Here is a 57,671-nt window from a genome sequence, read left to right as displayed (position 1 = left end):
GACGGGCTTCGGCCCGTTCGATTTCCTGCCGTTGACGCGCCAAGCACCGCATTGCGAACTTACAATCCGAGTGAAGCCAAGACCGGATTACGGGTGGCATTTTAAACCGCCTATCGAAGGCATCATTCATCTCGCCGATCTCGACATGGTGGGGCTCAGCGACAAGAACCTGAGGCGGCTCTGGCAGGTCTCTTTCCAAACGACGCAGAAAATCCTCGGACATGCCCCTGATGACGAGAGCGCGGCAAAGACCACCTTCGTCATCCCGATCTAGCGCAGCGCCTAGGGATATTTCTGGCTAAGGAAGGTCAGGATGCTCTCGGTCGAGATCGACAGCTCCTCGGCCAGTTTGAGGGCGTTCACGAGCGAATTCGCGACGATCTTCGTCGCCTCTCCCAAGTCCGGGTGCGCGCCGTGATCCATCTTCTCGGCGAGCGCAGCGAGCTGACCCGAGGTCTTCGAAAAGTGAAGCGCCGAATGCTTAACACAGAACGCGATGACGCGATCGGCCTCGGGGAGCGCGGGATATTGCGTCTTCGTGACCGGCAGAGCTTCGACGACGAACGAGCGGAGTTCGTCGATCCGGTGTGTAGCGGCAACGCTCGTCAAGTCTCTCTCGCTCCATAGGTCATGCATGATTCTGCTGCCTACTCAGTTATCGACGACTTAGCGAGCGTACATTGGGAATACGCCCCTAACAAGATAGCCGCCGCCATTTGCGGCATTCCGAGGTCCGCCTGCCGCATCGATATACCAGAGATCCACGCTTCGGAATGGTTGGCGGTGCAATTTTGCAGTGCGGATGCGTGTTACGTAATGAGATGCAGGCAGACGCCAATGGCCTGTTGAAAGCCGACAGTCGCAATGCCCCAACGTTAGCTCTTGAGTGCGCCCGTCAAATGCGTCCCGAGCGGCAGCTTGTCCGGAAGAGTCGCCCCGAAGCCGACTGTCGCCAAAGTTGTCTCTCCATCAGTGCCCCGATCCTCAGTGGATTTTGTGGCGGTTAGCCTCGGCGAGAGGCTGAAGGCGATCAACACATTCAGGGCGGGCCTCTAAGCGACGAGAGGTAGATCGCCGCATAAAACATTCGGCGTAACCTGCGCGACCCGTCTGCATATTCCACTTGCCTGCGCGCGCCAGTCGAGCAATGTGGCCCTGCTTCCCGTGAAAGCCGGGGAGTGGGGCGTGGAAACCTCACACACAGTGCTCGGTCACGGATTTTCCGGGGCCGGGTGGCATGCGCGCATGTCCAGCCGGCAACGGTAAAGGCGTATGCGCCTGACTGTGTGCAGGTTTCCAACATCCGGCTTCCGAGCCGTCGCCCCGAGAGGACATAGGAGCGACGCACGAGGCCAGCGCCAGAGGCAGCGTTCCTGAACAGAGGAGCGTGACCGCTGAGTGCATCTGCCATCCGAAATGCCGCATCAAAAGGCGAGCTGTCGCGCCAGTCGACCCTGATAGAGAACCACTGACCCGGTAACGGGCGTGTCGCGCTGCGTGGTGTCGGCGCTCGATTATGTCGGGAAGACCCGCTACACGCGTACCGGCTTTCTCTATCCTGTCATCGAAAACCACCCCCAGCATGGCCTTCTGGTCGGAGTGAGCAGCGGCGGACGCTTCCGGCTGCCGACCGGCACGATTCTCTGGCGGGTGGACGAACAGCCCTTTCGCGAAGTGCGGCCGGAAGATGGGCCGATGACCGCAGACATGGCCGCGATGCCGACGGGCCTCACGCCGCAGGATCCGGTCGCAGCGAAGGCAATGGCCGATGCCGTGGCGGTTTCCAACCGCATGATCCTGAGCGCAACCGCCACAAGCAGCTTTGCGATGGGTGATTCGGCCCGCGCCATGCTTGCGGAACTGCGAAGCGGCCATGGCCTCCTGTTCAGGGCGAAGGCAGCCGCCGCTGACACCGGTCTCCCGGGCTCAGGCATGTACAGGGTGGGTCAGATCACGAAGGACGGCCTCAGGCCGGTGCCTCTCGATGCATCCCTCGCGGCGGCTCTGGCAGAATGTCATATTGAGTGATACACGCTTTTGCTCGAGGGTGAGAGTGGAGTGTAGAATTTTAGGTATACATATTGTGTAGTACCCGATCATGATGTAGGAACCTTCCCATCGAGATGGAGGTTCCCTTGACACGTGATGAAATGGATCGGCTGACGGCCGGCATGACCAGCAAGGCGGCAAAGGTGCGGGCGCTCAATGAAGCGGGCGTGAGCACCGGCGATATCAGCCGCTATCTCGATATCCGCTACCAGCATGTCTACAATGTGCTGCTACGGGCTGGGGTGATCGAGAAAACCACGCCTCCCAGAGAAGCGAAAGCAGCCATCCTCAGCGGCGGCGGCGATATCATCGTCGGCCGCGTCAATGAAGCCGGGGCGATCGAACTGCCTGCCGATGTCATGGAACGCTATGGGCTCGCCGCAGGCGAGCCCCTGTACTGTCGTGCGCTGGATGATGGGCTGGCGGTGCTGAGCAGACAGGCGGCGCTTGAAGCCATCACCCAGGCGGCCCGCGAGAAGATGCCGGAGCAGGCCGCTCTCCTCGAAGCTCTGATTGGCGGACTGGCGCCTCCACCACCAACAGCCGGCTGAGTGCCCGGCCTGAACTGATCAGGAGTAAGACATGGATAACGAGAATGTCCGGGGGAGCGGGCTCATCCGTTCCCTCAAGGTAGAACTGCGCCCGCTCGAGGCGCTGAAGGAAGCGCCGCGCAACGCGCGCCGTCACAGTGAAAAGCAGATCGGCCAGATCGCCTCCTCGATCCGGCAGTTCGGCTTCACCAATCCCATTCTGCTGGATGGAGATGGCGTCATCGTGGCGGGGCATGGCCGATATGCAGCGGCAAAGATGCTGGGCATGGAAGATGTGCCGGTCATCCCGATTCATGATCTCACCGAATCGGAACTGCGGGCCTATGCGCTGGCCGATAACAAGATCGCGCAGAACAGTGGATGGGACACCGATATCCTGCGAATCGAGCTGCAGGAGCTTCACGACATCGAGCTGGCGTTCGATCTGGAGATCACCGGCTTTTCGACCACGGAGATCGACATGCTGACGCTGGCGACGCCGGAAGAGGCAGCGCTGGAGAAGGTGCCGGAGGTGGATCGGCGCGAGACGTGCGGGGTGGAACGTGGTGACCTGTGGGTGCTGGGTAAGCACCGGCTGCTGTGCGGCGACACCCGTGATCCTGCTTCCTTCGCCCGGCTGATGGGGGAGGAGCGTGCCCGGCTGGTCTTCTCCGATCCACCGTTCAACGTGAAGATCCAGGGACATGTGGGCGGCCTTGGCAAAACGCGGCATGCGGAATTCGCGATGGCAACGGGCGAGATGAGCAAGGCCGAGTTCACCGGCTTTCTGGAAACCGCATTCCGTAACGCAGCGGACGTCAGCATGGACGGCGCAATTCACTACCAGTGCATGGACTGGCGGCACATCGACGAGATGAAGAAGGCAGGGGAAGCCGTCTATTCCGAGCTCAAGAATCTCTGCATCTGGTCAAAGGACAATGCAGGAATGGGCAGCTTCTACCGCTCGCAGCATGAGCTGGTGTTCGTCTGGAAGGTTGGCACTGCGCCGCATCTCAATACGGTCGAGCTCGGGAAGAACGGCCGATACCGCACGAACGTGTGGAACTATCGTGGCGCAACGAAAACCGGCGCCAGCGCAGAGCTGGCGCTGCATCCGACCGTGAAGCCGGTCCCGATGATCATGGATGCGATCAAGGACACCTCCCGCATGGGTGAGATTGTGCTCGATCCTTTCGGAGGCTCGGGATCCACGCTGATCGCTGCCGAGAAGACGAAGCGTCGTGGACGGCTGATCGAATATGAGCCGGGCTATTGCGAGGTCACGATTCGGCGCTGGCAGATGGTCACCCGCAAGGCAGCGATCCTCGAGGCTACCGGTGAAACATACGCCGAAGTTCAGAAGCGGCGCGCCGAGGCGATGGACAGGGTTGCCGATGCCGCGCTTGAAGGGAACGTGGGCCAGTGAGTGCTTCGGGGAACAGGGGGCAGTTCGCGAAGGGAACGTCAGGCAACCGCAGGGGTCGGCCGAAGAAGAAGCCGATCGGTTTCCGTACGCTGGCCGAGCTCGATCAGGTGATCCTTGGTGTCATGAACAGGCAGGTCAGTTCGGGCGGTGGAGGTGAACGCATGACGCTGCTGGAGTTCAACTGCACGAGCCTCGCGACCGGTAAATCGGCCAATCCTCTGGCATGCCGCTCGGTCATCAGGATTGCGATTGATTGCGCGAAACGGGAGGAGGAACGGGTCTGCGAGGCGGAGCGGAGGGCGGAGCAGCTGCGCGAGCGGGAGGAGGCAAGGCTGCGTGCGGAGCAGTCGAGGTTTGATTACCATGGCGGGGATTGACCCCTCGTCGGACCTTTCAAGCGATGCATTCCGGAGCTGGGTCCTGGAGCGGGCAAACGCGCCTGTGCGAATCAGAAACGAAAATGGCAAATCTGAAACGGTTACGACGTTTGAGGCGCGACTGCTGGAACTCGCGTCGGGTAACTGCCAGCGGCGGATATGGTGTATGGACTTCATTCGGATGGTGCAGCTGGCGTTGGAGTATGAGCGCCCCTTTTCCGTGACGGCCAAACGACGCGCGAGCCTCGCGTTAACTGGCGAAAACGGCTGAATTCCGCCATTCTCGCCCAGGGATACTCGACGAAATTATTAACGCGCCAAACAGGGAAAAATCTGTCTGTTTCTGCGTAATTTATTTTGGAGAAGCCCGCATCCTGCAGCCTGTTTTCGCCTGTTATGAAAGCCGGCTCTGATTTCCGCAAAGATGTAAAAAATCGAGGAATTGCCGAAGTTTATGCTGATCTGTGCCGCAGTTTTGCGTGATCCCGGCGCTTCAAAAAAATGATGATGAAATGACCGCCGACGGCTTGGCCAGGTGCCTGACCATAGGGATCATCGGCTGGGGCGGCTCGTGGGAGCGCGCGTGCCGCCAGACCCGCACCAAGCCCCCGGTGACGCCTGCTGTAAGGGAGTGCCGGCATTCCGTACTGCTGCCTGGGGCAGCAGAGAATGTCGCGCAGAGTCTGCCATTGTTCGTCCTGACCGGACTCTCCCCGCTACCGAAGCAAAGTGAATGCACGCGGGTTCGCGCCGTATTTCGGCGAAATCTCGTAACGTAGCGGTATCTTGAGACTAGCTGGCGGAGACGGAGGGATTCGAACCCTCGGTACCGGATTTACCAGTACGACGGTTTAGCAAACCGTTGGTTTCAGCCACTCACCCACGTCTCCAAACATGGCCTGAACGCCCGCTTGAGGCGGGACAGCGGCTAGGCGAATTGGGCTATAGCGGCGGCTTTCGTGCATGGCAACGGTCCTCTGGCACGAAAATTGGCGTGTCGGCCTTTAGACGATTCGTTCCGGCGCGGAATCGACTCCGGTCACCGTTCGTTCATTGTCGTTTCAGCTTGAACCCGGATAATCTGCCGGATGATTGACGAGCGGGCAGATGGGGGCATGGCGGGGATGATCGGGACGATGAAGCGGGCGGCGGCGCGCATCACGCGCATGGGCGCGGTGGCTCTGGCGATTGGCGGGGTCGCGCTGGCGCCTGTCGCGGCGCAGGCGCAGGTGCGCACCGTCGATCCCAATACGGCGATCGATGCCGATCTCGCCCCGGTGCCGCCGCAGAACAGCACGCCCACCGATCCCGGCGTCGATACCAGCGTTCCGCCCGCGCAGACGACGACCGATCCCGCCGCGCCGCCGCCGGTCACGTCGGGCAGCACGGCGACCGGCGCGCCCGTCACCGCCAATTCCCCGCCCGCTGCTCCGGCGGCGAGCGAATCCTATCAGGAAGACGATCTGATCGGCGCGGCCGAAGGCGTGTTCGGCAAGGGAGCGGAGCGTCTGGCAGGCATTATCGAGAAGATCCTGAAGGATCAGGGCCGCCCCAATGCCTATATCGCCGGGCGGGAGGCGTCCGGCGCGTTCGTCGTCGGCCTGCGCTACGGATCGGGCACGCTCAACCACAAGGTGGAAGGCGCGCGTCAGGTATATTGGACCGGCCCGTCGATCGGTTTCGACGTGGGCGGCAACGCGGCCAATACCTTCGTGCTCGTCTATAATCTCTACGACACGCAGGACCTTTACCATCGCTTCCCGGCGGCGGAGGGCACGGCCTATCTGGTGGGAGGCTTCACCGCCAGCTATCTGCGCTGGGGCAGCGTCGTGCTCATCCCGATCCGGCTTGGCGTCGGCTACCGGCTTGGCGTCAATGCGGGTTATATGAAGTTCACCGAAAAGCGGAACTGGCTGCCCTTCTGAGCCGCTAGAGGAGAAGGCTGAGTTGCGGGCCTTCTTCACTGCCTTCCTGATGATCGAGATTGTGGACGCCCAGACCCAGCAGCCGCGCACCCATGCGCAGCGGCAGTTGCGCCTGGAGCAGGGCGCGGCCCGTTTGCGCCAGCAGGCCGGGTGAACGCACCGGCGCGGCGAAGCTTTTCGAGCGGGTGATGATGCGGAAGTCGGCGAACTTGATTTTCAGGACCACGGTGCGGCCATAGGCGCTGCTTTTTTCAATCCTGCCCCACAGATTGGCGGCGATGCGGTCAACCTCGGCGACCAGCGCATCCTCCGTGACCAGATCGTCGAAAAACGTGTCCTCCACACTGACGGACTTGCGCTCCTGCCGTTCATGGACCAGCCGGTGATCCTCGCCCCGCGCGGCGCGATAGTAGAAATCGGCGGCGCTGCCGAAATGCTGTTGCAGGAAGGGCAGGTCACGGGCGCGCAGGTCCGCCCCGGTTTCTATGCCCAGCGCCTGCATCCGCCGCGCGGTCACCGGGCCTACGCCGTGGATGCGGCGGACCGGCATCTTGGCCATGAACGCCATCCCGTCCCCCGGCCGGACGACGCACAGCCCGTCTGGCTTGTTCTGATCCGACGCCAGCTTGGCGATCAGCTTGTTGTAGGACACGCCCGCCGACGCGGTGAGGCCGGTTTCCTCCCGGATCATGCGGCGGATTTCCTGCGCGATCACCGTGGCGGACGCGATGCCGGGCTTGTTGCTGGTCACGTCCAGATAGGCTTCGTCCAGGGAGAGGGGCTGGATGATGTCGGTGAAGCGGGCGAAAATGCCCCGCACCTGCGTTGAAACGGCGCGGTACACGTCGAACCGGGGCTTCACGAACAGCAGGTCCGGGCACAGCCGCCGCGCCCGCGCGCCGGGCATGGCGGATTTCACCCCGAACACACGCGCTTCATAGCTGGCCGTGGCCACCACCCCGCGCGGCCCGCCGCCGCCCACTGCGATGGGCTTGCCGCGCAGGGAAGGGTCGTCGCGCTGCTCGACCGATGCGTAGAAGGCATCCATGTCGATATGGATGATCTTGCGCGTGCCAGCCGCCGGAGGTTCCATGGCGCGCGACTATGGCACAACCGCGTCGCAGGGAAAATGTGGAAGGGGGTAAGCGGACGCGCCGATCATTTCTTCTTGTTCTGGAGCGACAGCAGCGCGGCGAAGGGGCTTGCCTGCTCCTCCGTCAGCACCCCCGCGTCTCGCAGATAGGCGTCGGCGTCCGGCGATCGGGGATAGGGCGTCATCGCCAGCGCCATGGTTTCGGCGACCGCCTCGCCCATGTCGATGACCTGCCCGTCAAAGCCGATGACGTCGCAATCGTCCGAATCGATCTCCAGCTCCTCGCCTTCTTCTCCGGTCCCGCTTTCGGCGACGAAGCGCAGCAGGAAGTCGGTGTCGATGCTTTCGGGCACGGGCAGGCCGGTCGCGACGCAGGGCTGCGTCAGTTCCGCGCGCACATGGCCGCGCGCCAAAATGCCGCCCGCTTCCTCGGTCAGCCCATATTCCGCCTCCAGCCGGTCCAGGCTCAGAAGGTTGAAGCGCCGCGCCAGCGCCTCGCGTTCGGCGGGTTCGGCGCTGATGGTCACGCCCTGCGCATGGCGGGCAAGCTGATCGGCGCGGACGGGGCGGGAAAATTCCGGTGCGGGCGCGGTCATCCCAGCTCTCCCGCCATGAGCGCGTCGCGCGTCATCGCGCCAAGCCGGACCCAGCGCGCGCGCAGCCGCGATTCGACATGCGCAAGCGCATCGGCCGATGGAGGCGCGCCACGATAAAGGTTGCGCGCCAGCGCCTCGCTCAATTCCGCTTCCCCTGACAGGGCTTCGCGATAGGCGGAAAGCCGCCCGCCCAGCGCGCTCACCATCCGCCCGATATGCTTGCCCACCACGACGTCGCCAATGCCTTCCTGCCGCAACTGCCCGTCCATGTCGTCGACGAACAATTCGGTCAGCCACACGCTTTCCTGCGCCGCGTTCAGGCTTTCGAGCCGCATCAGCACCTGGGCGAGGATGGCGACGATCATGTCGAACCGGCCGTCGATCGTGTCGGGAACCTCGCCTTGCAGATACCAGTGCGGCTCGCGGCCTTCCTGAACGATGGCGTTGTATAGCGGCTGCATCGCATCCTTGGGATCGCGGCTTGCGAACAGGCGCCGGAAGAGGTTGGGCATGACGTGGACGTTTCCTGGCTGAACCGAACGAGGCCCCTCTTGCCGGGGTCCGCTCAATTCCATATTGATCGGCGGGCCGCCCGATGCAATGGCGGCGTCAGCTTTAAGGATTTCCGGGGCCCGTCCCGGCAGGAGAAGTGCATGCGCCAGTTCAGCCGACAGTCCCGCAGCGGGCGGCTCTTGCTCGCGGGGGGCCTTGTGGCGCTTGCGCTGGGGATGTCGGGCTGCACCCGCATCCGCACCCATCAGGGGTATCAGGTCGACAAGCTGCTGGTCGATTCCATCCAGCCGGGCATCGACAACCGCGCGTCGGTGGAAGGCACGCTGGGCCGCCCGACCTTCGCCGCCCAGTTCGGCGATCAGGACTGGTATTATGTGTCGCGTGACATGCGTGCGCTCGCCTTTTCCAATCCCAAGCCCGTGGCGCAGACCGTCCTTCGCGTCCGCTTCGACGCGGCGGGCAATGTGACGGCGGTCGACCGCATGGGCCTGGAACAGGTCGCCAGAATCTCGCCCTCTGGCGACAAGACGCCGACGCTGGGCCGCCATCGCAGCCTGCTGGACGAGATTTTCGGCAATATCGGCGCGGTGGGCGCTGGCGGCATGGGCGGCATGGGTGGCGGCGGCAGCAACACTGGCGGCGGCCCGAACGGCAGCTAGGCTTTGCCCTGATCAATGGGGAGCATGGTTAAGCTTCGCCAAAGTCAGCTCTCGCCTTAAAACTCCTCCAGGGTTTCGATGATCCTGTCAGCATCGACGCGGTCGGGATGGATGCGATCATGGATGCGGTTGGGCCGGGCGATCTGCACCGTGTCCCAGCCCATGGCGCGCGGCGCGGTGAAATCCTTGGACGGATTGTCCGCGACATAGGTCAGCGCCCCGCCTGAACGGCCGAAAATATGTTCGATATGCTGGAAGGCGCGTGGGTTGGGCTTCCAGCATTCCCTGCCCCAGCGGTCGGTGCAGACGCCCAGATGAACGCCGCGCTGGTACAGGGCCAGGGCCCTTATCTTCCGCCTTTGCGCGTCCAGGAAACCATCGGTGATCACGGCGAACCCGGTCGCGGGATCGCGGCGGGCAAGGAATTGTTCCGCATCGGGCGCAAGCCGGATGCTGGGCCGATGCTGCCGGTAGGCGGTGAGCATGCGCGCGATGAGGTGCGGATGCGGCTCCAGCCCCATGTCCCGCAGGCTGTCGTCGAAGATGCGGGTGCGATGCCCCGCCTCGAACCGCTCGCGCATCACCCTGCCGAGGCCGTCGAGCCCCAATATGGCGCGCGCCCACAGGCCCACGGCTTGCAGGCCGCTCAGGACATAGTCGCGCTCCAGATAGAGCGTGTCGTCCAGATCGAATATGATGACGCGGTCGAACCGCCCCCGATATGCGCCGGGCCTGTCAGATGAAGACAGCATCGTCGAAACGCAGCATCAGCACGTCCTCGCGCCAATCGTCCCCGGCGGTGCAGGGCAGCCCCAGCCGCTCCTCCAGCAGCCACTGGCTGAAGCGCGCGCCTGCCCTGTGGGCCAGTGGATAGCCGCCGCCGAACCGGGCGTTGATTTCGAATATCGAAGCGCCGCCGTCCTCGTCCATGCGCGCCTGGAAGCACATCGCCCCGCGCGCGCCTTGCAGCGCCTGTCCCAGCCGCCACGCCATGTCCTGCAACAGCGGATTGCGCAGGGTGACGCCCTTTTCCACCTCGCCCGACCGCACGCGCAGCCGCTCGTGCGGGACGGCGCATCGCATCCTCCCCGCACCGTCGAAATAGAGGCTGACGGTGAATTCCCGCCCATACAGGAATTGCTGCAATATATAGGGCTCGGCCCGGCTCAGCGCCTCCAGTTGGCCGCGTTCCTCCACCATCATGATGCCGCGGCTGGAACTGCCGTGACGCGGCTTGGCGAGCAGCGGCAGGGAAAGGTCACTCCGGCCGTCCAGAACATCCTCCAGCGCGACGGTCGCGGGGGAGGGGATGCCAGCGTCCGACAGGAATCGCGCCGTCGCCAGCTTGTCGCGCGCCATGTGGACCAGCGCAGGATCGCTCACCGCGACCTGGCAGCCGATCGCGCTGAACCGGTCCCGCGCCTCGCTATAGGCGATCAGTTCGGTGTCGATCGTGGGGACGATCAGGCCGATCCGCTCGCGCTTGCAGATGTCCAGCATGGCGGGGATGAAATCCTCGCTGTCCGCAGGCGGAGCGGCGAGGCCCATGTCCGCTTCGACGCAGGCCGCGCTACATTCCGGCATGAGGTCCGACGCGTAGAGCCTGAGGCCTATGCCCAGCACCGCCGCGGCTTCGCGGAAGCTGCGCAGCAATCCGACGCGGCGGCCCGCCGAACTCAACAGCATGCGCAGCGACCGGCCCGGCTGCGGCGTGGCGTGGTCCGTGCTCACATGCGCGGCGCCTTCTCTCTGGCTGGTGACGGGCAGGTCCATGTCAGGCGACCTCTCTGATCAGGATGAAGGCTTCGGCGGCTTCCCGGCTGACGCAGCTTCCCCGCACCTGGGCCAGCGCGCGCAGGGTTTCGACCGATCGCTCGTTCGGGAAAGGCCGCACCTGCGACGCGAAACAGCCGAACGCTTCGATCTTGCGGGCGATATGGCTGCTGATGTCCACGAATATGTTGGGTTGGAAGGACGGCGCGAGATAGGGCGCGGCCCAGTTGGTTTCCGACACCGTTTCATAGGCCAGAATGCGCGCTGGATAATGCGCGCCCAGCGGCCGCGCGGCGACCATGGCGGCGTCGAACACCAGATGATGGTCGAAATGTAGGTCGCCCATAAAGGGCAGGAACAGCGTGTCCGGGCGGCATTGCGCCACCAGCGCGGCTATCCCGGCGTTCAGCTCCGCGCGGGGCACCCGGTCCAGTTCGGCGGCGGGAAAATCCAGGAAATGCGTGCGCGCGACGCCCAGCAGCGCATGGGCGCGGCGCGCTTCCGCCTGCACCTGCTCCACCTGCGCCGTGTCGAAGCGGGGCGCATGGCCGCGCGTCGCGATCACCACGTCGACATGCCGCCCCAGCGCCGCCAGCCGCGCGATGGTGCCGCCGCAGCCCAGCACTTCATCGTCGGGATGCGGCGCGATCACCATGGCCCGCTGGATCGTGTCGATCATGCTCATGCCGCTGCCGCGTCCCGGCCAAGAATGGCGTGATTGGGCAAAGGAGCCTCCCGCGCCGTGCGCCATTGCGTGACGCGCAGGCCCTGTCCGTCGCCGCATTTGACGGTGAAGCTCTCGCCCGTGCGCTCGACCACCTGCCCGGACATGGCGGCGGCATGATGCCCAAGCGGTACGGGCACCGCCGCTTCTATGGTGATGCGATCGCCGCCCAGGCTCGTCCAGGCTCCGGGATAGGGATCGCCGCAGGCCCTGACGCAGCGCCAGATGAGCGACGCCGGTTGCGCCCAGTCGATCAGCGCATCTTCGGGCCGCCTGCGCGCGGCATAGGTCGCGCAACGCTCATCCTGAACGGACAGGGCGGGCGCGCCGCTGGCGATATCGTCCAGCACGCCGGGCAGCATCTCCTCCAGCTTCGCCATATGCTTGGCATAGAGGGTCGCCGCCGTCTCGTCCGGCGCAAGGTGGAAATAGCGCTGGGCGAGCAGCGGTCCGCTGTCCACGCCCGCATCGATCAGGAACAGGGAGGACGCCGAAATCGGCTCGTCCAGCAGGATCGTCCACGGGATCACGGCCCGCCCCCGCAGGCGCGGCAGCGGGGCGGGGTGATAGCCCACCACGCCGCGCTTCGCGCTCGCCATGAACTGCTCGCCGCAAATCTGCGACCAGCCGATGACGAAGATATAATCGGGCGCGATGTCGTGGATCACCGCCAGCGCGGCCTCCGAATTGATATTCTTCACCCGCACGATGCGGGAACCCGCTTTTTCCGTCTCCGCCGCCAGGTCGATGAAGTCGGAATGGCGGCTGGCAAGGTCGAGGGGCAGGGTGAAGACGGCGGCAAGATCCCATCGCGGCGCGGCGGCAAGGCAGCGCAAGGCGATTCGCGTACTTTCGACCGCGCCAATCAGTATGGCCCTCATGCGCACTCCCTATCGATGCTCAATCTTCCATATGCGCGGTGGCCGGAGCGGTTTCCGCGCAAGCGGCCATAGAGCGCCAGATGCGCGGTGGCGCAGCGCTCGATGGAAAAGCGCCCCGCGCTTTCCAGCGCTCCGGCGGACAGGCGGGCGTGGCTGGCGTCATCGGACAGGATGGCCGCCATGGCCGATGCCAGCGCTTGCGCATCGCCCGGCGGCACCAGTTCGCCGTTCATTCCCGGCACCACCATTTCCCGGTTCCCGGCGACGCGCGTCGCCACCATCGGCAAGCCGCTGCTGGCCGCTTCGATGAGGGAGATGGGAAATCCCTCCCACAGCGAACTGTTCACGAACAGGTCCGCCCGCCGCATCAGCATGTCGACATCGCCGCGCGCGCCCAGCAATTCCACATGGCTGCCCGCGCCGCTCGCCTCGACCAGCGCCTGAAGCTCGCCCAGCATCGGCCCGCCACCGGCGATGCAGATGCGGGGGCGGCGGCCCTGTGGCGCAAGCGCAGCGGCCAGCAGCCGCGCGGCGCGTATCAGCGTTGGATAATCCTTCTGCTCCGACACGGTGCCGACAGCCAGTATCATGGGATCATGCGCCACCGGCTGACGGGGCTCCGATGCCCGGAAACGCGGATTGGCTGCGTTCCAGATCAGTTGCACGGGCTTGCGGCTATGGGCGCGCAGCATCGTCTCGCATTGCTCGCTGATCGCCACATAGCCATCGGCGATCCGGTTGAAGAGGTGGAAGGCGGCGGGCGGGAAGGACAGGCGGCTGTTATGGTGGGTCAGCACCACCGGCACGCGCGGCCGGGCCAGCGCGACGATGGGAAGCGCGCGGGCGGTGTGGCAGTGGATCACATCGGGATTCATCGCGCGCGCCATGCCGCGCAGCGCCCGCGCGCCCCCGATCCAGGCGTTGCGGTTCGCAAGGCCCAGCGACAGCGCCTGTCCGCCCGCTTCACGGATATGCGCCATCATCGCCGCTTCCGTCTCGCGATCGTTGCCGATCTGCGCGGCGTCGCTCAGCGCGATCACGGTGGCGTCATGGCCGGTCGCCGCGAAGCGTTCGGCAAGGTCCCTGACCAGCATTTCCGCGCCGCCCGACGTGAAGCTGGTGATGATGGAGCAGATGCGCATCGATCACCTCCCCGGAAGAAAAGGTTGCAGGCGCTGGCGGATGGCCCCAGTCATCGCTCCACCCCCACGGGATGGTCCTTCAGCACCTCGAAGATGACGTCCTTCCAGCGGGCGAGGATATGGTCGAGGTCGAACAGGGCCATGCGCGCCTTCGCCTCGGTGCCTAGTGCCCCGCGCCGCGCGGGATCGCGGCAGAGCGCGGCGATCGCGTCGCCCAGGGCCGCGATGTCGCCATTGGGGACCAGCATGCCGCTGCGGCCCTGCTCGATCATTTCGGCAGGACCCCATGGACAGTCGAAGGAGACGACCGGCAGGCCCGCCGCCATCGCTTCGCCCACCACGATGCCCCAGCCTTCGAAGCGGGAAGACAGGACGAACATATCCGATTGGGCGATCCACTCGCCGGGCTGGCGGGTGATGCCGGGCAGAGCGATGCGGCCGGTCAGCCCCAGCCTGTCCCTTTGCGCTTCCAGCGCCGCGCGGTCGGGCCCTTCGCCCCAGATCACCAGCCGCCAATCGGGGATATCCGCCGCCACGCGCGCAAAGGCGTCGATCAGCCGGTCGAACCCCTTTTGCGGCACCAGCCGTCCGACCGCGCCGATCGTCCGGCCATCGGAGCAGCGCGGCAGGACGGCGGACGGCGGCGGCGCGGGATTGGGGATGACCCATCCCTTCACGGCCATCGTCCGGGCGAAATAGTCCATCGCGCCCTGCGTCATGGTGACCAGCCCCGCCGCGCGCGGATAGGCCCAGCCGCGCAGCATGTTCCACAATCGCCCGACGGTTTGCAGCTCCGGGTTGTTGCGTTCCGAAACGATCACGGGAATGCCGCTGCGCCGCGCGCTCAGCACCGACAATATGTTGGTCCGGGTCAGGAAGCTCACCACCAGGTCGGGCGCGGCCTGCTCCAGCGCCGCTTGCAGCCGCCGTTCGCGCTTCAGCATCGCCAGCGCTCCGGCGGCTGCGCTGCGGCGCTTCACCGTCATGCCCAGCCGCACGATCCGCACCGCCGGGTGATGGCTGTAATAGGCCGGGGCGGCTTCATCCTCGAACGCAATCAGCCTGACGGTCCAGCCCAGCGCCGCGAAGTGATTGCACAAAAGGCTTACGATATGCTCCGATCCGCCCGCTCCCAGCCCTGGAAGGACGAAGGCGATGTTCGGCGGTCGGCTGGCGCGGACGAGCATCAAGAATCCCTGTTTACAACATGATGTCGCTGCCAAGTTTCCGTGCCGGGCGCGGTCAAGTCCATTGCGCGAAGGGGTTAGGCGGCGACCCTTCGGATGAAAGGGCCGCCACCCCATGGTCAATAATGGAGACGCAGCGTCAGGCCCGCGCGGACCCGTTCGAACTCGTCGAACGGGTCGCTGCTGGTGCGTTTGGAATAGCGCACGTCCGCGCCGATCGCGACGCGGCGGTTGAGCGAATATTCCAGATCGCCGGTGACGCCGTAGATTTTCTGGACGTCGCCCGCGCCGAAGAATTTGCTGCGGCGGTAGACCAGCCCGGCTTCGCCGCGCAGGTTGTGGCGGATTTCCTGCTGCACGCCCAGGCGGAACCGCATGTCCTCGCGCGATTGCGCTCCGGTGCGGTAGGTCGCGACATTGCCGATGAATCCGTCGAGCGTGATCGCCGTGCGCGGTTGCGGGGAATAAGTGAGGCTCGCCTGCGCCGACAGGCGGGTGCGCGCTTCGATCAGCGGGTCCTTGGGATTGAAGTGATACAGGCCGACCGCCGCTTCCCCGCGCACCGTGCCCCCCGGATCGATGGAGACGCCGACGCGGCCCCCATAGGTGGTCGAATCGCGATTGGGGAAGCCCGGCGGCGTGATCCGGTAGTCGCGCTTCGACACGAACCCTTCGACAAAACCGTTCAGCAGCGGCGCGGCGCGCACCAGCACCCGGCCCAGAAGGGCGTAATTGTCGATGTCGCGATCCTCGTCGAAATCGCTGGTATAGCGGAAACGGCTGGCGCTCCCCCGCACCATGAAGCCCAGCCGGGCACCCTGGCGGCTGTAGGACAGGTCGCCGTCCAGCACGTTGAGCTTGCGCGGGCCGATGGATGTCACCGTCCGTCCTTCGGGTTCGCCGCGATCCTCGATGACGTGGCTCCAGCTTGCATTCGCCGTCAGCTTGTCGGCGGCGGACGGTGTCCAGACCGCGCCCAGCGCGACTTCTCCCGCCTCGGCATTTTCGCGCTCATATTTGAAGTAGCGGCGGACGCTGCCCGCCGCCCGCGCGGAAAGCTGCAACCTGCTGCCGGGCTTCACCACTTCGACATAGGGACTCACCAGCAGCTTGAAATCGTCCTTCTCGCCGGACGGTTGCGCATAGATGTTGCTGTCATATTCCAGCTTGCCGTCGATGCCGATCGTGGCGGTGGCGCTGCCCAGCCGCAGCGGCGTGGGCACGAACACCGCTTCGGGAACGTCCAGGAAGGTCTTGCCGGATCGCAGATCCTGCGCATGTGCGGCAACGGCGGGAAGGCCCCCCGCGACTGCGATGGCGATGGCGGCCCGCGCCGTGGAGCGGGCTTTCATCAGAACCACTTCTCATAGATGCGGATCGTGTCGCCCGGCTGGATCATGTCGCGTTCGCTGGCGCGGCCTTCGATCTGCCTGCCTTCCACCATGCGGGTGATGCCCACATCCCCCTGCTGCGCGCGGAAGGTGTAGCCGCCCGCCGCCGATACCGCCGCCAGCACCGACATGCCCGCGCGATACTGATATTCGCCGGGGCTCTTGACCTCGCCCAGCACGTAGAAGGGGCGCAGCTTGACCGGCTGGACGCTGACCGTGGGCGTGTTCAGCAACTGGCGCTGGGTCAGTTGCTGCGCGATGCTGGCCTGGAGTTCGGGCACCGTCTTGCCGCTGGCGGGAACGTCGCCCAGCACCGGAAGGGCGATCTGGCCGCGATCGTTGATCACATAGCTCGCCTCGCTCGTCCCTGCGGGCGTCAGGCCGGGGATGGAAACCCGGATCTCGTCACCCGCGCCCAGGCGATAGGCGACGGTCGGCGCTGGGGGCAGGCTCGACAGGTTGGAAAGACCGCTGGAACAGGCCGCCGTCAGAACGAACATGCCCAGGCACAGACTATGGGTGAACCGCTTGTTCATCTGCTTCCCCTCTCAACTGACCGGGCTTCAGTTTAAGCGGTTCGGGCATCGCGTGGTTGAACGATTCCGTATCGGACGCAGGCGAAAAGGGGACAGCGCGCCAGCGCTTTTGGGATGCTTCCTTTTATGCCGCCAGGCGGGAGCTTTGTCTCCAATGGCTAAGGTCGCGGCCGATCAGCTTCTCCAGATCCTCGATATCGCGCGCATAATAATCCATCATGCGCGCGCGCAGGGCCTCTGGCAGCGGCGGATATTGGATCTGCCGGGCAAACAGGCCGCGCACCTTCTCGAACATGGCGTTGCCGCGCAGTGGCCTCGCCGCATCCTTCAGCGGAGCCAGCGCGGTGCGGACGGGCAGGGGCAGGAACCGTTCGCTGCTGTCGTTGCGGGGGCTGGCGCCTACCTCACTGGAATAATGGCAGGGCGCGCCGATATGGGCGCTGACGGTCGCGACCGTCGCCTCAGGCGACCTCTTCACATCCTCGAACAGGATGACCTTGATCTGGGCCGCGCTGAAATGGTCGAGCCAGCGCCGCAGGTGCCGGGCATACAGACCGTCCTCCAGGAAGCGCGGCTGATCGTTGGCCCGCCCGTCCAGATAGGCCTCCGGCCCCTGCGTCACGGTCCCGCGCCGGAACAGCATCTTATAGTCGGAATAGGCCCGCTCCACCGGATTGCGCAATTGCACCACCAGCCTCGCCTGCGGCAGCAAGGGGGCCATGCGCGCGGCCGCCAGCGGATGGGCGAGATAGTCGGCGGACTTTTCCCCCAGCATCTGCCCGGCCGCCGCGCCGTCGAAGAAGCGGCGGTAATGATCGATCCCGCGATCATATTCCTGGCTGAAGAAATGCGGTTCGGGCGCGGGCAGGTACACCGCCGGATTGTCCCGCAACTGGTTGTGAATCCAGGTCGTGGCGCCCTTGACCGCGCCGATGATGATGAATTGGGGCAGGCGATGATTGATCATGGGTCTCTTGCGCCCTCCTTTCAGGATTCCAGTCCGGCCAGCGCGGCGCTCAGGCATTGCGCCATGCGCCGCATATCCTCTTCGTCGAGCAGATGATCGACGGGAAAGGCTATGCTGCGCCGTCCCGCTTCCTGCGCGGCGGCCAGATCGCCGTCGCGGCGAGGCGGCGCATCGGCGAATGCCGCCTCCTTCGACATATCGGCGCATGAACCGCTGCCCACCGGCATGCCCATGCGGCACATGCTGTCGATGACGGCCACAGTCGATCCGGCCTTGCCCAGCCGTTCGGGATCGATCGCCGCATAAAGCCGGTAGAAGGCATGGCCCACATGATCGGGAATGGGCGGAACATGGACGCCCGGCTCGCCCGCCAGATATCCGCTCAGCGCCGCCGCATTGCGCCGCCGCCGCGCGACCCAGCCGGACAGCTTGGCCAGTTGCGCCCGGCCGATCGCCGCCTGCATCTCGGTCATCCGCCAATTGGTGCCGAAACTGTCGTGCAGATAGCGGAAGCCGCTTTCGGCGGGCGGGCTGAAGAATTTGTCCGGGTTCTTGCCATGGTCCTTATAGGCCCAGGCGCGCTTCCAATGCGCCTCCTCGCGCAGCAGCAGCATGCCGCCTTCGCCGCCGGTCGACATGATCTTGTCGGTGCAGAAGGAAAAGGCGGCGGCGTCGCCCCAGGACCCCGCCATGCGGCCGTGCAGGCTGGCCCCATGCGCCTGCGCGCAATCCTCGACCAGCCACAATCCTTCCTCATCGGCCAGCGCGCGCAAGGCCAGCATGTCGCACGGCCAGCCGCCCAGATGGACGCAGATCATGGCCGCCGTCCGCGGGCTGATCATCCTGCGGGCGGACTGCGGGTCGATGCCGTTGCTCACCGGGTCGATGTCCGCGAATACCGGCGCTGCCCCCACCGCGACGACGCAGGCGGCGGTGGCGAAGAAGCTGCGGCAGGGAACGATCACCTCGTCGCCCGGCCCTATCCCCAGCGCGCGGAGCGCCAGTTCCAGCGCGACCGTGCCGTTCGACACCGCAATGCCGTGCGGCATCCCGCAAAAGGCGGCGAACTCCGCTTCGAACTGGCGGGTCTGCTCGCCATGCATCATCGAATTGACGCGCCCGGCCTCCAGCAGGCGGACGACGGCGGCGATCTCGTCAGGTTCATGCTGCGGCCAGCGCAGTTGGGGATTGTCGAGCGGGCTTCGCCTGTCCCCCGCGGATGACGCCTGGACGCTGGCAAGCGAAGCGGCGGCGGCTTGGATCATATCTGGCTCCCCGGTGAGGTCAGGCGACGTCGCGCGGCATGGACGGCGGCGATACCGGCAGCGCCGGGGCGGGTTCCGGCCCGCGCGGCGGCATCATGAACACCGTGTCCTGGCTTTCGGCGGCCAGGCGGCGCAATATCTCCGCCCAGCGCGAGCTTGCGGACGCCGCCACCATCTCATGGGTCAGGCGCATCAGTTCCCGCGAATCCCCCGCCGCGATCAGCCGGGCGAGCTGGCCGAAGCCCTCCACCAGCATCTCCAGCGGGATCGGGGACGGCATCGCTTCGAAAATGCCGGGAATGGCGCTTTCGATCTTGTCCTCCGACGTGTCGAACAGTTCCTCGAACAGCTTTTCGCCGGGACGCAGGCCGATGAACTTGATCGGCACGTCGATGTCGGGGCGAAGGCCCGCCATGCGGATCACCCGGCGGGCGATCTCCACGATCTTCACCGGCTTGCCCATGTCGAGCACGAAGATGGTGCCGCGCTCCGAATCGGTTTCCAGCGCGCGGGCGCTGCTTTGCAGGATCAGCAGCACGGCTTCCTGCACCGTCATGAAAAAGCGTTCGATGTCGGGATGGGTGACGGTCAGCGGCTTGCCCGCGGCGATCTGGTGCTGGAACAGCGGGATCAGCGACCCGCTGGACCCCAGCACATTGCCGAACCGCACCGTCAGGAAACGGGGGCTGTCGGGATCGCAGCTGCCGATCAGGTCCAGCGCCTGGCAATAAAGTTCGCCCAGCCGCTTGGTCGCGCCCATCAGGCCGACGGGGTTGACCGCCTTGTCGGTCGACACCTGGATCATGGCGCGCGCCTCGAACTCGCACACCGCGTCGGCGACGTTGCGGGTCCCCAGCACGTTGGTATGCACGCCCGCGCAGGGATTCGCCTCCACCATCGGCACATGCTTGAGCGCGGCGGCGTGGAAGACGATTTCGGGCCGCCGCCGCTCGAACACTTGCCACAGCGCCGCGCGCTGGCGGATGGAGCAAAGCTCGGCATGGAAGCGGACGTCGGGGAATTTCTCCCGCGCCTCCAGTTCGATGGCGTAGAGATTATATTCGGCGTGATCGAGCAGCACGATCTCCGCCGGGCGGTAATAAGCGAGCTGCCGCACCAGTTCTCCGCCGATCGTCCCGCCAGCGCCCGTCACCATGATGCGCGCGCCGGTGACGACGCGCTCCAGATAGCTGTGCTGGACCGTGATTTCGGGACGGCCCAGCAGTTCGGCGAGCGGCATCTTCTCGATCGAAAGCCGGTCGCCCTTGTCCGGTTGCGGCCCGGTCCACGGATTGCGGAAGCGCGAAACGGTCAGGTTTTCCTGTTCCGCCGCCGCGGCGATGCGCAGGATTTGCTGACGGTCCAGCCGCTCGCTGCTTTCCTGCACCACCAGGCTGACCGGCCTTTTGCCCGCGCGGTCCAGTTCGGCGACGATCTGCGGCAGCATGTCGGGCGATCCCAGGATCGGCAGGCCGCCGACCTGGAGCCGCCGGTCCCGCCCGTCGAAGGATATGACGCCGACGATCTCCAGGCCCGACTGCACGTCGGTGGGCACCAGGTCGGCCATCACGCGGGCCCAGTCCAGCTCGCCCAGCAACAGGATGCGGCGGCGCGCCTGCGCCGATTGCCGCAGCCGCGCCGACCGGAGATATTGGAAGAACGCCCGGCGCGCGACGCGGGCGCCCAGCAGCGCGGCGACGGTGATGGGGATGTCGACGGTCAGGAATGTCGTCATCATCACGCGGTACATCTGCTGCGGGATGATCAGGCCCACCGTCACCATCCAGATGAGCCAGGACGTGACGAGCAGGCTCGCCGACAGCCGCAGCGCGTCGCGCACGGACACGAACCGCCAGCTTTGCCGGTAGGTGCCGATGGCGAACAGCACCGCCAGATTGATGCCCACGAACGCCGCCGCGAACCGCAGGTCGTACATGGTCGGCGACATTTTCAGGTTGGAAAGGATGGCCAGCGACAGCTGGAAGGTGGCGAACATCACCAGCGCGTCGACCATCAGGATGGTGGCCAGCCGGATCGCGCGGGCGCGGGCGGGGCTTTTTTCGACAAAGGCGCGCCCGATCGCCTCCAGCCGCCCGGGCAAAGCCGTCGCGCGAACGTCTCGCTGGACCTCTCCGGTCAGATCCTGCCTGGTGGACGCAACATTCGACATTCCGGGCTCCCGTGGCGATCATGTCTCAGCCTGGAGCGGGGGGAGCCGATAGCCATCGAAGGCAGGTGCGCGGCGCCGCCCGGCATTCGGCCGGTCAGCATCCAAGCTATCGGAAGCATCGCCCGCCGGTAATCGGTCGATCAGACACTATCCTTTATCCCAACATCATCCCGCCTGAAGCAGATGGCGGCGCTTTTTGGTTATTCGCCGCCTTCCGGGCGCGCAATTTCGCGGGTTGCGGGGCGCGCGCGCGCCGCGGGCCTGCCTCAAAGGAGTAATCTACCGATGCACAGGCTGCTGCCTGCGACGCCTGTGATACCCGCGACAGGCGGCCCGCCATCGGCCGTGCGTCACGAAAGGGCAGTGCAGCATGAAGGTCGTCATCCTTTCCAGCCTGTCCTGGTCGCTCATCAACTTTCGCGGCGCGCTGATCGCGCGCATGGTGGCGGAAGGACATGATGTCGTCGCCTGCGCGCCCGACGAGGAGCCGGAGGTGCTGCGGAAGCTGGCGGACATGGGCGTGCGCTTCCGCCGGACGCCGATGGCGCGGGCCGGAACCAATCCGCTGCATGACGCCCGCACGCTGCTGCATTATCTGCGCCTGTTCCGGGCGGAACGGCCCGATGTCGTGATCGCCTACACGCAAAAGCCGATCATCTACGGCGGCATGGCGGCGCGGCTGATCGGCCGCCGCCGCTTCTTCGCGATCATGAGCGGGCTTGGCTATGTCTTCAGCGACGAAGCGCGGCAGCGCCGCTGGCTGCGCGCCGCCGTGTCGCGCCTCTACCGCATCGGGGTCCGGCGGGCGGCGTGCATCTTCGTCTTCAATGGCGACGATCATGGCGACATGCTGGCCAACGGCATCGTCACGCCCGGCCAGCGCGTCATGCAGGTGCCGGGATCGGGCATAGACGTGCGCCATTTCGCGCAAGCGCCCTTGCCCGGCGGCCCCTTCACCTTCCTGCTGGTCGGCCGGTTGATGCGGGACAAGGGCGTGGGCGAATATGTGGAGGCCGCGCGCCTCATCCGGCGCAAGCGCAAGGATGTGCGGTTCCTCCTGCTGACCCGCCCCGAAACGGAAAATCCCACCGGCTATACCGCCGCCGACCTGCGGCAATGGCGGGAAGAAGGATTGATCGAGCTGCTGCCCGAAACCCGCGATGTCCGGCCGTTCCTTGCTTCCGCCCATGTCTTCGTCCTGCCCTCCTATTACCGGGAGGGCCTGCCGCGCACGATCCTGGAGGCGCTGGCCACCGGTCGCGCCGTGATCACGACCGACATGCCCGGATGCCGCGAGCCTGTCCGGCCCGGCGTCAACGGCCTGCTCGTTCCTCCGCGCGACGCGGCGGCGCTGGCGGCGGCGATGGAGCGCCTGTTGAGCGACCCCGGCTTGATGGAGTCCATGGGCCAGGCCGCGCGGCGCGCCGCTGTCGAGATTTATGACGTGGACAAGGTGAACGCGATGCTGATCGATGCGATGGGGTTGCGAAGCGGGCCTCGCCCGTCCGCCGCCCCCGCGCCCGATCCGGCGGCGGCACCTCTTGCGCCAGAGGCCGCATGAGGAACGCCTTGCGCCCCGCCGCTCTGGTGGCGATCACCGGCCTTGTCCTTCTGTCGCCGCTCCTGCTCCTGCTCGCGTTGCTGGTGCGGGCGGATCTGGGCAAGCCGGTGCTGTTCCGCCAGATTCGCAGCGGCCGGGGCGGGCGTGCGTTCGTCATGCTCAAATTCCGCAGCATGCGCGAACTGACCGATGGCAGCGGCACGCCCCTGCCCGACGAACAGCGGGTGACCGCCTTCGGGCGTTTCCTGCGGCGGTCTCGTCTCGACGAGCTTCCAGAGCTGATCAACATCGCGCGGGGCGACATGGATTTCGTCGGGCCGCGTCCTTTGCTTCCCAGCACGATAAATGCCTTGCGGGAAGAGGGCGCCGTGCGCGGCCTTGTCCGTCCGGGGCTGACAGGTCTTGCGCAGGTCAGCGGCAACACGCTGCTGACGGTCGAGGAAAAGCTGCGCTTCGATCTCTGGTATGTGCGCAACCGATCGCTGGCGCTGGACGCGCGAATCCTGGCGCGCACGGTCGCGGTGGTGTTTTGGGGCGAAAAGCGGATCGACTGGCGGGGCGACGAACTGCGCCCGCCGCACTGGGGCAACTGAGCGCTCCGGCCAGCCGGCGTCATGCTTCTAGCGGCACAAAGCCCGTTTTCAGGCGAGTCTGGCGCAATGCAGCAGCGGCATCGGCGCTGCCATCCGCGATGAGCGGAAGTCCTTGTTCTCCCCGCATAATCCCGCGCCGCCGCGACTCTGGTTACGAAGAAGCAGAGGCTATATCCATGCGGAAACGGAACGGGATAAACCGTTCGCGGTAAGTCAAAGGTAGTAAATACCGGATCAGTTCACCGCTTTACACCCTGTCCCGCACAGAAAAATCATTTTTTTAACAATCGGTTAACGAAAATTTGTCCTAACTCAAAATTTCCACCGCTCTTTTCGGGACTCTTGGGGGAGAAGTATGCTAGTCATAAGTTGTTGAAACAAAAGAAAGGGTTGCACTGCAGGCATTTGAACACTGGTCTTCCATGCTTCTTCGGGGCCTGCGAATGAAGATGGGAGGGATCATGAGGGGAATACCCAATGGCTTACCCAGTCAATGTGCGTCTGTTGTGCGGAAATGCTATCGTCAGGGAGGGACTTAGCAGGATCCTCATGGATCGCGAATTCCGGGTTACACAATATGCTACCATCGCCGCCGCACTGGAAACGGCGGAACTCCCCGATGAGGATTCGGCGCCTTCGCTGCTCCTGATCGACAATGGAATGGAAGAGCTGGACGAGGACATAATGTCGCTCCTCAAAAAGCGCTTTTCCTGTTCCTATCTGGTCCTGCTTTCGGACCGCTTCGATTTTCAGATCATGTTGAAGGCGTTCCAGCTGGGCGCCATGGGATATATCGTCAAAGAGATTTCCTGCGACCGGCTGGTCGCGACTCTTCGCCTTGTTGCGATGGGGGAAAGGGTGCTTCCGCCCCAATTGGCTGACGAATTGCAATCCCGCCCCAGCCTGGCCGATGTTCTGGAGGTGGAACGCCCGGTCGATGCGGCCTGCCTGTCGGACCGCGAACTTGAAATATTGCGCTGGCTCATCATGGGATGCCCCAACAAGGTCATTTCCAAGCGGATGGACATCAGCGAAGCCACGGTGAAGGTTCATGTAAAGGCGGTGCTGCGCAAGCTGCGCGTCAAGAACCGGACCCAGGCGGCGATCTGGGCAGCCAATCACGGCATGCGCGGGCGCGTGACGGAAGTGGAGCCGGACCTGCCAGGCGGCATGCCCATTCCTCATCCGGTCAGCCATGCGCCAATGGAATTGACTGCACGGTGATCCGTCCCTGACACTTCCGGCCCAAAGGGGTCATTATGACATATCCGGCTCAACAGGGCGCGCATCGCGCCCTGCGGATGCTGCACGACAGGTTTGGCGCGTTCCTGGTCAAGGGAACGCGCGCACGCCTGATCGCGGTCGGGCATCTGTTGTCAGGTAATTTCATCAACGCGCTCATCATGCTGGTGAGCGTCGCCATGGCCGCCCGGTCGCTGGGACCGGCGACCTATGGCGTCATGGTCCTCGTCCTGTCCTATAATCGCGTCGTCGAACGCATCATCCGCTTCGAATCCTGGCAACCGCTCATCCGCTATGCCGTCCAGGAAGAAAATCGCGGATCGATGCGGCGGATGCAGCGGCTCTATTGCTACGGACTGATGATCGACATCGGCGCGGCGGCCCTGGCCGCGGTGAGCGCCGTCGTGCTGGCGCTGCTGTTCGGACCGTTGTTCGGGTTGAAAAGCGTGCATGTGCAGCTTGTCGCCATCTATTCGATCGCCACCCTCTTCAACGTCGCTGGCGTGCCCGTGGCCGCGATGCGCCTGGCGGGCCAGTTCAAGATGCTGGCCTATGCGCAGGTGGCGGGTAACGTGCTGCGCATAGCGTTCGCCTTTTACTGCATGGTGGCGGGGGCGGGCGTGATCGGCTTCATGATCGCGTGGACCGCCGCGCAGGTGCTGGGGTCCGTCATCGTCTTCTGGCTGGGCTTTCGCGCCCTGAGGCAGACGGGCATTCCCAATCCGCTGCATGCCCGGCTCAAGGGGCTGGTGAAGGATTTCCCCGGCTTTTTCGGCTTCGCCTGTTCCACCAACCTGTCGCTGACCCTGCGGGTCATCACCACGGAGGCGGACTCGCTTTTCGTCGGCGCGGTGGCGGGGACGAGCGCGGCCGCTGTCTATTATCTCGCCAAGCGCATCGCCAAGGTCGCGATGCAGGTGGGCGCGCAGGTGCAGGCCGTGATCTATCCCGATGTCAGCCGCATGTGGGCCAAGGGCAATGTGCAGGCGTTCAGGGCGACCACGCTACAGGTGCAGGCGGCGCTGTTCACGGTCGGGGCCGCCATGCTGGCGGGCGCCTGGCTGCTGGGGCCGCTTCTGATCCGCATGGGTCCGGGCGAAGCCTATGCCGATGCCTATATCCTGCTGCTGACTCAGATGATCGCGGTGATGCTGGCGCTCCATTCGGCGCCGTCCCGCTCCGCGATGCTGGCGATGAACCAGTCCTGGCTGGTGCTGGCGATCTCCGGCCTTGGCACCGCTGTCTTCGTCGCGGTCGCAAGCTATGCGGTTCCGCATTATGGCGCCTTGGGCGGGAATATCGCCCATGTGGTCCTTGGCGTCATAACGGCGGTGCTGATGGACATATGCTGGCTCCGCAAGTCGCGCAGGCAGCAGATGGCGGCTGGCGTGAATTGATGTCCGCTCCGCCGCCGCAGCGGTCGGCCTGAACCCCGCACGTCAGGATTCCAGATCGCCGCCCTTCAGCAGATGGGCGACGATCTGCGTGCGGTTGGACGCTCCCTTGAGCGCCATGATCGCGCGCACATGCACCTTCACCGTGCTTTCGCTGATGTTCAGGCGGTTGGCGATATCCTTGTTGGATGCGCCCTGGGCGAGCAGTTCCAGCACGTCCCTCTGCCGCCGCGTCAGCGCCGCGAGCTGATCCACGGCCGCCCTGACCCGGTCGTTCGATCCGCCGCCAGCGCTCGCGTAAAGATTGAGGCGGGTCTGGATCATCTTGCCCACCGATGCCGGGAAGATGGATAGCCCGTCGCTCAGCAGCGCCAGCGCTTCCTGGATGCGCGGCAGGCTGATGTTGGATGTCAGCACGCCATGCGCTCCGGCGGCGACTGCCGACAGCATCAGGCGCTGATCATGATGATCGGCGATCACCAATATCGCCGCGCCCGGACAGCTCTGCACGGCTGACGCGATCTGTTCCGTCATGGATTCGGCATCGTCCGGCCCGTCCCCCGCCTGGAACAGGATGACGTCCGCCTCGCACTCAAGGGAACGGTCCCCCATCGAAGCGAGGGACGTGACCTTGAGGCCCGCCGATTCCAGGGCCACGGCCATGCAGGCGCGGCGCAGGGCGCTGGGGTCGACGATCAGCAGCCGCAGCGGCCCGGTCTCGTCCCTGACCTCCTGGGTCTCAAGGCCGATGGATTCCAATGTCCCGCCGCCTTCACGCGGCTTCGCGCGTGAAAACTCTGCGGACCCGGTCGCTCGCGGCCTTCGTCCACTTCTGCCGGACGGGGAAGCTGTCCGAATAATAGGCTGCGGATCCCATGTAGAACTGCACCGCGTCGCCATAGCCGCGCCGCGCATGTTCCTCATAGTCCACCTGGTTGAAGACGGCGCCCGCGACCTGATTGTTAACCATCTGCAACGATGCGCGAAGCTGCTCCACGGTGGTCGAACCCCAGCGCACGACCATGATGGTCGAATCGGCCAGGCTGGACAAGGTGCGGGCGTCGCGGACGGCCAGGATCGCCGGGGCGTTGATGACCACAAGGTCGAACTGCTCGCGCAGCTCGTCCAGCAGGCGCGCCACCTGCCACCCCTGCACCAGCGCGGCGGGATTGCGGATCTGCTCGCGGGTGCTCAGCACCACCGGCAGCAGCGCGGCGGGGGCGGCGCCATAGGCCGGGTCATGTTCGACATGCGATTCGACCTGCGGGATCAGCTTGCGCGTCTCGCCGCTGTGGGTCAGCACGTCGATCAGGTCGGGCAGGTTCGAATTGTCCTGAATGCTGCGCAGCACGCTGGGGCCGGGCCGCCGCAGGTCGAGGTCGACGACGATCGCGCGCCGCCCCATGGAGGCCGCCGCCGCCGCCAGCGTCAGCGCCACGCTGGACTTGCCATCGCCCGGCAGCGGCGATGTCACCAGCACGCGCTGGCTGCCTTCCAGCCGCGGCAAAGCTTCTACTTCACTCGCCAGATTGCGGGCGACCTCGGTGAACAGCGACTGGGGCTCCGTCACCACCGGATTTTCCTCAATCGAAGGGCCGATCGGGTCAGGCAGTCCCGGCAGCATCGCCAGCGTGCGCAGCCCGAACAGGCGGCGCAACTGGTCGCCGCTGCGCAGCCGGTTGTCGAACATCTCGATCCCCAGCACGATCAGCAGCGCCAGCATCGAAGAACCGACGAAAGCCGCCAGAGCCATTTTCTTGGGCGCTGGCGCTACCGGAGTGAGCGGCACGGGCGCGGCCGACATCATGGTCGAATTGACGCCCGTGCTTTCCAGTTCGGCGCGCACCGTCTGCGCCCGCTGCGCCGTGGTGAGATAGGCCTGCCGCGCGACCTCGGCCTTGCGTTCCAGGATCGACAGGTCGACCGAATTGGCGTTGTTGCGGAAGGCCGCGCTGGTGATGTCGTTCAACCGCGCCTGCAACTGGCCCGCGCGCGCCGCCGCTGCGTTGGCCTCCGCCATGGCCATGGCGCGCTCTCGCCCGGCATCCGCATTGTTGCGGGCCTGCTGGGCGGCGATGACCGAAGCGCGTTCCTGCGTCATGGCGTTGCTGACCTGGCTGATTTGCGCCGTCAGCGCCTGCATCTGCGGATGGTTCGCCCCCATCTGCACCGCCATTTCGGACCGCTGGCGCGACAGGTCGTCATATTGCCTTTGCAGATTGTCGAGCGCCGGTGAGGTCGCGCCCGCGACCGTGCGCATGCCCGCCGCGCTGCTGACGCCCGCCGCCTGCGCCCGCATGCCGGAACTCAGCGCCGCGCTGGACGCGGCTTCCACGGCCAGCCTGTTCATCTGCTGATAGTCCTCCGCGCTTCCCGCGCCGACGGGCATGGCATGGTCGCGCCGGAAATCGGCGACCGCCTGCTCGGCGCGCCACGCTTCGCTGGAAAGCCGTCCAGCCTCGTTCGCCAGCGCGCGGGTCACTTCATCCCGCCAGACCTGACGCCGTTCCGAACGCAGTTTCTGAAGGCTCTGGACGAAACGGTTGGCGATCCGCGCCGCAAGTTCGGGGTCACCCGACTGTACGGTGATGTCGATGACGTCGGAGTCGGTCGAGCTTGCGACCTGCGTGTCGTTCAGCAGATGCGACGCGGCCAGCGGCACCTTCATGGTGACGCCGTTGTTGAAGGCGGGATTGCGATGCAGCTTCAGGTCCCGCACCACCTGTTCGGCCAGCGCCTGGGACCGGTACATGCGCGCTTCGTTGGCGACGCGCTGCTGGTTGCGGACCGCATCCGCCTGGTTTGACCCGCTCGAATCGTTGAGCTGAACCTGCACGGTCGCCGTTGCCTGATAGCGTTTGGGCAACTGCAACTGGATCGCCAGCACGATGAGGACGCAGGTGATCACGATGCCGGCCACCAGCTTTATATGCCGCCGCAGCAGGAACCAGATCTGCCGCGCGGTCATCTGCTGCAATTCGAAGGACAGGTCGCGGGGCCTGGCATGTCCGCCCGCAGAACCACTACCGTCGGTCAATGTCAGCTGAGCGGACGCCATGCCAATCTCCCTCATCTTGCGGGGCACGCGGGCCGTGCCCGGCCCAATGGCCGTTCCCTTGACCATCGGTATGATTGTTGCGGTCCGGCAGTGCAAAAGCGCATCGGGGGCCATCAGTGCGCATTGTAGCTAACACTTAGGATGAAGGCGGCTTTGCGAGGGACCGGACATGCCCTGGCGTTCAGCCAGTGCCATCGGCACGGTCCCAAATGGGCCATGTTTCTGCTTTGTAACTATTTCGGAGTTGGCCTTCCCGGTAATTGCATCGTGAAAATCCAGACATAAAAACATCTGGCCGAGGAGGGGACGCGCATGATCGCCACCATTGACTTGCAGGAGGTGACGGCGGGATCGCTCGCGCGGCTTTTTTCGGCGGGTCATGTGGCCGTGATGGTCGAATGTCCCGATCTTGTCGCGTCGCTCTGGCGCGAACTGCTTGAAAGGGAGGAAGAACAGCTTCCCTGGCAGGCGCCCCTGGTGGACATGGCGCGCAACTATCATGGCTGCGGCGATATCACCGCCAGCCTTGGCGACCTCTTCTACTTTCAGCCAGGGCGGCACGGCTATATCGCGCGCAAGATGGCGCTGGCGCAGCAGGAGGAGGCTGGCCGCGTCGCCGCCAAGCCGTCCTCCTTCTTCCAGAGCGGAAGCAGCTATGCGCCGAGCCAGGAGGTGATCGATCAATGCTGGTCGCTGGGCCAGCTGCTGATGACGGCGATGATCCCGGAGGGCGAGCTGCCCGGCCGGTTCGAAGTCGTGGTCCAGCGCCTCAAATATCAGGAAACGGCGGCGGATTTCGCCAATCTGGGCGCTCTTGCCCGCAACTCCATGGGCCGATGGGGGCGGGCGGGCTGCGCTCTGGACGAGCAAAGGTGGAACGCGGCCGGGCCGCTCAGCCCGCGAGGCCTGTCGGACCTTTACGGCTTGACGATGCTGTTGCCAGCGGTGCGGCAGGTCGCGAAGCGCGTGAACGGCCTGATGCTGCGGCGCGACCCGTCGCGGCGGCTTGAACCGGGGCAGCGCCTGATCGAGGGCGCGCATTACGACTACAGATATCTGACGGCCCTGTGCGGCAAGCGCGACAAGACCCTGACTCAGGTGTTCGCGGCGGGAAAATGGTTCGATCTGCCGATCGATCTCACGACGCTTGCGGTCTTCCCCGGCATGATAGCGAGCCGCGCCTTCGGCCTGCCCAATGTCCTGCACCGCGTCGTGCATCTGGAAAGGGAAATGGCGGCGGATCGTCCCCGCGATCCGCGCACCGATGACGTGACGCTGCTGATCGGCGCGGCCTGACGCCGCCGGGATCAGAGATCCGGCAGCTGCTGCGGACCGGCCGGGGCGGAATAGATGAGCTTGGCATGCTGCTGATCGTCCGCCCTGCGGGGGCCGTAGAGCAGGGCCAGCATGACCATGACGGGCATGACCCACATGCGTGAATACATATGGGGATAGGACATGGTGTAGATCAGGAAGACGATCAGCACCGCCATGGCTGGCGCGCCGCGCTCGCGGTCCCGCAATCCCACCACCGCCATCAGGCCGAGCAGCGACAGCAGGATGATCAGCCCCGCAAAGGCGATGATGCCGCCCTCGTTCCAGATCAGCAGGTAGAGATTATGCACCGGATTGTCATAGGCGCTTAGTTGCCGGTAGCGGTCGACGCCCATGCCGATGATGCTGTAATCCTCGGTGAAGGTCCATGCTTCCTTGATCAGGTTGGACCGGCCGATGAACGTCCCGGCCTGTGACAGGTCGCCCGATTCCACCGCATTGCCCACGCGCTCCTGAAACACTCTGGGCAATGGCGCGCCGGACACCATGAACAGGCTGAACGCCGCGCCCAATGTAACCGCCAGCCCTGCTATGTAACGGAATCCGCCCATCAGGGCCATGCAGATGAAAAGGGTCAGCAGCGCCGCTGAAAAGCCGGTGAAGGACGCCGTCAGCAACAGCCCCCAGACCAGCAGCGCCAGGCAGATGAGCCCGGCATAGAAGGAAATCTGCCGCTGCCGCACGGAATAGAGCAGCATCGGTATGGCAAAGGCGATCACGGCGCCGTTGCTGTTGGGTTCGCCCGACATCGATCCCAGCCGCTGATTGCCGGTGTAGAATCCGTCTCCGAACCAGGGAAGCGTGTCGGCGGGCGTCAGGAAGATGGTCACGGCGATGCCGATCACTTGCGACAGGACGATGCCTAGCATGAACAGTAGCGGCGCGATCCGCCGTGTACGGTCATCCTGCTGCATCAGCACCATCGGGATCAGCAGGAAGGACACGCTATATTGCAGGGCGATGTTCACCCAGCGCAGCGGATCGCCGTTCATGATCGATCCGATGAACAGTCCCCCCAGCATCATCGCCAGCCCGGCCACCCAATAAGGGGTAAGGGAACCGAAGGGCATCGCGCCCAGCTTTCCGCGCATCGCGGTGATGACGATGCAGATCAGCAATGCGACATCGGAAAAGGTCAGGTTGATCGACCCGACGCGCAGCGCGAACCAGCCGCTGAGGAAGATCGACGTCAGCAGCGCATAATGGGCGATCTTGTCCCACAGGTCCACCGTTCGCGGGATGGGCATGCCCGGCAGGCCATGCGATGCGCCCGGCGCGGCCGTGGAAATCGTCATATCTCGCTCCTGCTGCCGCCTGGGCCAGCGCCTTGCGACCGTGCCCGCGCGCCCGGCATGCCGCAATCGGCCTTCGGGACATTGACGGGCGCATAATGGCTAACCCCAAGGGCGAATGGCCGGGCGCGGCTGCTGCGGCCATATCAGCCATGATGAACCCGGCGCAGATACCCAAATTTGCCGCCCGCTCAGCCGCCTGCTCCGTTGATCCGGCCTTGGCGCGACTGGATAAGGAGTGGCTGTGAGCGGCTGCGCAGGGCAGCGGCATGTCGAACGAGGATCATCTGTGACGGACGCGACTCATCCCCGCCACGATGACGATCCGCCGCCCGGCGCGGGAGGAAAGGGCAGCGGCGTGGCGAGCCGCATCGGCGCGGCGCTGCGGGCGGCCGTCAGCCTTCTCCTCCCCGCGGCGATCGTGATCGCGGGCTGTTCCGGGGCGACCAACGCATCGCAATCCGCGCCTCAGCCGGTGAAGGGGCAACCCGCCTTTCCCGGAGCCGTTGGCTATGGCGCGGCCAGCAAGGGCGGGCGAGGCGGGCAGGTGATAGCGGTCACCACACTGGCGGACAGCGGCCCCGGCTCCTTGCGCGCCTGCATAGATGCGCAAGGGCCGCGCATCTGCGTCTTCCGGGTCGCGGGGTTGATCCGCTACACGTCGAAACCGCCCATCATTCGCAACCCCTATCTGACGATCGCGGGCCAGACCGCGCCCGGCGGAGGCATCACGCTCGCGCATGCTGGCGGGCCGATGGGGTTTACCCCGCTCGCCATCAAGAACACGCATGACATCGTGGTGCGGCATATCCGGGTGCGCAACGACCGCATTGGCGGATTTCGCGGTGCGGAAGACAGCTTCACCATCGAAAACAGCAGGCAGGTCATCCTCGATCATGTCAGCGGAAGCTGGGCGCGGGACGAGCTGGTCAACGGCTATGGCGACAATGACTGGATCACCGTCAGCAACTCGATCTTCGCCGAGGGGATTCCCCGGCACGACAAATGCGCGCTGCTGGCGAGCGATCCCAAGGGGCCGCAGCATTTCAGCTTCATCGGCAATCTGTGCGCGCATAATGGCGACCGCAATCCTGACGTCAATTTCCCGCCGGGGTCCTGCGCGGAGGTGATCAACAATGTCTTTTACAACGCCCAATCGGAATTTGCCGAAATCTGGGAAAGCTATGGCGGCGTTCCTGTCTCGCTGATCGGCAACAGCTTCATCGCGGGCAAGAACACCCATGCCGAAACCATCGGCATCACGCGCAACATCGTTGGATCGACGGGGCTGGCGAAGGTCTATGTGGCGGAAAACCGGTTCGAAGGCGATTTCGTCCGCACCTCGCCTTTGCTCAAGGAGGCGGAGGTGGCCGCGCCACCCTGTCCCTCGACCGTCGCGCCCCTGCCCGCCGCCCAGGCCTATGATCAGGTGCTGCGCGAAGCGGGCGCCTTCCCGCGCGACCCGTTCGATCGCAGGACCGTCAGCCAGCTTCGCGAGCGCCAGGGCCGGATCGTTCACCAGCCGGGGACCATCGACCCGATCCCTTCGGGCGCGCCTTACCCGGACGCGGACGGCGACGGCATGGATGACGGGTGGGAGGCGCGGCATGGCGCAAACCCCCATCGCGCCGATGCGTGGGAGGATGCCGACGGCAACGGCGTCGCCAATCTCGACCAGTATCTCGACTCCCTGTCCCGGGCGCTGATCGAAAGGAACGATCCCTAGATGAAATTGCTGTCGCCTTCGCTGACGCGGATGAACGGGAATGACGGGCGGGCCGTGCGCAGGGACAGGCAGGTGCGGCTATGCTTTCCCTTTTCCGGCGACACGATCGGCGGCAGCCACATTTCGGTAAAGGGCCTGCTGGATCATCTGGATCGCGGGCGATACCGGCTGGTTGTCGTGCCGGAAGTGCCAGGTGGCCGGATCGCACAATTCTTCGCCGGTCATGAACAGTTGCACGATCCCGGCAGCCGTGGACTGTTCGTCCCCGGCGAACGCTTCAACCTGCGCAAATTCGCCCGGACGCTGGGCGGGCTATGGTCGCGAACGCGCTTCCTGCGGCGCAACCGGATCGACATCGTTCATGTGAATGACGGCCAGACCAACGCCAATTGGGCGGTCGCCGCGCGGCTGGCGGGCGCGAAGCTCGTCTGGCACCACAGGGGTGATCCCGGCGCGCTCGGCCTGCGGCTGCTCGCTCCCTTGCTCGCCAATCAGGTGTTGACCGTCTCCTCCTTTTCTCTGCCGCCGCCGGGCCCCTGGTCGGCGCGCAAGAAGGCTGCGGTGGTGCATAGTCCCTTCGACGCCACCATGACCGTTGATCGCGAACAAGCGCGCGAAACGCTGGTGCGGGAATTGGGGATTGCGCCGGACACGCTGATTCTTGGCTATTTCGGCGCGTTCATCGCGCGCAAGCGGCCGCTGTTGTTCATCGACATGATCGCAGCGCTGAAGGAAAAGCTCGATCGCCCCGTCATCGGCGTCATGTTCGGCGAATCGGTGGAGCCTTCCATGAACGCGGCGTTGCAGCGGCGGATCGACAGGAATGGCGTCGCCGCTCAGGTGAGGCTGATGGGCTATCGCACGCCGGGGGCGTACTGGATCGCTGCCTGCGACCAGCTTGTCGTCCCGGCCGTGCGCGAGCCCTTCGGCCGCACGCTGGTGGAAGCGATGCTGGCCGGAACGCCCATCGTCGCCGCGCGATCAGGCGGCAATATCGAAGCGCTGGAGGGCGGCATCGGCATATTGGCCGACCCGGACGATGCGGGTGCGCTGGCGGAGCAATGCGCCCGCCTTGCCCGTGACCCGGCCGCCGCCTCCGCCATGGCCCGCCGGGCGCAGGCCGACGCCCGCCATCGTTTCAGCGAGGCGATGCACGGCCGCAAGGTGAGCGAAGTCTACGAACGCCTCTGCCCGGCGGCTTGAGTCCCCGTCAGACCGCCTCCACTTCGACCCAGCGGCCTTCCGCGGCGGAACGGCGGGCGGCGTCCAGCACCGCCTGTCCCGCCGCCGCGTCGTGGAAGGTGCCGCCTTCGTCGGGCAGCGGCGGCTCAATGCCCAGCATCCGCGCCTTCATCTGGCCGAACAGCTTGGCATAGGGCGCGACATCGAATCCCTGCGTATGCCACCTGTCCATCTCCGTCTGGATAAGATCGGTGATGGGGAATGGTTCGGGCGCGGGGTTGACCAGTTCGGCGGGCATGGGGATGCGGCGCGCGCCCTGCGCGTCTTTCAGCCACACCTCCTCCGGGTCGCCGAAGGCAGCGCCGGATTGAATCCAGGCCGCGCCCTTCGTCCCGGCCACCTTCGTCGCCATGACGAACGGGCCGGGGAAGTTCATCGCCGCCTCGATCACACCGCGGCAGCCGCTGCGGGTGACGAACTGGACATTATAATAATCGTCGGAGGTCATTTCCGGCCGGGTGGTGGACAGCTTGCGCAGGATCGCGCTGACCGCCGCGACCGGGCCAAGGGTCGAAAGCACCTGATCGATCATATGCGTGCCGAAAGCGCCCAGAAAGCCGCCGCCCTGCTTCGCGTCGGTCCACCAGTCCGCCAGCGGTTCCTCTTCGCCCTGTCCCGGCTGCTGGTAGATGCGGCTGAACATCAGCGGATCGCCGATCATGCCGCCCTTGACCACGCGGCGCAGCAGCGCCTGCGCGCTGTCGAAGCGGAACTCCGCGCCCAAGGCATGGACCACGCCCGCTTCTTCTGCCGCAGCCAGCATCTCCCGCGCCTGGGCGAGATCCCTGGCGAAGGGCTTTTCGCACATCACCGCCCGGCCCGCCGCGATCGCCTGCATGACCGGCGTGTAATGGGCGTGCGGCGGGGTGGCGACCGTCACCAGCCGGATTGCTGGGTCGTTCGCCAGAACCTGCTCCAGATTGTCGGACGCCAGCGGAATGTTGAGCGGGGCGGCCCGCTGCGCCGTGCGCTCGCGATTGCGGCCGACGATGGCGCGCACCTCGAACCCCGCGTCGCGCAGGGCGCGAACATGGGTGAACAGGCCAAAGCCCGTGCCCACCACCACCGCGCCGGCCGGCTGACCATCATCACTCATCTTGTTTCCTCGCCTTCTCGATTATCGCTTGCGCCGATGACGCCCATGCCTGTGCCACCTCGTCCATCGTCTGCCCCGCCTGCGCCTGGGAAAAGACCTCGACGCCGATCGGCGCCGTGCTTCCGATCCGGTCGAGCGTGCGGATCAAGCCGGCAAGATCGAACACGCCTTCGCCGGGCAGCAGCCTGCCGGTCATCGTTTCCTCGAACAGGTCAGCGCCCCGCTGGGCTGGGCCATCGTTGATCTGCACGGTGCAGATGCGCTCGCCCGGTATCGCCGCAAGCTGCTCCAGCGTCGATCCGCTGCGAAACAGGTGCCAGCTGTCCAGCGTCAGCCCGCCATTGGGCCGCCCCGCCGCCTCTATGATGGCCGCCGCCGCCGCAAGGGTGGGGATGCCGCCAAAGGGCAGGAATTCGATATGCACCGGCAGGCCATGCTCCGCCGCCAGATCGCAGACGCGGGCGAAGGCTTCCGCCGCCTCGTCCAGCGAAGGGCTGACGTCCATCATCTCGACCGCCACGACCGACCGCGCGCCTGCTTGCGCCGCAAGGCCGATCACCCGCTCCGGCGTCAGCGTCATCAGCAGGCCGCGAAAGCGCGCACCGGCGGGCGCACGGGCATGAGACGGCAGCCAGCAGCCGATGCAGTCGACTTCCGCCAGTTCCAGCCCATGATCCGCAAGCCGGTCCGCAAATTCGCGCAGAGACGTGCCTTGCTCCTCCAGCGCCCACAGGTCTCCCGGCGTCACCGAGATCGCGGCGAACCCTGCGTCCCGTGCGGGCGCGAGCCGGTCCATCAGGGGAATATGCAACAGCGGCGGCCCGCACAGCACAAGGTCGGAGGAGCCCAGCATCCCTCAACCCTCCCGGAAATTGAGTTCGAGCAGGATGCCATTGGCTTCGGTCACGAACAGCTGCCGCAGCCCGATCGATGGAATGTCGTTGCGCGCGATCGTCAGCCCGGAACCCTCCAGCCTTGCCGCCATCTCCGCATAGCCGTCGCATTCCAGCGCCACATGATGGACTGACCCGCCGCCGCGCACTGGTGTGAAGGGCGCGATGCCGTCGCTGGGATAGCGGGCGTCGGCGGGGCCAATATGAACGATCGCGCGGTCCTGCCCATCATAGATCCAGCAGCCCGTATCGATGGAGGCCGCGCCGGGCGCCACGCCCGTGCGCAGCCCCAGCAGGTCGCGGAAGAAGGCCGCCGTCGCCGCGACGTCGGCCGTGCGGATGTTGACATGGTCAAGGGACAGGACAGCCATGGCTCAATCGACGAACTGGCCGGTGCCGATGGCCGCCGCGGGGTCAAGCGCGTCCCTGCCTTGCCGTTCCAGACTGGCCAGCGGCACGCGCCACAACCTGACGGGCGCGGTCTCCTCCGTGCGGATTAGGCGCAGGCCCCACAGGCCCTTGTCATGGCCGAACGTGTCGATCCAGTTGCCGCCAATGTCCGGATCGCGCGCTGCGATCACGATCCGCACGCTGCCGTCCGCCTCCTGAACCCGCTTGAACTTGGTGACATAGCCGCCGCCATCTTCGAACGTGTCCAGATTTTCCTGCCAGATATTGCACAGCTGGAAATTCCAATATTCGCATTCGGGCGGCGTGAATTCCAGCACTAGCGCTTCGTCCGCCTTCACCCGCCAGCTGCCAAAGGCGAAATGCCGGTCGGGCACGCCGCCGTTCGACAGATATTGCGCGCGGCTATAATCCAGCCGGTTGGGCCGGGACGCGAAATTGCCCTGGCTGCCCTGCCACCAGTTGCGCACCAGTTCGGCATAGCCCAGCACGCCTTGCGCCGCCCAGGCGAGGTTGTTCGCCATCAGCGCGGGTGTGATCGGCACTGGCTGCGCCCCATCCATGCGTTCGATCCGCATCTCCGGCGCGGTTTCCTTGCCCCGCTCATGCCAGACCAGGCGGATCAGGATGCAATTGGTGCTGGCATCCAGCTTCAGCCAGTTCCTGCCCTCGCCCGGATCATTTTGCGACAGGATGATCTCGAACGTGCCGTCCTCCTCGACATGAAGCTGCTGGCTGCCCAGGAAGGCGGTGGTCTTGAGGTTGGATGGATCGAACGTCTTGAGGCCCGCAACCCCTTCTGGCGCCCAATCCCTCGCAGCCGCATCTTCGGTGGCCGGGGCGGTCAGCACCGCCAGCACGAAATAGGGAATGGTGCCCCGTGTGCCGGTGATGCGATAATCCCGCGCCTCGTCGAACTGGCACATCAGATGATCATGGTCAGGGCATTGCACGTTGATCGACTGCCGCCATACCATGTCGCGCAGGCGCGGCCGGGTGGGCTCGGCATTTTCGACCAGCCGCTCCAGGCTCGACCGCGCGACGCGGGAGAGGAAACGATAATATTCCGCCCGGTCCAGTTCGGACGGCTGGTCCCCGAACGCGTCGATCATCCGTCCCGCCACTTTCAGCACATCGCAGAAATCATCCCACGACTGCCCGGAAAGCAGGCGATCGGCTGCCTTTGCGTCGATCTGCGCCTTGTCCATCTCAATCCTCCCACTTCACCGGGAAACGTTCATAGTAAAAGGCGAAGCGCTCCCGCAGGGCGGCGGTATCAACGCCGAACACGCCCTCCAGATCGTAGATCACCCGGCCATGCCTGTTGCGCGGATTTTCGTTCAGATAGGCAAGCAGCGCCCTTTCCGCGTCCGCCGTCAGCGGCAGGCCCGCAAGATCATAGACCTGCCGCATCACCCTTTCCTGATCGGCCATATAGTCGTGGAACAGCAGGTCGGCGGACTGGTCCGCGGGCCAGGCGGCGCGCTGTTCGATACAGGCGCGCAGCAACCTTTCGATCCGGCCGATCCACAGGCTGGCGAGGCCCGGCGGATCGACGGGATCGCGGCGGATGCGGTCGGAATAGCTCAGCATGGTGGTCAGCGACCGGATCACGGCCACCGGATCGCGATGGGTGATGATCATGGCCGCGTCGGGGAACACTGACCGGATCGCGGCCAGATTTTCCATATGCTGGGGTGATTTCAGCAGCCATCGATTGGGCCCCCGTTGCCAGGTCAGCACCTGAAGGACTTTCTTTTCATAACGGTAGCTGATGGTGCGGTCGTGCGCGAAATAATGGTCCGTCCAGCGCGGGATACGCGCCTGCCATTCCCAATTATAGGAATTGACGTCCATGTAGAGCAGCTCGTTATCTTCATGGATGGACGCGGCGTCCATGCCGTGCATCGCCGCCATATGAGGCAGCATCGCTTCGAAATGCCCCCACATTTCGGCCGATCGCAGGGCGCGCGGATCGGGCGCGCCCGGCGCGGGCGGCGGGCCGGAGGGCACGGGTTCTTCCGATTCCCACAGCGTCAGGGACCGCAGCCGTTCGTCGCGGGCCAGCCAGTTGACGAGGTGGGTGGTGCCCGACCGGGGCAGGCCAGCGATGAAGATCGGCCTGTCGATCTGGATGTCGAGTATTTCGGGATGGCGCTTCACCAGATGCTCGATGCGCAGGCGGTTGGCCATGACGCGGATCGCATGGTCGATGATGGTGATGCGCCCGCCGCGCGTCAGCCCCCTGTCCTCCGCCAGCGCTTGCAGGACGATGCCCAGCCGCTCGCGAAAGCCGGTCTCCTCGCCGAAATCATCCAGGCCGCCCGTCAGGTCGACGGCACGGGCCAGGATCTGATCCACGCCCATCTCTTCGTCAAAGCCGGGCGGACCGGCCCGCGCCGCTTCGATCGCGGGGGTCAGGCGCGGCTGGGCCAGATCATCGATCACTATGTCGCCGGACTTGCTCATTCCCGTCCTCGATCGGACGGATCGCGGCCCGCTCGCCGCCGGTTGCGCCTGTGCATCGATGCTGCCACACTCCTCCTCCGTAAGACCTTGTTCTTGCATCGCGCGTCAGCAGCGCGCGGCCGGTCATTTTTCGATGAAGATAGAGCGACGCATGCATGCCAGCAATTGTCCGGCCGTTATCAATCCCGCCACCGGCGTATATCTTCCCGACACCACGGACAGCGACCGGGATCGCGCGTCCAATGTCGTCACCGCCAGCGGCCGCAACCTCTATTTCGAATATGGCTGCTTCGACTGGCCTGGGTTCGAAGACCGGCGTGTCGTCTATTCCAGCCATATTATCAGCATGGTCGAATGGGCTTCGGCCAGTACCGCCGAAGGATGGCATGAAGGTCCGGCGGGCTTGACCGAGCCGAGCCGGATCGGCTCCGTCCTGATGACGCCCGCTGGCATCCCCTTCCATGCACGCGGGAAGGCCGGGCAGCTCAAGGTGGCGCGGCTGCTGTTCCGGTCCTGCGGCGATGATCTGGACATGCTGTCGCGCGAACTGGACGCCTCCCGGCTCAAGGATTGCCTCGACATCCGCTGTCATGACGTGATCGCGGGCATGCGGCGTCTGGTGCGGGAAACCGCGGCTCCGGGTTTTGCTTCGGACATCGCGCTCGACGCCCTGGGGTCGCTGATCCTTGTCGATGCCGTGCGCTATCTCCGCCGCTCCCCGCCGCCAGCGCGGGCCGTTCAGCGCCTGTTGCGCCGGGACGTCAGGCGGATCGGCGACTATGTGGCGGCCAACCTTGCCAGGCGTATCACGGTGAGCGAGCTTGCGGCGCTGACAAACATGAGCGAGCGGCATTTCATGCGCCTCTTCCGCGCGACGACCGGCGAAACCGTCTACCGCTTCGTGGAACGCCAGCGGTTCGAAAAGGCCAGGCTGCTGCTGGACGAGCAGGACCGTCCGCTCAAGCAGATCGCGCATCTGCTGGGCTTTTCCAGCCGTGTCGGCTTCACTCTCGCCTTCCGGCGCATGGCAGGCCAGTCGCCGCTGGAATATCGCCGCCGCGCGAGGCGGGATTGACGGCTGCGCTGACCTGCGGGGAACCTGCGCGCCGTTCGGGCGGATCGATCATCATGGGACGGTTCTGACAGTCCGCCGGAACTGGCGGAGTGAGGGGGGCCGCAATCGGCATGCACCCTGCCGTCGGCCCTTAACCTGCCAATTGACAACGCCCGCAGGGTGAGCAACATTGATTTTATATTCGGGGGTTAAGAATTTCAAATAATCGGGGGACTGCCAGATAGTCTAAACGCAAGAGCGGGGGTAACGAACGCAGGCGTTTTTCTGCCACAAAGATGAATTTTAACAAACTTGTCTTTTTGGCGAACGGTATCGCATGCCACAGTTACCTTCGTTCTCGCCTTTCGGGGCAGTAGAGGGGGGAAGGATCGTGAATGGTGATCCACAGGGGGGTCTACCTGTTCACTTGCCGCACAAGGCTGTCGTGGAATTAGGCTGCCAATACGCGCAGCCTTTGGCTGGTGGATCTCAGCCGGATATGGTGAGCGGCATAATTGACGCTCTGGAACTGGCTTTGATCGCGATCGATGATGATGGCCATTTCGCCGGAGCCAATGAGGCCGGGCTCTGGCTGTTGCAGCAGGCGGATGGGCTTAAGCTCGATGGTCCCGTCATCATGACGCATTCGGCCGCGGAATATTCGGATTTGAGGAACGCCATCGATCAGGCGATCGCCATGCCGGATCGCCTTCAGGAATTGCGCGTGATGCTGGTCTCGCGCCCCGGCCGCCAGCCGCTGACGGTGGCTGTCGTGCAAGGCGGAAACGGGCTGTTCCGCAAGGCCGCCGCCCATCTGGCCGTTGTCGATCCAGAAACCCGGATTGACGACCGGATCGACGAAGTGTGCCGGTTGTACAGGCTCAGCAAAACCGAAACCACACTTTGCAGGCAACTTGTAAATGGCCGGTCGCTGCCGGAGATTTCCGGGGAATTATCGTTAAAGGAAACGACTGTCCGCGCTTATCTCAAGCAGATATTCGCCAAATGCGGGGTCCACCGGCAATCCTCCCTCATTCGCCTGCTGCTCACCAGCCGTATTCCCATGCAGCTGCGTTAGGCGGAGCAACGGGCAGAGCGCAGTCACCGGATGGCGAACTCCATGTCCCTCGCATCGATCATTTTCCCGTCCCGCCACAATTCGTAGCGGCCCGCATATCGCCCCGGCGCCCAGTTCCCGCCCTTGTTGGGCACGCCGCTGAAAGCGAACCAGGCGAGGCCTCCGCCCTCGACCCTCGATCGCCGTTCGTGGATGACGCGCCCGTCCGGCGAGCGGATCGCGAACCGCTGTTCATCGCCAGCGGCAACACCCAGCGCATCGGCCCACAGGATAAGCGCGGGCGCGTCCTTCGCCAGTGTCGTGAACGCATATTTACCCGCGCGCGCGTCGGGGGCGGTGGGCCGCTCGCTCGCGATTCCCACGGAAATGACCGCAGCCGGGCGGTAGGCGAGCATCTTTCGCGCGGACGCGCTCCAAAGGCTGGATGAGGATGTGGCGGCACAGGCCACCGGGGGCGTGAGCCCGCTGAACGGATCGACCGTCGCGCCATTGTGGCGCAATTCGAAATGCAGGTGAGGGAAGGCGGCATTGCCCGACATGCCGACCAGGCCAAGCACCTGCCCGGCCTTTACCCTATCGCCGGGGCGCACCTTCACGCTGCCCATGCGCAAATGGCTATATTGCGTTTCCCAGCCATTTCCATGATCGATGATGACCGCATTCCCCGCCATCAGACTGGGCGGCACCGGCTGTTCTTCGGCATTGCGGTCGGCCTTTCCGTCTCGCGTCCGCAGGACCCGGCCCGCCGCCGCCGCGAGCACCGCGACGCCCGCCCGCATATCTGCAAGGGTGCGAACGCGAAAGTCGATGCCGTCATGATCGGCCATGGTCAAATGGCCGCAGCTATAGTCGCTGATCCCCTTGCCGCGCGCGACGTTCACCAGCTTGTGGATCAGGCACTGTCCGCCGATCTGGCAATCGACAGGCAAATCCAGCTCCGGCGCGCCTTGGCGGGATTGCGCGCCAGCGAGTGGCGCGCAGAGGGCAAGTGCGGCGGCCGCCGCGAAAATGCCCAGCCTCTCAAGCAAATTGAATGAGGTCATAGCCCGCCACGCCCTGGCTCCACCCGTTGATATCCTCCACCGTCATCAGGCCCAATGTTGCAAGCAGCCCATTGGTGAAGTCCGGCATGGTGATCGTGCCCATATCCGGCACATCTATGATCAACGAATTGTCGGCGGCATCATATCCGATGAAGATCAGCGACAGATCGAAATCATCCGGCTCGTCGACTTCCAGAAGGATGATGTCGCGGTTCGCGAGGCTGAGGCTTAATATCTCATCGTCGCCGAATTCGGCACGCAGGTCGAAGACGAAACGATCCTTGCCGGCGCCACCCAGCAGGCTGTCATCACCTTCGCCGCCATAAAGCCAGTCATTGCCGTCGCCGCCCCGCAATATGTCATTGCCCTCTCCGCCAAAGAGCCTGTCGTCGCCGGAGCCGCCTTCGATGATATCATCGCCTTCATCGCCATAGAGCGTGTCCTTGCCGTCCCCGCCGCTCAGCCGGTCGGTCCCTTCGCCGCCATGCAGCGTGTCGCCCCCGGCCCCGCCGTCAAGCTGGTCGTTCCCGGTCCCACCCCACAGGTTGTCGGCGCCTGCCTCGCCGGACAATTGGTCGTCCCCTTCGTCCCCGTAGAGGTCGTCGTCCCCGCCATTGCCATGCAGTTCGTCATCGCCAAGGCCGCCGTGCAAGCCGCCGAACGGGCCATGATCATCACCCGCGCCGCCGACCAGAAGATCGTTGCCATCGTCGCCATAGAGCAAATCGCGGCCATCTCCGCCGGACAGGGAATCATTGCCGTCGCCCCCGCGCAGGACGTCATCGCCCGCCCCTCCGAACAGGCCGCCGCTCAAGCCCTCGACAACGACCTTGCCCGCAAGTTGTTCGGCGGTCAGGTCAGCATTGTCGTCGCCCGCTCCGCCGTCCAGAATGTCATTGCCATCACCGCCCAGCAAGAGGTCGGCGTCTGCTCCCCCGTCAAGGATGTCGTTGCCCAGCCCTCCGTGCAGTTGATCCCGGCCAGCGCCGCCGGATATGATGTCATGACCATCATCGCCATGCAGGATGTCGTTCCCGGCGCCTCCCGATAGCTGATCATCGCCATCGTCGCCATTGATCAGATCGTCGCCAGCTTCGCCGTCTATCCTGTCGTCATCCGCTCCGCCGCGCATGAAGTCATTGCCATCGCCGCCTTGCAGATAATCGTTCCCGGCATCGCCCAGGACATAATCCTCGCCGCCGCCCGCGATGATATGATCATCGCCCTCCCCGCCGTCGAGCATGTCGTCCATGCTCGATCCGGCCAGAAGATCATCGCCGCCAAGGCCGAAGAGGGTGGCCGGAAAGTTCGCGGCCAGATAATCATTTCCGATAGTGCCGAAAATCTCCATGCGTTCGAAGGGCGATTGACCGTCATCCGGTTCGCTCTCGCCGGACCCGCCGTCATCCTCCCCGCCATCGCCAGGATCGCCGCTGCCCGGATCGTCCTCACCATCGTCTCCGCCGCCCCCAGCGCCGCCGTCACCAGAGCCTCCGGGCTCACCATCATCCTGCCCGCCGCTGCCGGGGTCGCCGCCGCTGCCGGGATTGTCCTCGCCATCGTCGCCTCCACCTGCGGGATCGCCGTCACCGGAGCCTCCGGGCTCGCCGTCATCCTGCCCACCGCTGCCGGGGTCGCCGCCGCTGCCGGGATTGTCCTCGCCTTCGTCTCCACCGCCTGCGGGGTCGTCGCCGCCGGAGCCTCCGGGCTCGCCATCATCCTGCTCGCCGTTGCCGGGGTCGCCGCCATTGCCGGGGTCGTCGTCCCCTTCATCTCCATCGCCTGCGGGATCGTCGCCGCCGGAGCCTCCGGGCTCACCATCACCCTGCCCGCCGCTGCCGGGGTCGCCACCACTGCCGGTATTGTCCTCGCCATCGCCTCCGCCTGCGGGATCGCCGTCACCGGAGCCTCCTGGCTCGCCATCATCCTGTCCGCCGCTGCCGGGGTCGCCGCCGCTGCCGGGATTGTCCTCGCCTTCGTCTCCACCGCCTGCGGGGTCGTCGCCGCCGGAGCCTCCGGGCTCGCCATCATCCTGACCACCGCCGCCGGACTCACCGCCATTGCCGGGGTCGTCGTCCCCCTCATCGCCTCCGCCTGCGGGATCGCCATCACCGGAGCCACTGGGATCGCCGCCGCTGCCGGACTCATCGCCATCACCAGCACCGCCGCCTACCGGATCGCCGCCGCCGGAGCCGCCCGGACCAGCATCATCCCCGCCATCATCTCCCGTGCTTCCATCGCCGGGAGGATCGCTTCCATCGTCAGGATCGTCCCCGCCACCTGGATTTTCATCGCCGCCGCCGGGGTCCGGGCTGCCGCCGGTTCCGCCCTGTGCGCCGTCCTCTTCCCCGTCCCCGTCATCGTCTGGAGCGCCATCCCCGCCGGAGCCGCCATCATCCGTGGAGCCGTCTCCGCCGCCGGTGTCTTCGTCCGTTCCGTCATCCCCGGACTCTCCGAAGTCGTCATCGTCGGCACCTGTCTGCTGACCTCCGCCGGGATTGGAGGTGTCGGGCGGCTCGCCTGTCGCATCGTCTTCCCCAGGGGTGGGCAGCGGATGTTCCTTGGTGGGATCGCGCGGTTCTTCCTGCTCCGAATCATCCTCTTCTGGATCATCCGTCTGATCTTCCGGTTCCTGATCCGGGCGATCCTCCGGCGTGTCGGGGTCGGCCTTCGCCGATGCCCCCGTGATCCGGGTGATGGACGGATGAGGGTCAACGCTGCCGTCCAATCGCAGCAGCGAAGGCGAATCAGCGGACGCATCCGCCGGGATCACATCAGCGCCGCCGCTTTTCGCTGCGGCCGGATGGCCATGGCTGCGGGCGGATGTCGTGATTTGCGCCGCCGTATCCGTGACAGGCGGCATCACGCCTGCCGGACGCGCGGCCAGCATCTTGGGTTTAGCCCCGGTGTCCACCAGCGATACCAGGAGGACAGGACCGACCTTATTGGGATCGGTTGGCATAGGATTTGCCCACTCCGCTAAAATCTACCGTTTTTTAACCGGCGACATTTATGCTTTTAGGATGGGGCAGGGCAGCCCGATCGCCTGAGAGGGTGGCTCGTTCAGGGCTGCGGCCATACTCCCCGTTGGGGACAATAAAGCAAAAAATAAATTAACCATAAGATGATAAGCAACAGAAAATAGAAAAAGAGGGAGAGCCGCAAGCAGCCCTCCCCCCAGTTGCAGTGCCCGGTTGAGCTGATGTCCTTTTTCTTAGCGGACGAAAAAGGACCTCAACCGAACTTGATCAAACGTCGAAAACGATCATGTCGTATCCGCCGTTGCCCTGGCTGTAGCTGTTGACGCCATCGACCGAGTCGAAGAAGCCAGCATTGACCAGAGTGGCGATCGGCGCCGAAACACCTTCCCAGAAGTCGGCGATCACGACCGATCCGTTGCTGGTGTCGATCTGAAGGTCGAGGGCTGTGCCGCCCACGCCGAAGTCGCCGCTGGTAACGGTCACATCGACTTCAGGATCAAGCGAGTCGCTCAGGTGGATTTCGTCCTTGTTGGCAAGGCTGAAGTCCCGTCCGCCGACCGGCGAGATGATGAGGTCGCTGCCGAAGCCATCATCGTCCGAGTCGAAGTAGAACTTGTCCTTGCCCGACCCGCCCGAAAGCGTGTCGTCGCCAAGTCCGCCGGTCAGCTTGTCGTTGCCAGCTTCGCCTTCGATATAGTCGTTGCCGTCGCCGCCGAACAGATTGTCGTTGCCGGTGTCGCCGAAGATGGTGTCGTTGTCGTCACCGCCATCGATGGTGTCGGCTCCGCCGCCGCCCTGGATGAAGTCGTTTCCGGCTTCGCCATAGAGGGTGTCGTTGCCATCGCCGACGCTGCCGACCCCATCATAACGGTCATCACCGGAAATGAAGTCATTGCCGTCACCGCCATGGATGACGTCATTGCCCTTGTCACCAGCGAGGTCGTCGCTGCCGTCATTGCCTTCGATATAGTCATTGCCGTTGTTGCCGTTGATGAAATCATTTCCATCATTGCCATACAGCGCGTCGTTGCCGTCATTACCAGCGATGACGTCATTGCCGCTGCCACCGAAAATGACGTCCGAGCCTTCATTGCCGCTCAGATTGTCATTGCCGTCGTCACCCCAGATGTAATCGTCACCCGATCCACCCGATACGGTGTCGTTGCCGGCGTCGCCATGAATTTGATCCTGGCCTTCATTGCCGTAGATCGTGTCATCGCCGTTGCCGCCGCTGATCGTATCGTTGTCAGTGAAGATGTCGTCGGGATCGGCCGGGTCGCTGAAGGTGTCGCCATTGCCGTAGATGGTGTCGTTGCCATCACCGCCATTCAGCGTGTCGTCGCCGGTCTGACCGGCGATCAGGTCGTCGCCGCCATCGCCGTTGACCAGATCGTTGCCGTCATTGCCGTTCAGCACGTCGTCGCCCGCACCGCCGCCAATGTCGTCATTGTCAGCGCCGCCGACCACATAGTCGTTGCCAAGACCGCCACGGATGACGTCTTCGCCAGCATCACCGTTCAGCTCGTCGTTGCCGTCGTTGCCGTTGATGATGTCGTTGCCTTCGCCGCCGTCGATCGAATCTTCGCCGTCGTTGCCGCTCAGCGTGTCATTGCCGTCGTCGCCCCAGATGTCGTCGTCGCCAGCGCCGCCGGTAACCAGGTCATCACCGCCCTGGCCGAAGATCTGGTCGTCGCCAGCGCCGCCGTCGATCACGTCGTTATTGCCCTGGGTACGGCTGTAGCGGTTGCCGATATTATAGGCATAGTCGGGGTCCGATTCACGGCCGCCAACAGGGTTCGTGCCGTTGCCGGAGCCCAGGTTGGTGGTGTTGGTCGTGCCCTTGCTGTGGCCGTTGTCGCCAAACAGGATGTCGTTGCCGTCGCCACCGCTGATGGTGTCGACGCCCACGGCGTTCAGGCCGCCTTCGACATAGTCGTCGCCGTCATTGCCGTTGATGGTGTCGGCGCCGGCCTGGCCATAAAGGTCGTCATTGCCGAGGCCGCCGGTGATGTCGTCATCGCCGTTGCCGCCGACGACCTTGTCGTCGCCATCCTGGCCGCGCAGGCGGTCATTGCCGTCGCCGCCGTTGAGGTAGTCGTTTCCGCCACCGCCCCAGACGCGGTCATTGCCCGCGCCGCCGAGCAGCGTGTCATTGCCGTCATTGACGGTGACGAGACCCTGGAAGGTGCCATCGAGCGGATCGTTCACGACAACGCCGAAGGTGTCGCCCACCAGCACGTCGTCACCGGCGCCGCCTTCCACGCGGTCATTGCCCAGCAGGGCCGCGACGGTGTCGTTGCCGTTTTCGCCATACAGGTCGTTGTCGTAGTTGTTGCCGAAAACGAAGTCGTTTCCGCCGCCAGCCTTGGCGTTGGAGGGGATGTTGGCCGTTGATGTGATCGCGGCCAGGTCAATCGTGTCCTGAGCATTGGTGCCCAGAACCTGCGCGCGGTTCACCGCCGCCTTGGGATTAGTCGGAGCTGCCATGTCCGTGTCCTTCACTGGTGTTTCGAATCGGGAAGCAGCTTTCGCATTGCCACCCTCGCTGCATGGCAACCTGTGGCCGCCACGATCCGCAAACTATGGTGAAGAAAAAATGAACTATATCCCTCCTTGGGGACAGGCATGCGGAAATATCCTTTGGATCGATAAGGTAAAAACTGACCTGAAATGAAACAGCCGCCTCTGACGCGAAGGACAGAGGCGGCAGCCCGGTAGGCTTGCGAAAGTGGTAGGAGAAAGGGGCGGCTATTGCGGGATCGCCGCCAGTGTGAGCCGCCCGATCGCCGCCAAAACCGCCGCCCGCCCCACATATTCGTTCCGAATCGCGCGCTCCAGTGTGGCGCGTGAATTTAGTAGTTCAGTCTGGGCATCGAGCACGTCGAGCAGGGTGCGGTTGCCCGACAGGGACTCCTTCCGCACCCCTTCGGCCGCGCGCTCATTCGCTGCCACCGCGACCTTTGCCGCCTCTATGACGCTGACCGCCGATTGCCACTGCGACCAGGCAGTCTCCACATTGCGCGTCACGTCCCGTTCCGCCTGGTCTTCCTCGAAACGGCGCTGATTCTCCAGGGCGCGGCTTCGCCGGATTTCCGCATATTCCCGGCCTTGCTGAAAGATGGGCACGCGAATCTGGACGCCACCGTACATGGCCGAACGGTCATCGGGCAGCTTGCCGGTGAAGACGTTGGTGACGCCGCCGGACAGATATTGAGCGCCTGTCACGATCTGAATGCTGGGCGCGAGTGCACCTTTGGCAGCCGCCTTGGCGCGCCGTGCCGCCTCCACATTCTTCGCGGCGGACAATAGTTGCGGATTGTTGACGAGCGCGATCTGCCTGGCTTCGTCCAGGGATGCGGGCAGGCCATCAAAGGGGGCAGGCGGCGGCAGATTGTCCGCACTCCGCCCGGCAACCGCCAGGAAAGAACTGCGGCTGACGGCCAGATCCTGGTTCGCCGTAAGAATGTTGGTCTTCGACGAAGCAAGGCGCGCCTCCGCCTGAGCCGAGTCGGTCTTTGTCGCCTCTCCAAACTGGAGGCGGCGGTTAGTGGCGTTTTGCTGGTCGGCGATCGCTTCATATTGCTGCTGCGCATATTCCTGAATCCGCCAGTCCCGTCTGACATCGGCATAGGCGGAAATCAGGTCCAGAAGCACCTGGGCGGCCGCCGCGTCGAACGAGGCGCGGCCCGCCTGCAATTCGGCGATTCGCGTCTTGATCGCATTATTGGTGACAAAGCCGTCGAAGACAGTGACCCGCGCTTCGATATCGGCCTGCTTCGCCGTGAAAGTGGCGTCGCTATTATCCTTCTTGCCATCTTCCACGATCAGCCGCCGCCGTTCGATGACCCCATTGGCCTCGATCTGGGGCAGATATCCGCCGCGCGCTTCAGACACGCGCGCGGCCAGTCCGTTGATCACCTCCCGCTGCGAAGCGATTTCAGGATTATCCGCGAGAACCTGGGCCGCCAGTTCATGGAGGCTGGTCTGTGCCTGCATAGGCGGATTGATGATGATGCTGCCCGCGAGCAAAAGCACCGCGCCGCATACCGGATTTCGCATGTTTCCCCCTGATTGCCTGAAATGCACATGACGGTTTTTGAAAAGGAGGTATTTCTTCTACCTCTCCGCAAATATACTACCAAATAGATATGACCAAATGGCAGTATGGTTTGCGAATCTGTAAGTCGTATTACATATATCTTACGGTTGATAACTTCTTGACTCAATATCTTGCGCGATGCATGCAGCGGAAAGCCTCGGGCAATCAGGATGTTTGCGTGAGTCGTGGGGGTGTTAAACGACTGGATACGTCTAATTAATACCCTCCAATAAATAATTGGTCGCTAATTTAATAAGTCCTGCGCCAGAAACGGAAAGTTCCGTCTTGGCGCTGGCTTATATTAGCGGAGGATAATATGGAATTCACAAGATCCGAGAGCAAGGCGCTCGGTTTATCTGGTGAAATTGACAATTTTATTGGATATTTGCCTTCCAAGGCCAGCCACCTAATCTCCTCCTCGAACAGCACGGCCGAAGCCCTTCGCGTCGTTAGTCAAAATAATGACATCGGGCTGCGCGAGACATTGCAGGAAATTGGCATAGCCGGGGCGGTCATCTCCTATACGTCCGCCACATTGGCCATGAAGCATGGCTATCTGGTCGGCTTTGATCAACTACGCACGGATCCGGTAAGGACAGGCAATCTTCTATCCTATGCATCATTGATCTGGCAGAACCGGTCTGAAGACTTCAATGCAGATGCACTTGCGGATAAGGCAGTCTTTACCGGGGAAAATGCTATAGAAGCATCGCGAGCATTGCTTGCATGCCATAGCGAGCTTTCCCTGCGTTTCGGATATTTCGCCGTTGTCCAGGTGCCCGGCATCGGCGGTGCTACCTTGCGGGCGCTGTTGTTCCGCACTCGCGACGATGGCCCCTTCACGGCAGAGATCCAGCGCAACTTCAAGCTGACCTTGCCCCTGATCATCCATATCGCCGAAACGGAGATGCAAACCGCCGCCGAAAGCCGGCATATGGAGCGGCTCGAAGCACTGCTCGACCGTGTCTCGCTGGCGATCTTCATGCTCGATGGCCAGGGAAAGCCGCATTATTGCAATGCGGCGGCACGCGCCATGCTGCTCGACAAGACGATGATGCGCTTGTCCCCCGAAGGCACGGTTCGCGGCGCTACCCTGGCAACCACCCGGTCCTTGCAGGAAGCGATCAAGGCGGCCGTCGCAAGCGGCGAAGACCGGACGGAAATCGCCGTGCGGCTGGAAGGCCCGGACGGATGGCTGCTCGGTTTCGTGGTCACGGCGTCGCACAGCCTCGATGGCAGCCGCAGCGCCATGTTGCTGGTCAATCCGCAACGGTCGGGCGACGCCTCAGGCGCGATGCTGGAAGCGCTGGGCCTGCTGCGTTCCGAACAGCGGTTTCTCACCCAGTTCCTGGAAGCGAAAAGCCTCAGCGAGGCGGCGCAGCGCAGTGGTCTGTCCGATGAAACGGCCAAGACCTATCTCAAGCGCATTCGCGCCAAACTGGGCGTCCACCGGCAGATGGAACTTGCCCGCCTGATCTATGGCCTGATCCCGCCGCTTCGCGCGGATGAGAAGATCGCCAAATCGGCAAATTAGGGGGGACAGGACGATGTTCACGCGAAAGCAGATGACGGGGCGAATCCCAGGCGCGCAATCGCCTTTCGCCGCGCTTGTTCGCCCTTATTCCTCCATCGTGCTGCGGGTGGTGATCTTCAGCGGCATCATCAACTGCCTGACGCTGGTGACGTCGCTGTACATGATGCAGGTCTATGACCGCGTCCTGACCAGCCAGAGCAAGGACACGCTCCTGTTTCTGACCATCGCCGTGATCTTCGCCATCGGGCTCAGCGCGGTATTGGAGGGGGTGCGCCAGAAGGTGGCGAACCGGATCGGCACCTGGATTGCGCAAAAACTTGGGCCGGTCCTGCTGGAAAGATCGCTGGAGCAGCGCCTGACGATGCCGGGCATCCGCCTGGAAGCATTGCGGGAGATGAACTCGATCAAGAACTTCGTGTCGACCCCGTCCGTCTTCAATATTGTGGATATGCTGTGGGTGCCGATATATCTGTTCGCCGTTTTTCTTTTGAGTCCATGGTTTGGTCTTGTCGCATTGGTGGGCGCGGGGCTTCTATTCTCCCTGGCCTACATCAACGAACGGGCAAGCCGTCAGGATATCCGCGACACGCAGGCCCAGTCGAACGCCAATATGCAGTTCGCCGAAAGCCTTTCTCGCAACAGCGAAGTCATCGACGCAATGGGGATGGGGCGGCAGGTCGTCGAACGCTGGTCGGCCGCCCAGATCGCCGAAACCGAAGCTGTGGATGCAACGCAGCGGCACAGTTCGACAATCCTCGCTGTTTCGAAGTTCACGCGATATACTATCCAGATAGTCCTCATGGCCACTGGCGCGCTGTTGATCCTTGATCTTCAGCTGACCGGCGGCGCCATGATCGCAGGTTCGACTATCGTGGCGAGGCTGCTGGCTCCGATCGAAGCGTCCATTGGATATTGGAAGCAATTCGTGCTGGCACGCCACAGCTATGCCAAGCTTGAACAATTTTGCCTGCTTCCGCGTCCTCGAACATCGGAAATGGCGTTGCCAGAGCCGACCGGCTTGATCGAGGTCAACAATCTGACATTCGTTCCTCCGGGATTGCAGGCGCCGATCGTCCGCAATGTCAGCTTCACGGTACAGCCGGGCGAACTGGTCGCGATCGTCGGCCCATCCGCGTCTGGAAAGACGACGCTCTCGCGGCTGCTCGTCGGTGTTCTCAAGCCCAGCGCGGGCAACGTGCGGCTTGATACGGCCGATGTGTTCGAATGGAAGCGGTCGGACTTCGGCCGCCATGTCGGCTATTTGCCCCAGGATATCGAACTTCTGCCCGGCACCATCCGCGACAATATCGCGCGTTTCCTGCCGGACGCAGCGGACAGCGACGTCATTGCCGCGGCCAAGCTGGCCGACTGTCATGAGATGATCCTGCGCCAGCGCAACGGCTATGAACTCTCCTTGAGCGAAGGCGGCGTCCAGCTTTCCGGCGGGCAGCGTCAGCGCATCGGGCTGGCAAGGGCGATGTTCGGCTCGCCCCGGCTGGTCGTTCTCGATGAACCCAATGCCAGCCTTGATCAGGTGGGCGATGCAGCGCTGATGCGCACATTGCGGCAACTTCAGGCGAACAAGGTCACGACCATCGTCGTGTCGCACCGGCGCAACCTGCTCCAGATCGCCGACAGGATTCTCATCATGCAGGAAGGGCGGGTGGTCACCTATGGACCAGGCCCTGCCGTCCTCGCTCAACTTGAGGGGAACGCGCAGCCGCGTGAGCAAAGGCATGTGGTCGCGGCATCCCGCACCAATGCCGGGGGCGAAGCTGGCCTCGTCACCGCTGCGGAATAGGGGAGAGAATTACGTGAAGCTGGTCAAATTCTTTCCAGAACGGCGACTGCTCCTTGCTGGCGGAGGGGAGATTACTGCCGGGGAGCGCGTCGATCCGCAGGTCTTCCCCATCATGCGCGCCGCTTACCGTGCGATCGCCCTGTTCATCGCGATTTTCGCCCTCTGGGCTTTTCTCGCGCCGATGAACAGCGCGGCGATCGCGCCGGGAATCCTGCGCGCGGAAGGCGGCGGCCGCAAGGTCATCCAGCATCTGGAAGGGGGGATCATCGCGCGCATTCTGGTCAGGGACGGCCAGCATGTGCGCGCCGGGCAGCCGCTCGTTCTTCTCGACGGAACGCAGGCGGGGGCGCGCGATGCTGCGTTGCAGGCAAGCTATGATTCCCTGCTGGCTCAGGACGCAAGGCTCAGCGCCGAACGCGAAGGGCGCAGCGCGGTGGTCTATCCGGCGGAACTGCTGAGCCGCAAGGACGAACCAGGCGTCGCGCAGATACTGGCGTCGTCCAACTCCGTCTTCAACACGCGGCGCACGGCCATGAATGCGCAGATCAACATCTTGCAGCAGCGCGTCGGGCAGGGCGGATCCGAAATTTCCAGCTATATGGCGCAGGTTTCCGCGCTGGGCGAGCAGCAAAAGCTGCTGGCGCAGGAAAATGAAGGCGTCAAGGCGCTGGTGAATGAAGGGCTGGAACGCCGGTCACGCCAGCTCGCGCTTCAGCGGCAGGAATCAGCGACGGCCGGGCAGCGGGGTCAGTTGATGGGCAATATCTCCCGCGCCCAGCAATCGATCAGCGAGACGCGGGCGCAGATGGCGTTTCTGCGCAATCAGCAGTTGAGCGAAGTCGCGGCGCAGCAACGCGAAGTGCAGAACGCCCTGGCCGATGTAAGGGAAAAGCTTGCTGCTTCCAAAGATATCAGCCGCCGCCAGCAAATTGTCGCGCCTGTCGAAGGAACGGTGGTCAATCTGCGCAAGGTGACTCTTGGCGGCGTTGTTGGTCCGGGCGAACCGATCCTCGACCTTGTTCCCACGAACGCGAAGATCGTGATCATGGCAAGGCTAAAAGCGCTCGACATCGATGTCGTGCATGAAGGATTGCGCGCCGAAGTCCGGCTAACGCCCTACAAGGCGCGAATTCTGCCGATGTTGCGCGGCCAAGTGCGCAATGTCAGCGCTGACGCGACTTTGGATCAAGCGACTGGGGCGCTTTATTATGAAGCGGAAGTCGTCCTCGACGAAAAGGAACTCAAGGATTTGGCGGATGTACAGCTCTTGTCTGGCATGCCCGCCGAAGTATATATCAATCTGGGAGCACGCTCCCTGTTCCAGTATCTGGTGCAGCCCGTCATCGACAGTTTCCATCGAGCGATGCGCGAACAATAGAAAGTTGAGGGCCGCCTTCGCCTGGTAGATCGTGGAGGCGGCGGATGGTCAAATCGGTATCCATGCGCACTGGCGAGCATCATCTTGCCAATGAAGGTTAAGGACACCGCATCTCCTGCGATCCAGGAGCCATCCCGATCTTGGCGACGATCAGTTCACTGCGGGATCGAATGCCGAGCTTTTGAAAGACATTGCGCAGGTGCACCTTGACGGTGCCTTCACTCACGCCGCAACGAAGGGCGATGGCGCGATTACGCATGCCGTTGCAGGCCAGCTCGACTATCTCCCACTCCCGTTGCGTCAATGCGGAATTGAGGAGTGAGAAGTTTTTGGTGCTGTCGATGCTGTGAAGATAAACCTGATGCGTTATCAGGTGATCGACATAGATATCGCCCGCCAATATCGTATCTATACAGGATAGAATGTCATTTGGATCGCCTTCCTTCAGGAGAAGGCCATTCACCCTCAATCCTCCAAGTGCGATGGATTGTTCCGGGAAGATGGTGTTGGTCATCAACATGATCGGAACATCCCGGCACGACTCCCGGACCTCTTTAAGAAGGTTCAGGCTGTGGTTGCCGCGCATGCTTGCGCCGAAAAGAAAGATGTCGGGGTTCTCTTCCTGGATTTCGGCGAGGATCTTGGGAGCTGAACATTCGCATGTCACGACATCATGTCCCTGCGCCCGCAAAAACGCACTGATACCGGTTACAAAAATCGAATATTGGTCAGTGGTGAGAATTTTCGCCATCGAGCACAGCCCCCCGTCCCCGCCTGCAACTTAATGCCAGATGCAGAAGGTGCATTTTATGTTAACCGGTTAATAAGTCAACGGAGAGTGGCAATAATACCCCTATATAGGGACGTGCTATGAAAGTTAACGGTTTAGCGGATAATTTTATGTCCAAGAAAAAGCGCCGGTCTTATCCATGTCCTTAAATGGGGACATAAGGATAAACCTCGCCGTAACATCTTTGCACTTCATCATCCTTGTTGGAAGGGACCAAGTGAAAGATGGGCATGCGGCTATAGTTCAGATCAACCTTAACCGTTATGCCGATTCGCGAAATTCGCCTCTCTCCTTTTGGTGCTGATGAAGCTGTCGCGACTGTCTCGAAGCCATGACATACCTCCTTTGGTCAGTCATGAGCCGAATTTTATATGCCTAAAGTAATAGGTCAGGATTAATTTGCGATAAAATTGGTTAATTCTCTGTAAAGAGGTACTAAGTTCGAATATAAATAAGGGACGAGGAAGAATTGCCATAGTGCATTCAACACCGGCAGGGTGGAGCGTGGCGCGCTCGGTCATGCCGGGAGACGGGGGATTTTCTGAAGGCGTAGTCAGCGCCGCAAAAGGCCTGAAGCAAGGGAATGTTGATGCCAGGACCGGTGCGGACCGGTTTTGGATGCCTTCTCCTGCTGCCAGCGGTCCACCGTCTCCTTTTATTGCGGAGGTGCGTCATGAACGTCGATCAAGCACTGAAGGCCGGAGGATTGGGCAGCTTCGAGGTTCTGGACGCCCATCTGCCTGAAGCGGCCTTTGTCCAGTCTCCTCACGCAGATGAAGGAGCAAGGGGGCTAGGGGCGGCGTCGGGACGTGTCGAGCGTGCAGCGGCAGGTCCTGATGGAATCCTGGTGCTGCCCGCTGGAACGGATCTCAACAGCATTCATGTCGCCGGGCGGGATCTTGTCGTGACACTGCCCGACGGAACGTCGCTGGTGATTGTCGACGGGGCAATAGCGCCTCCCCAGCTGGTCATCGGGGATGTGGCCGTTCCGGCGGCCAATCTGGCGGCTCTGCTGTTGGCGGAGCAGGTCGAACCGGCCGCCGGGCCGCCGCGCAGTTCCGGCGGTAATTTCACGGAAGCGGCGGGAACCATAGGCGACGGCTTGTTGCTGGGTGACCTCCTGCCTGAGACGGAGCTGAGTTTTTCCGCTTCTGTGGAGGAGGAAGTCATCCTTCCAGCTTCGGACCTCCGGCCTAGCCTGGAAATCGTGACGCCCGACCAGCCAGCAGGTGCGGTGTCGGCGACGGCTTCAGCTTCGGAGGCTGGATTGCCCCCGCGCGGGTCTGAGCCCGCGGGCTCCGACCCCTCGTCCGGTTCTGAAACGACGAGCGGCATCATCCGGTTCGATGCGCCGGACGGCGTTGCTGCCGTGACGATCAATGCTGTCGTGATTACGGCGGTGGGACAGGTGGTGCAGACGCAGTTCGGCACTTTGACCATCACCGGCATGGGGCCGGACAGCATCGACTATATATATACTCTCACCGACAATGTGTTGAGCGCTGATCCCAGCGAGGTTGTCACCGTAACAGTTACGGACCGGGATGGAGATGTTGCGACCGCAACTCTTACCATATCGGTTGCGGACGATGCGCCGCGCGCTTTGGCGGACAGCGATGGCGTGAGCGAGGATGGTCCGCTGGTGGCGGACGGCAATGTGCTGACGGGCATCGGCGGCAGCGACGCCAACGGCAGCGACGGCGTGGCGGACGTGCAGGGCGCGGATGGTGCGGCTATATCCAGCGCCGGTACGTTCAAGGGTGTCTATGGCACGCTGACGCTGGAGGCCAGCGGGCTCTACAGCTACAGGCTCGACAATGAAAATCCCTTGGTCCAGACGCTCAGCCCCGGCGAGACGCTGACCGACAGTTTCAGCTACTCCATCACTGATGGTGATGGAGATGTGTCGTCGTCCACCCTCACCATCACCATATCGGGATCGGACGACGGCGTAGGGATCAGCGGCCTTGATGGCGAAGGCGCCGAAGTCCTTGTGTCGGAAGCCCATCTGGCGGATGGGTCAGCCCCCGATGCAGCGGCGCTCACCCGTACGGGCAGCTTCAGCATATCCACCCCCGACGGGCTGGCGGCGGCGAGCGTGGAAGGGGTTTCCATCTTCGCGGGCGGCGCGTTCAAGGCCGCTGCGATCGTCACGGCGGAAGGCACGCTGCGCATCACCGGATTCACGCCCGTGACGGGCCCTGATGGCTCGGTGACCGGCGGCAGCTTTGCCTACAGCTATGAACTCACCGGCAACAGCCTCGCCCATGGCCAGCCGGGGACGGATAGCATCCTTCAATCCTTCACCGTCACCGTCACCGATGGCGACGGGTCGGCCGATAGCGCCTCGCTCGACGTCCGCATCAGCGACGACATCCCCGATGCGCGCGACGATAGCGC

General features: G+C 64.0%; 49 protein-coding genes and 1 tRNA gene (1 of these 50 running past the window's edge). 21 read left to right on the top strand and 29 right to left on the bottom strand.

What is annotated here, in order from left to right; translation table 11 throughout:
* Positions 1-274, top strand: the 3' end of a protein-coding gene (locus L288_RS34355) for a hypothetical protein (protein ID WP_021238754.1). It extends 344 nt beyond the left edge of the window; the window shows 274 of its 618 coding nt (coding positions 345-618); the start codon falls outside the window, past its left edge; its stop codon occupies positions 272-274.
* 8 nt (positions 275-282) lie between these two features.
* Here the strand turns inward: L288_RS34355 and L288_RS34350 are convergent, their stop codons facing one another.
* A complete protein-coding gene (locus tag L288_RS34350) occupies positions 283-609 on the bottom strand; it encodes a hypothetical protein (RefSeq protein ID WP_152522083.1) in 327 nt (108 codons plus the stop codon).
* An 876-nt stretch (positions 610-1,485) separates the two neighbouring features.
* On the opposite strand from L288_RS34350, the gene L288_RS34345 reads away from it, so the two are divergent.
* The 4 genes from L288_RS34345 to L288_RS44115 all read left to right on the top strand — a co-directional run bounded on the left by L288_RS34345 (position 1,486) and on the right by L288_RS44115 (position 4,382).
* Complete coding sequence (locus L288_RS34345; RefSeq protein WP_021238752.1) at positions 1,486-2,028, top strand: hypothetical protein; 543 nt, start codon at positions 1,486-1,488, stop codon at positions 2,026-2,028.
* 107 nt (positions 2,029-2,135) lie between these two features.
* Positions 2,136-2,600, top strand: a complete 465-nt coding sequence (locus L288_RS34340; RefSeq protein WP_152522082.1) for a hypothetical protein — start codon at positions 2,136-2,138, stop codon at positions 2,598-2,600.
* A gap of 31 nt (positions 2,601-2,631) precedes the next feature.
* Positions 2,632-4,005 (top strand): site-specific DNA-methyltransferase, encoded by a 1,374-nt coding sequence (locus L288_RS34335; protein WP_021238750.1) that lies wholly within the window; start codon positions 2,632-2,634, stop codon positions 4,003-4,005.
* Complete coding sequence (locus tag L288_RS44115) at positions 4,002-4,382, top strand: DUF5681 domain-containing protein (protein ID WP_021238749.1); 381 nt, start codon at positions 4,002-4,004, stop codon at positions 4,380-4,382. The genes L288_RS34335 and L288_RS44115 overlap by 4 nt, the downstream gene beginning before the upstream one ends.
* Positions 4,383-5,179: 797 nt before the next feature.
* Here L288_RS44115 and L288_RS34320 read toward each other — a convergent pair.
* Positions 5,180-5,272 (bottom strand) — tRNA-Ser (locus L288_RS34320).
* Between the two features lie 234 nt (positions 5,273-5,506).
* On the opposite strand from L288_RS34320, the gene L288_RS34315 reads away from it, so the two are divergent.
* Positions 5,507-6,307 carry a DUF1134 domain-containing protein gene (locus tag L288_RS34315; protein ID WP_031304501.1) on the top strand — a complete coding sequence of 267 codons (801 nt, stop codon included), beginning with the start codon at positions 5,507-5,509 and terminating at the stop codon, positions 6,305-6,307.
* 4 nt (positions 6,308-6,311) lie between these two features.
* Here the strand turns inward: L288_RS34315 and dinB are convergent, their stop codons facing one another.
* From dinB to L288_RS34300, 3 genes are all read right to left on the bottom strand, one after another.
* Positions 6,312-7,400, bottom strand: coding sequence for a DNA polymerase IV (dinB, locus tag L288_RS34310; RefSeq protein ID WP_021238746.1), 1,089 nt, complete (start codon positions 7,398-7,400; stop codon positions 6,312-6,314).
* 65 nt (positions 7,401-7,465) lie between these two features.
* The gene (locus L288_RS34305) at positions 7,466-7,996 is read right to left on the bottom strand and encodes a YceD family protein (RefSeq protein WP_021238745.1); all 531 of its coding nucleotides are present in this window, start codon (positions 7,994-7,996) and stop codon (positions 7,466-7,468) included.
* On the bottom strand, positions 7,993-8,508 hold the full coding sequence (locus L288_RS34300) for a ubiquinol-cytochrome C chaperone family protein (RefSeq protein ID WP_021238744.1): 516 nt from the start codon (positions 8,506-8,508) through the stop codon (positions 7,993-7,995). The genes L288_RS34305 and L288_RS34300 overlap by 4 nt, the downstream gene beginning before the upstream one ends.
* A 141-nt stretch (positions 8,509-8,649) precedes the next feature.
* Between L288_RS34300 and L288_RS34295 the strand changes: the two genes are divergently transcribed.
* Positions 8,650-9,168, top strand: coding sequence for an outer membrane protein assembly factor BamE (locus tag L288_RS34295; RefSeq protein WP_021238743.1), 519 nt, complete (start codon positions 8,650-8,652; stop codon positions 9,166-9,168).
* A gap of 56 nt (positions 9,169-9,224) precedes the next feature.
* Here the strand turns inward: L288_RS34295 and L288_RS34290 are convergent, their stop codons facing one another.
* The 11 genes from L288_RS34290 to L288_RS34240 all read right to left on the bottom strand — a co-directional run bounded on the left by L288_RS34290 (position 9,225) and on the right by L288_RS34240 (position 21,204).
* Positions 9,225-9,920, bottom strand: coding sequence for an HAD family hydrolase (locus L288_RS34290; protein ID WP_021238742.1), 696 nt, complete (start codon positions 9,918-9,920; stop codon positions 9,225-9,227).
* The gene (locus tag L288_RS34285) at positions 9,904-10,941 is read right to left on the bottom strand and encodes an ATP-grasp domain-containing protein (protein ID WP_021238741.1); all 1,038 of its coding nucleotides are present in this window, start codon (positions 10,939-10,941) and stop codon (positions 9,904-9,906) included. The genes L288_RS34290 and L288_RS34285 overlap by 17 nt, the downstream gene beginning before the upstream one ends.
* A gap of 1 nt (position 10,942) precedes the next feature.
* Complete coding sequence (locus tag L288_RS34280) at positions 10,943-11,620, bottom strand: PIG-L deacetylase family protein (RefSeq protein WP_021238740.1); 678 nt, start codon at positions 11,618-11,620, stop codon at positions 10,943-10,945.
* A gap of 2 nt (positions 11,621-11,622) precedes the next feature.
* Positions 11,623-12,546: a methionyl-tRNA formyltransferase gene (locus L288_RS34275; RefSeq protein WP_021238739.1), complete on the bottom strand. Its 924-nt coding sequence runs from the start codon at positions 12,544-12,546 to the stop codon at positions 11,623-11,625.
* Entirely contained in the window at positions 12,543-13,688 is a 1,146-nt protein-coding gene (locus tag L288_RS34270) for a glycosyltransferase (protein WP_021238738.1), read from the bottom strand. Before L288_RS34270 ends, L288_RS34275 begins: the two co-directional genes overlap by 4 nt.
* 50 nt (positions 13,689-13,738) lie before the next feature.
* Positions 13,739-14,875 carry a glycosyltransferase family 4 protein gene (locus L288_RS34265; protein WP_021238737.1) on the bottom strand — a complete coding sequence of 379 codons (1,137 nt, stop codon included), beginning with the start codon at positions 14,873-14,875 and terminating at the stop codon, positions 13,739-13,741.
* Between the two features lie 119 nt (positions 14,876-14,994).
* Entirely contained in the window at positions 14,995-16,227 is a 1,233-nt protein-coding gene (locus L288_RS34260; protein WP_084465839.1) for an outer membrane beta-barrel protein, read from the bottom strand.
* Entirely contained in the window at positions 16,227-16,802 is a 576-nt protein-coding gene (locus tag L288_RS34255; protein ID WP_021238735.1) for a polysaccharide biosynthesis/export family protein, read from the bottom strand. The genes L288_RS34260 and L288_RS34255 overlap by 1 nt, the downstream gene beginning before the upstream one ends.
* Positions 16,803-16,926: 124 nt before the next feature.
* Positions 16,927-17,769, bottom strand: coding sequence for a sulfotransferase family protein (locus tag L288_RS34250; protein ID WP_021238734.1), 843 nt, complete (start codon positions 17,767-17,769; stop codon positions 16,927-16,929).
* A gap of 20 nt (positions 17,770-17,789) precedes the next feature.
* On the bottom strand, positions 17,790-19,034 hold the full coding sequence (locus L288_RS34245) for a DegT/DnrJ/EryC1/StrS family aminotransferase (RefSeq protein WP_021238733.1): 1,245 nt from the start codon (positions 19,032-19,034) through the stop codon (positions 17,790-17,792).
* Between the two features lie 19 nt (positions 19,035-19,053).
* Positions 19,054-21,204: a polysaccharide biosynthesis protein gene (locus L288_RS34240; protein ID WP_021238732.1), complete on the bottom strand. Its 2,151-nt coding sequence runs from the start codon at positions 21,202-21,204 to the stop codon at positions 19,054-19,056.
* Between the two features lie 370 nt (positions 21,205-21,574).
* Here L288_RS34240 and L288_RS34235 point away from each other — a divergent pair, with 370 nt between their 5' ends.
* The 4 genes from L288_RS34235 (at position 21,575) to L288_RS34220 (ending at position 25,997) form a co-directional block, all read left to right on the top strand.
* Positions 21,575-22,765: a glycosyltransferase family 4 protein gene (locus tag L288_RS34235; RefSeq protein ID WP_021238731.1), complete on the top strand. Its 1,191-nt coding sequence runs from the start codon at positions 21,575-21,577 to the stop codon at positions 22,763-22,765.
* Positions 22,762-23,358 carry a sugar transferase gene (locus L288_RS34230; RefSeq protein WP_021238730.1) on the top strand — a complete coding sequence of 199 codons (597 nt, stop codon included), beginning with the start codon at positions 22,762-22,764 and terminating at the stop codon, positions 23,356-23,358. Before L288_RS34235 ends, L288_RS34230 begins: the two co-directional genes overlap by 4 nt.
* Before the next feature lie 477 nt (positions 23,359-23,835).
* A complete protein-coding gene (locus L288_RS34225; protein WP_051209666.1) occupies positions 23,836-24,582 on the top strand; it encodes a LuxR C-terminal-related transcriptional regulator in 747 nt (248 codons plus the stop codon).
* A 35-nt stretch (positions 24,583-24,617) separates the two neighbouring features.
* A complete protein-coding gene (locus L288_RS34220) occupies positions 24,618-25,997 on the top strand; it encodes a lipopolysaccharide biosynthesis protein (RefSeq protein ID WP_021238728.1) in 1,380 nt (459 codons plus the stop codon).
* 42 nt (positions 25,998-26,039) lie between these two features.
* Here L288_RS34220 and L288_RS34215 read toward each other — a convergent pair whose 3' ends face one another.
* Both L288_RS34215 and L288_RS34210 read right to left on the bottom strand, forming a co-directional pair.
* Positions 26,040-26,753, bottom strand: coding sequence for a LuxR C-terminal-related transcriptional regulator (locus L288_RS34215; protein WP_021238727.1), 714 nt, complete (start codon positions 26,751-26,753; stop codon positions 26,040-26,042).
* A gap of 13 nt (positions 26,754-26,766) precedes the next feature.
* Positions 26,767-29,052 (bottom strand): GumC family protein, encoded by a 2,286-nt coding sequence (locus L288_RS34210; RefSeq protein ID WP_030539105.1) that lies wholly within the window; start codon positions 29,050-29,052, stop codon positions 26,767-26,769.
* Positions 29,053-29,364: 312 nt separating this feature from the next.
* Between L288_RS34210 and L288_RS34205 the strand changes: the two genes are divergently transcribed.
* Positions 29,365-30,348, top strand: a complete 984-nt coding sequence (locus tag L288_RS34205; protein WP_021238725.1) for a 2OG-Fe(II) oxygenase family protein — start codon at positions 29,365-29,367, stop codon at positions 30,346-30,348.
* Between the two features lie 11 nt (positions 30,349-30,359).
* Here L288_RS34205 and L288_RS34200 read toward each other — a convergent pair whose 3' ends face one another.
* Positions 30,360-31,682: an O-antigen ligase family protein gene (locus L288_RS34200; RefSeq protein WP_021238724.1), complete on the bottom strand. Its 1,323-nt coding sequence runs from the start codon at positions 31,680-31,682 to the stop codon at positions 30,360-30,362.
* Positions 31,683-31,968: 286 nt separating this feature from the next.
* Between L288_RS34200 and L288_RS34195 the strand changes: the two genes are divergently transcribed.
* Positions 31,969-33,405 (top strand): pectate lyase family protein, encoded by a 1,437-nt coding sequence (locus L288_RS34195; protein WP_330216945.1) that lies wholly within the window; start codon positions 31,969-31,971, stop codon positions 33,403-33,405.
* Positions 33,406-34,608, top strand: coding sequence for a glycosyltransferase family 4 protein (locus tag L288_RS34190; RefSeq protein ID WP_021238721.1), 1,203 nt, complete (start codon positions 33,406-33,408; stop codon positions 34,606-34,608).
* A gap of 7 nt (positions 34,609-34,615) precedes the next feature.
* Here L288_RS34190 and L288_RS34185 read toward each other — a convergent pair whose 3' ends face one another.
* From L288_RS34185 to L288_RS34165, 5 genes are read right to left on the bottom strand one after another with little or no spacing between them, the layout of a single operon-like run.
* Positions 34,616-35,743 (bottom strand): Gfo/Idh/MocA family protein, encoded by a 1,128-nt coding sequence (locus L288_RS34185; protein ID WP_021238720.1) that lies wholly within the window; start codon positions 35,741-35,743, stop codon positions 34,616-34,618.
* Positions 35,736-36,596 carry a sugar phosphate isomerase/epimerase family protein gene (locus L288_RS34180; RefSeq protein ID WP_021238719.1) on the bottom strand — a complete coding sequence of 287 codons (861 nt, stop codon included), beginning with the start codon at positions 36,594-36,596 and terminating at the stop codon, positions 35,736-35,738. The genes L288_RS34185 and L288_RS34180 overlap by 8 nt, the downstream gene beginning before the upstream one ends.
* Before the next feature lie 3 nt (positions 36,597-36,599).
* Positions 36,600-37,007: a VOC family protein gene (locus L288_RS34175; protein ID WP_021238718.1), complete on the bottom strand. Its 408-nt coding sequence runs from the start codon at positions 37,005-37,007 to the stop codon at positions 36,600-36,602.
* A 3-nt stretch (positions 37,008-37,010) separates the two neighbouring features.
* Positions 37,011-38,252, bottom strand: coding sequence for a DUF1214 domain-containing protein (locus tag L288_RS34170; protein WP_021238717.1), 1,242 nt, complete (start codon positions 38,250-38,252; stop codon positions 37,011-37,013).
* 1 nt (position 38,253) lies between these two features.
* Positions 38,254-39,513: a sulfotransferase family protein gene (locus L288_RS34165; RefSeq protein WP_021238716.1), complete on the bottom strand. Its 1,260-nt coding sequence runs from the start codon at positions 39,511-39,513 to the stop codon at positions 38,254-38,256.
* 151 nt (positions 39,514-39,664) lie between these two features.
* Between L288_RS34165 and L288_RS41995 the strand changes: the two genes are divergently transcribed.
* Together L288_RS41995 and L288_RS34160 are read left to right on the top strand one after the other, a co-directional pair.
* Positions 39,665-40,588, top strand: coding sequence for a helix-turn-helix domain-containing protein (locus tag L288_RS41995; RefSeq protein ID WP_021238715.1), 924 nt, complete (start codon positions 39,665-39,667; stop codon positions 40,586-40,588).
* 316 nt (positions 40,589-40,904) lie between these two features.
* The gene (locus tag L288_RS34160) at positions 40,905-41,645 is read left to right on the top strand and encodes a helix-turn-helix transcriptional regulator (protein WP_081856620.1); all 741 of its coding nucleotides are present in this window, start codon (positions 40,905-40,907) and stop codon (positions 41,643-41,645) included.
* 23 nt (positions 41,646-41,668) lie between these two features.
* On the opposite strand, the gene L288_RS34155 is transcribed toward L288_RS34160, so the two are convergent.
* The gene (locus L288_RS34155) at positions 41,669-42,688 is read right to left on the bottom strand and encodes a M23 family metallopeptidase (protein ID WP_021238713.1); all 1,020 of its coding nucleotides are present in this window, start codon (positions 42,686-42,688) and stop codon (positions 41,669-41,671) included.
* A complete protein-coding gene (locus L288_RS43485; protein ID WP_161625661.1) occupies positions 42,666-43,940 on the bottom strand; it encodes a calcium-binding protein in 1,275 nt (424 codons plus the stop codon). Before L288_RS43485 ends, L288_RS34155 begins: the two co-directional genes overlap by 23 nt.
* Between L288_RS43485 and L288_RS43480 the strand changes: the two genes are divergently transcribed.
* Positions 43,902-45,671, top strand: coding sequence for a hypothetical protein (locus L288_RS43480; protein ID WP_161625660.1), 1,770 nt, complete (start codon positions 43,902-43,904; stop codon positions 45,669-45,671). The two genes, L288_RS43485 and L288_RS43480, sit on opposite strands and share 39 nt — an antisense overlap.
* A gap of 265 nt (positions 45,672-45,936) precedes the next feature.
* Here L288_RS43480 and L288_RS0121705 read toward each other — a convergent pair whose 3' ends face one another.
* Both L288_RS0121705 and L288_RS34135 read right to left on the bottom strand, forming a co-directional pair.
* Entirely contained in the window at positions 45,937-48,156 is a 2,220-nt protein-coding gene (locus L288_RS0121705) for a calcium-binding protein (protein ID WP_051209663.1), read from the bottom strand.
* A gap of 261 nt (positions 48,157-48,417) precedes the next feature.
* Positions 48,418-49,728, bottom strand: a complete 1,311-nt coding sequence (locus L288_RS34135) for a TolC family outer membrane protein (protein ID WP_021238712.1) — start codon at positions 49,726-49,728, stop codon at positions 48,418-48,420.
* Positions 49,729-50,486: 758 nt separating this feature from the next.
* On the opposite strand from L288_RS34135, the gene L288_RS34130 reads away from it, so the two are divergent.
* From L288_RS34130 to L288_RS34120, 3 genes are read left to right on the top strand one after another with little or no spacing between them, the layout of a single operon-like run.
* Positions 50,487-51,302 carry a helix-turn-helix transcriptional regulator gene (locus tag L288_RS34130; protein WP_161625659.1) on the top strand — a complete coding sequence of 272 codons (816 nt, stop codon included), beginning with the start codon at positions 50,487-50,489 and terminating at the stop codon, positions 51,300-51,302.
* Between the two features lie 31 nt (positions 51,303-51,333).
* The gene (locus L288_RS34125) at positions 51,334-53,103 is read left to right on the top strand and encodes a type I secretion system permease/ATPase (protein ID WP_190288195.1); all 1,770 of its coding nucleotides are present in this window, start codon (positions 51,334-51,336) and stop codon (positions 53,101-53,103) included.
* Between the two features lie 13 nt (positions 53,104-53,116).
* Positions 53,117-54,481 carry an HlyD family type I secretion periplasmic adaptor subunit gene (locus tag L288_RS34120; protein WP_051768041.1) on the top strand — a complete coding sequence of 455 codons (1,365 nt, stop codon included), beginning with the start codon at positions 53,117-53,119 and terminating at the stop codon, positions 54,479-54,481.
* A 97-nt stretch (positions 54,482-54,578) separates the two neighbouring features.
* Here the strand turns inward: L288_RS34120 and L288_RS34115 are convergent, their stop codons facing one another.
* Positions 54,579-55,232 carry a LuxR C-terminal-related transcriptional regulator gene (locus L288_RS34115; protein WP_021238708.1) on the bottom strand — a complete coding sequence of 218 codons (654 nt, stop codon included), beginning with the start codon at positions 55,230-55,232 and terminating at the stop codon, positions 54,579-54,581.
* A gap of 712 nt (positions 55,233-55,944) precedes the next feature.
* On the opposite strand from L288_RS34115, the gene L288_RS0121700 reads away from it, so the two are divergent.
* Positions 55,945-57,671, top strand: a 1,727-nt coding sequence (locus L288_RS0121700; RefSeq protein ID WP_201766644.1) for a VCBS domain-containing protein, incomplete at its 3' end; no start/stop codon positions are given.

It is taken from the genome of Sphingobium quisquiliarum P25, from assembly GCF_000445065.1.
Classification (GTDB): domain Bacteria; phylum Pseudomonadota; class Alphaproteobacteria; order Sphingomonadales; family Sphingomonadaceae; genus Sphingobium; species Sphingobium quisquiliarum.
The sequence above is the reverse complement of the archived record's forward strand: the minus strand, read 5'-3'. Positions and strand labels throughout refer to the sequence as shown.

Coding starts and splice junctions, on each gene's coding strand:
- L288_RS34335 (WP_021238750.1), top strand. CDS start 2,632: ATGGATAACGAGAATGTCCGGGGGAGCGGGCTCATCCGTTCCCTCAAG.
- L288_RS34315 (WP_031304501.1), top strand. CDS start 5,507: ATGATCGGGACGATGAAGCGGGCGGCGGCGCGCATCACGCGCATGGGC.
- dinB (WP_021238746.1), bottom strand. CDS start 7,400: ATGGAACCTCCGGCGGCTGGCACGCGCAAGATCATCCATATCGACATG.
- L288_RS34305 (WP_021238745.1), bottom strand. CDS start 7,996: ATGACCGCGCCCGCACCGGAATTTTCCCGCCCCGTCCGCGCCGATCAG.
- L288_RS34300 (WP_021238744.1), bottom strand. CDS start 8,508: ATGCCCAACCTCTTCCGGCGCCTGTTCGCAAGCCGCGATCCCAAGGAT.
- L288_RS34295 (WP_021238743.1), top strand. CDS start 8,650: ATGCGCCAGTTCAGCCGACAGTCCCGCAGCGGGCGGCTCTTGCTCGCG.
- L288_RS34290 (WP_021238742.1), bottom strand. CDS start 9,920: ATGCTGTCTTCATCTGACAGGCCCGGCGCATATCGGGGGCGGTTCGAC.
- L288_RS34285 (WP_021238741.1), bottom strand. CDS start 10,941: ATGGACCTGCCCGTCACCAGCCAGAGAGAAGGCGCCGCGCATGTGAGC.
- L288_RS34280 (WP_021238740.1), bottom strand. CDS start 11,620: ATGATCGACACGATCCAGCGGGCCATGGTGATCGCGCCGCATCCCGAC.
- L288_RS34275 (WP_021238739.1), bottom strand. CDS start 12,546: ATGAGGGCCATACTGATTGGCGCGGTCGAAAGTACGCGAATCGCCTTG.
- L288_RS34270 (WP_021238738.1), bottom strand. CDS start 13,688: ATGCGCATCTGCTCCATCATCACCAGCTTCACGTCGGGCGGCGCGGAA.
- L288_RS34265 (WP_021238737.1), bottom strand. CDS start 14,875: ATGCTCGTCCGCGCCAGCCGACCGCCGAACATCGCCTTCGTCCTTCCA.
- L288_RS34260 (WP_084465839.1), bottom strand. CDS start 16,227: ATGAAAGCCCGCTCCACGGCGCGGGCCGCCATCGCCATCGCAGTCGCG.
- L288_RS34255 (WP_021238735.1), bottom strand. CDS start 16,802: ATGAACAAGCGGTTCACCCATAGTCTGTGCCTGGGCATGTTCGTTCTG.
- L288_RS34250 (WP_021238734.1), bottom strand. CDS start 17,769: ATGATCAATCATCGCCTGCCCCAATTCATCATCATCGGCGCGGTCAAG.
- L288_RS34245 (WP_021238733.1), bottom strand. CDS start 19,034: ATGATCCAAGCCGCCGCCGCTTCGCTTGCCAGCGTCCAGGCGTCATCC.
- L288_RS34240 (WP_021238732.1), bottom strand. CDS start 21,204: ATGTCGAATGTTGCGTCCACCAGGCAGGATCTGACCGGAGAGGTCCAG.
- L288_RS34235 (WP_021238731.1), top strand. CDS start 21,575: ATGAAGGTCGTCATCCTTTCCAGCCTGTCCTGGTCGCTCATCAACTTT.
- L288_RS34230 (WP_021238730.1), top strand. CDS start 22,762: ATGAGGAACGCCTTGCGCCCCGCCGCTCTGGTGGCGATCACCGGCCTT.
- L288_RS34225 (WP_051209666.1), top strand. CDS start 23,836: ATGGCTTACCCAGTCAATGTGCGTCTGTTGTGCGGAAATGCTATCGTC.
- L288_RS34220 (WP_021238728.1), top strand. CDS start 24,618: ATGACATATCCGGCTCAACAGGGCGCGCATCGCGCCCTGCGGATGCTG.
- L288_RS34210 (WP_030539105.1), bottom strand. CDS start 29,052: ATGGCGTCCGCTCAGCTGACATTGACCGACGGTAGTGGTTCTGCGGGC.
- L288_RS34205 (WP_021238725.1), top strand. CDS start 29,365: ATGATCGCCACCATTGACTTGCAGGAGGTGACGGCGGGATCGCTCGCG.
- L288_RS34200 (WP_021238724.1), bottom strand. CDS start 31,682: ATGACGATTTCCACGGCCGCGCCGGGCGCATCGCATGGCCTGCCGGGC.
- L288_RS34190 (WP_021238721.1), top strand. CDS start 33,406: ATGAAATTGCTGTCGCCTTCGCTGACGCGGATGAACGGGAATGACGGG.
- L288_RS34185 (WP_021238720.1), bottom strand. CDS start 35,743: ATGAGTGATGATGGTCAGCCGGCCGGCGCGGTGGTGGTGGGCACGGGC.
- L288_RS34180 (WP_021238719.1), bottom strand. CDS start 36,596: ATGCTGGGCTCCTCCGACCTTGTGCTGTGCGGGCCGCCGCTGTTGCAT.
- L288_RS34175 (WP_021238718.1), bottom strand. CDS start 37,007: ATGGCTGTCCTGTCCCTTGACCATGTCAACATCCGCACGGCCGACGTC.
- L288_RS34170 (WP_021238717.1), bottom strand. CDS start 38,252: ATGGACAAGGCGCAGATCGACGCAAAGGCAGCCGATCGCCTGCTTTCC.
- L288_RS34165 (WP_021238716.1), bottom strand. CDS start 39,513: ATGAGCAAGTCCGGCGACATAGTGATCGATGATCTGGCCCAGCCGCGC.
- L288_RS41995 (WP_021238715.1), top strand. CDS start 39,665: ATGCATGCCAGCAATTGTCCGGCCGTTATCAATCCCGCCACCGGCGTA.
- L288_RS34160 (WP_081856620.1), top strand. CDS start 40,905: ATGCCACAGTTACCTTCGTTCTCGCCTTTCGGGGCAGTAGAGGGGGGA.
- L288_RS34155 (WP_021238713.1), bottom strand. CDS start 42,688: ATGACCTCATTCAATTTGCTTGAGAGGCTGGGCATTTTCGCGGCGGCC.
- L288_RS43480 (WP_161625660.1), top strand. CDS start 43,902: ATGATCATCGCCCTCCCCGCCGTCGAGCATGTCGTCCATGCTCGATCC.
- L288_RS43485 (WP_161625661.1), bottom strand. CDS start 43,940: ATGGACGACATGCTCGACGGCGGGGAGGGCGATGATCATATCATCGCG.
- L288_RS0121705 (WP_051209663.1), bottom strand. CDS start 48,156: ATGGCAGCTCCGACTAATCCCAAGGCGGCGGTGAACCGCGCGCAGGTT.
- L288_RS34135 (WP_021238712.1), bottom strand. CDS start 49,728: ATGCGAAATCCGGTATGCGGCGCGGTGCTTTTGCTCGCGGGCAGCATC.
- L288_RS34125 (WP_190288195.1), top strand. CDS start 51,334: ATGACGGGGCGAATCCCAGGCGCGCAATCGCCTTTCGCCGCGCTTGTT.
- L288_RS34115 (WP_021238708.1), bottom strand. CDS start 55,232: ATGGCGAAAATTCTCACCACTGACCAATATTCGATTTTTGTAACCGGT.